29 protein-coding genes (2 of these 29 only partly in view) are annotated in these 57,671 nt (G+C 71.7%); 8 read left to right on the top strand and 21 right to left on the bottom strand.

All coding sequences use genetic code 11. The features are described 5' to 3' along the window. From IEY73_RS01980 to IEY73_RS01965, 4 genes are all read left to right on the top strand, one after another. A protein-coding gene (locus IEY73_RS01980; protein ID WP_189077269.1) for an AfsR/SARP family transcriptional regulator crosses the window boundary here: on the top strand, positions 1-67 show its 3' end. 656 nt of this gene lie to the left of the window's left edge; 67 of the gene's 723 nt are visible here — the last part of the coding sequence; its start codon lies off the left edge, out of view; the stop codon is at positions 65-67. Positions 68-175: 108 nt separating this feature from the next. Continuing rightward, positions 176-850, top strand: a complete 675-nt coding sequence (locus tag IEY73_RS01975) for a response regulator transcription factor (protein WP_189077268.1) — start codon at positions 176-178, stop codon at positions 848-850. Positions 851-1,492: 642 nt separating this feature from the next. After that, the gene (locus IEY73_RS01970; RefSeq protein WP_189077267.1) at positions 1,493-2,524 is read left to right on the top strand and encodes a NucA/NucB deoxyribonuclease domain-containing protein; all 1,032 of its coding nucleotides are present in this window, start codon (positions 1,493-1,495) and stop codon (positions 2,522-2,524) included. Positions 2,525-2,625: 101 nt separating this feature from the next. After that, positions 2,626-3,219, top strand: coding sequence for a hypothetical protein (locus tag IEY73_RS01965; protein WP_189077266.1), 594 nt, complete (start codon positions 2,626-2,628; stop codon positions 3,217-3,219). 108 nt (positions 3,220-3,327) lie between these two features. Here the strand turns inward: IEY73_RS01965 and IEY73_RS01960 are convergent, their stop codons facing one another. Next, the gene (locus tag IEY73_RS01960) at positions 3,328-4,110 is read right to left on the bottom strand and encodes a class I SAM-dependent methyltransferase (RefSeq protein ID WP_189077265.1); all 783 of its coding nucleotides are present in this window, start codon (positions 4,108-4,110) and stop codon (positions 3,328-3,330) included. A 73-nt stretch (positions 4,111-4,183) separates the two neighbouring features. Further along, positions 4,184-5,482, bottom strand: a complete 1,299-nt coding sequence (locus IEY73_RS01955; protein ID WP_189077264.1) for a hypothetical protein — start codon at positions 5,480-5,482, stop codon at positions 4,184-4,186. Positions 5,483-5,610: 128 nt separating this feature from the next. Between IEY73_RS01955 and IEY73_RS01950 the strand changes: the two genes are divergently transcribed. Further along, positions 5,611-6,684, top strand: a complete 1,074-nt coding sequence (locus IEY73_RS01950; RefSeq protein ID WP_229715362.1) for a glycoside hydrolase family 43 protein — start codon at positions 5,611-5,613, stop codon at positions 6,682-6,684. A gap of 63 nt (positions 6,685-6,747) precedes the next feature. On the opposite strand, the gene IEY73_RS01945 is transcribed toward IEY73_RS01950, so the two are convergent. Further along, positions 6,748-8,190 carry a hypothetical protein gene (locus tag IEY73_RS01945; RefSeq protein WP_189077262.1) on the bottom strand — a complete coding sequence of 481 codons (1,443 nt, stop codon included), beginning with the start codon at positions 8,188-8,190 and terminating at the stop codon, positions 6,748-6,750. Between the two features lie 269 nt (positions 8,191-8,459). Then, complete coding sequence (locus tag IEY73_RS01940) at positions 8,460-13,469, bottom strand: DUF6531 domain-containing protein (RefSeq protein WP_268240398.1); 5,010 nt, start codon at positions 13,467-13,469, stop codon at positions 8,460-8,462. A gap of 170 nt (positions 13,470-13,639) precedes the next feature. Between IEY73_RS01940 and IEY73_RS01935 the strand changes: the two genes are divergently transcribed. Continuing rightward, on the top strand, positions 13,640-14,431 hold the full coding sequence (locus tag IEY73_RS01935; RefSeq protein WP_189077260.1) for a hypothetical protein: 792 nt from the start codon (positions 13,640-13,642) through the stop codon (positions 14,429-14,431). An 80-nt stretch (positions 14,432-14,511) separates the two neighbouring features. On the opposite strand, the gene IEY73_RS01930 is transcribed toward IEY73_RS01935, so the two are convergent. The 9 genes from IEY73_RS01930 to IEY73_RS01890 all read right to left on the bottom strand — a co-directional run bounded on the left by IEY73_RS01930 (position 14,512) and on the right by IEY73_RS01890 (position 23,459). Beyond that, positions 14,512-15,921: an alkaline phosphatase family protein gene (locus tag IEY73_RS01930; RefSeq protein ID WP_189077259.1), complete on the bottom strand. Its 1,410-nt coding sequence runs from the start codon at positions 15,919-15,921 to the stop codon at positions 14,512-14,514. Next, positions 15,918-17,075, bottom strand: a complete 1,158-nt coding sequence (gene eboE / locus IEY73_RS01925; RefSeq protein WP_189077258.1) for a metabolite traffic protein EboE — start codon at positions 17,073-17,075, stop codon at positions 15,918-15,920. The genes IEY73_RS01930 and eboE overlap by 4 nt, the downstream gene beginning before the upstream one ends. Beyond that, on the bottom strand, positions 17,075-17,926 hold the full coding sequence (locus IEY73_RS01920; protein WP_189077257.1) for a TatD family hydrolase: 852 nt from the start codon (positions 17,924-17,926) through the stop codon (positions 17,075-17,077). The genes eboE and IEY73_RS01920 overlap by 1 nt, the downstream gene beginning before the upstream one ends. Continuing rightward, positions 17,926-18,531, bottom strand: a complete 606-nt coding sequence (locus tag IEY73_RS01915) for an EboA domain-containing protein (RefSeq protein WP_189077256.1) — start codon at positions 18,529-18,531, stop codon at positions 17,926-17,928. The genes IEY73_RS01920 and IEY73_RS01915 overlap by 1 nt, the downstream gene beginning before the upstream one ends. Then, complete coding sequence (locus IEY73_RS01910) at positions 18,528-19,388, bottom strand: sugar phosphate isomerase/epimerase family protein (RefSeq protein ID WP_189077255.1); 861 nt, start codon at positions 19,386-19,388, stop codon at positions 18,528-18,530. The genes IEY73_RS01915 and IEY73_RS01910 overlap by 4 nt, the downstream gene beginning before the upstream one ends. 5 nt (positions 19,389-19,393) lie before the next feature. Continuing rightward, positions 19,394-20,236, bottom strand: coding sequence for an SCO3242 family prenyltransferase (locus IEY73_RS01905; RefSeq protein WP_189077254.1), 843 nt, complete (start codon positions 20,234-20,236; stop codon positions 19,394-19,396). Further along, on the bottom strand, positions 20,236-21,363 hold the full coding sequence (locus tag IEY73_RS01900; protein WP_189077253.1) for an inositol-3-phosphate synthase: 1,128 nt from the start codon (positions 21,361-21,363) through the stop codon (positions 20,236-20,238). The genes IEY73_RS01905 and IEY73_RS01900 overlap by 1 nt, the downstream gene beginning before the upstream one ends. Positions 21,364-21,435: 72 nt before the next feature. Further along, positions 21,436-21,684, bottom strand: coding sequence for an acyl carrier protein (locus IEY73_RS01895; RefSeq protein WP_229715360.1), 249 nt, complete (start codon positions 21,682-21,684; stop codon positions 21,436-21,438). Continuing rightward, the gene (locus IEY73_RS01890; RefSeq protein ID WP_189077252.1) at positions 21,681-23,459 is read right to left on the bottom strand and encodes a fatty acyl-AMP ligase; all 1,779 of its coding nucleotides are present in this window, start codon (positions 23,457-23,459) and stop codon (positions 21,681-21,683) included. Before IEY73_RS01890 ends, IEY73_RS01895 begins: the two co-directional genes overlap by 4 nt. A gap of 259 nt (positions 23,460-23,718) precedes the next feature. Between IEY73_RS01890 and IEY73_RS01885 the strand changes: the two genes are divergently transcribed. Continuing rightward, positions 23,719-26,100: an HAD-IC family P-type ATPase gene (locus IEY73_RS01885; RefSeq protein ID WP_189077251.1), complete on the top strand. Its 2,382-nt coding sequence runs from the start codon at positions 23,719-23,721 to the stop codon at positions 26,098-26,100. A 48-nt stretch (positions 26,101-26,148) separates the two neighbouring features. Here the strand turns inward: IEY73_RS01885 and IEY73_RS01880 are convergent, their stop codons facing one another. Together IEY73_RS01880 and IEY73_RS01875 are read right to left on the bottom strand one after the other, a co-directional pair. After that, positions 26,149-27,063 carry a hypothetical protein gene (locus tag IEY73_RS01880; RefSeq protein WP_189077250.1) on the bottom strand — a complete coding sequence of 305 codons (915 nt, stop codon included), beginning with the start codon at positions 27,061-27,063 and terminating at the stop codon, positions 26,149-26,151. Further along, on the bottom strand, positions 27,060-27,905 hold the full coding sequence (locus tag IEY73_RS01875; protein WP_189077249.1) for an aspartyl/asparaginyl beta-hydroxylase domain-containing protein: 846 nt from the start codon (positions 27,903-27,905) through the stop codon (positions 27,060-27,062). The genes IEY73_RS01880 and IEY73_RS01875 overlap by 4 nt, the downstream gene beginning before the upstream one ends. Before the next feature lie 217 nt (positions 27,906-28,122). On the opposite strand from IEY73_RS01875, the gene IEY73_RS01870 reads away from it, so the two are divergent. Next, a complete protein-coding gene (locus IEY73_RS01870) occupies positions 28,123-29,394 on the top strand; it encodes a cytochrome P450 (RefSeq protein ID WP_189077248.1) in 1,272 nt (423 codons plus the stop codon). 74 nt (positions 29,395-29,468) lie between these two features. Here the strand turns inward: IEY73_RS01870 and IEY73_RS01865 are convergent, their stop codons facing one another. From IEY73_RS01865 to IEY73_RS01840, 6 genes are all read right to left on the bottom strand, one after another. Beyond that, complete coding sequence (locus IEY73_RS01865; RefSeq protein WP_189077247.1) at positions 29,469-30,281, bottom strand: alpha/beta fold hydrolase; 813 nt, start codon at positions 30,279-30,281, stop codon at positions 29,469-29,471. 30 nt (positions 30,282-30,311) lie between these two features. Further along, the gene (locus IEY73_RS01860; RefSeq protein WP_189077246.1) at positions 30,312-32,708 is read right to left on the bottom strand and encodes a penicillin acylase family protein; all 2,397 of its coding nucleotides are present in this window, start codon (positions 32,706-32,708) and stop codon (positions 30,312-30,314) included. A 78-nt stretch (positions 32,709-32,786) separates the two neighbouring features. Beyond that, positions 32,787-33,011: an MbtH family protein gene (locus tag IEY73_RS01855; RefSeq protein WP_189077245.1), complete on the bottom strand. Its 225-nt coding sequence runs from the start codon at positions 33,009-33,011 to the stop codon at positions 32,787-32,789. 51 nt (positions 33,012-33,062) lie between these two features. Next, a complete protein-coding gene (locus tag IEY73_RS01850) occupies positions 33,063-40,196 on the bottom strand; it encodes a non-ribosomal peptide synthetase (protein WP_189077244.1) in 7,134 nt (2,377 codons plus the stop codon). Next, entirely contained in the window at positions 40,193-57,544 is a 17,352-nt protein-coding gene (locus IEY73_RS01845; RefSeq protein ID WP_189077243.1) for a non-ribosomal peptide synthetase, read from the bottom strand. The genes IEY73_RS01850 and IEY73_RS01845 overlap by 4 nt, the downstream gene beginning before the upstream one ends. Beyond that, on the bottom strand, positions 57,541-57,671 hold the final stretch of the coding sequence (locus IEY73_RS01840; protein WP_189077242.1) for a non-ribosomal peptide synthetase. The gene runs 14,023 nt beyond the window's last position; only the last 131 of its 14,154 coding nucleotides appear in the window; its start codon lies off the right edge, out of view; the stop codon is at positions 57,541-57,543. The genes IEY73_RS01845 and IEY73_RS01840 overlap by 4 nt, the downstream gene beginning before the upstream one ends.

The raw sequence follows: 57,671 nt of genomic DNA, 5'->3' as shown, positions 1-57,671 counted from the left end.
GGTCGAGCCCGGTCCGGTGCTGGTCGCCGCCCGCGGACTGGTGCTCTCCGGCGATCCGGCCCGATGAGCCCGGCCGCTGGTCGACGGCGCGCAACCAACGGGCTCGATGCCAGGTTGAAAAGGTTCATTGATGCCGCCAGGCACGGATTCGCGCTGGCCGATACGGTTTGTACCTGTGCGGGTACTAGTCATCGAGGACGATGCGAATCTGCGACTGGCCCTGGACGCGGCCTTGCGATCGGCTGGCTTCGCCGTTGACGGCGCGGCCGACCTGCCCGACGTTGATGAGGCTCTGAGCGTGCACGCGTACGACTGCGCGGTGGTGGACCGGATGCTCCCGGCCGGGGACGCCTTGCGCTACGTCGCGGCCCGGCGCCTGGCCGGGTGGCGCGTCCCGGTGCTGTTCTTGACCGGCCGCAACGTACCTGCCGAGCGCGTCGAGGGTCTCTCCTGGGGCGACGACTTCCTCGGCAAGCCCTTCGCCATGGCGGAGTTGGTCGCCCGGGTCGGCAACCTCTGCCGACGCGGCGCGTCCGCGCCGCCGGTCGCTCTGCGGCACGCCGGGATCGAACTCGACGCCGGCCGCTGGGAGGCCCGCCGCGACGGCCGCGAGCTGCCCCTGACCGGCAAGGAGTTCGCCGTCCTGCGCCGCCTGCTGACCGCTCGGGGCGAGCCGGTGGCCCGCCCCGAGCTGATCGCCGCCGGCTGGGACGAACTGGTGCCGCCACAGTCCAATGTGCTGGACGTGGTGGTCGCCCAACTGCGCCGCAAGCTGGGCGACCCACCGGTCCTGCTGACGGTGCGCGGCGTCGGCTACCGGCTGGCTCCGGCTGCCGCGGCGCATCGCTGACCGCGTCGAGGGGCGCATCGCGATCAGGAATTTCCGGTGGACGCTCCACATCGCCTATCCCCCGACTCAGCATCGCTTATTCCCCAGCCCCACATCGGGCATATATCCGCTCCATTTTTCGAATATTCGGGCTCCACGACGCATCTATTTCTGATCCGCCGACCTTTTCCGTGACGGAACCACATGGCCGCCTACCAGGGCACTAAGGCGAGACGATCCGGGGGTCGTGGCCAAAAATTGCACCGGGCGAGCTTATCCGGCCCGCGCGCCATTCATCTGATCACACATTGACTTCATTTTAAGATTGTCGATATCTTTTGATTGCCGGTCCGGGTCGGATGACGAGTCCTCAGTTATACGTCGTCCCCCGCCGCCCGTTCGGGCGACCGAATCGATAATCGGATCAGCGAATGCACGGGAGATCGCATGAACCCTCGATGGAAATCCGCGATGCGCGCCGCAAGCGTCCTCGCCCTCTTGACCACCGGCATCACCGCGTCAGCGACGGGGGCGGCTGCGGCGCCCGCGTCACCGCCCGCCGGCGCGCGCACCGCGGACCAGCCCGCACACGAGCCAGCGTCGACGACGCAGCGCCGGCAGTCGGCCCGGTCGACGTGTGCCACCGCGGACCGGGGAAAGCACATGTCGTGTCTGGAGGCCGTGCCCGGCATCAGCGGCGACGCGACCAAACGTCAGCAGGCCGGACCGAACCTCGCCGGGCTTGACACCCTGCCGCTTCCCCAGTGGTGCATCGACAACGCGTTCACCGGGGTGTGGGCCCTGCGCACCGATGCCTGCGAGGTGCTCACACTGCACTACTGGACGTACACCGTCACCGACGGCGTCGAAACCCTGACCGGTGAGCTCTCCTCGGTCGTCTCCAGCTACGCCTACACCTCAACGACGCTGACCACCTTCGCCCACCAGGTAGATGCGAGTCCGGCCAGCGGATGGGGTGACGCGCTACGGGCCACGATATCCGGCAACACCACGGCGGCAGGCGCCTGCGTCGTCGACAGCTCCACCTTCGACACGGGCCCGGTCCAGCCGTTCAATTCCCTGCGCGCCGGCGAAGCCTTCTTCACCACCACGGCCACCGCACCCGGTGCCGTCGGCTCCTGCACCACCACCTGGAACCTGGTCTACACCAACGCCGGATACCCGCCGGCGACTGCCGGCGTACCGATGACCCCCATCCGCTGCGACAACGCGACCGCAGGCAACAACTCCGCCGGCTGTGTCATCCCCTGGTACGCCTCGGCCTTGATCTACAGCAGCAGCCTGTATCCCGACCTCGCCTCCCACGTGTCCCGCGCCCAAAGACTCGGGGGGCTGCCCGGCAACAGCTTTGCCCGGCCGCTGACGCGCACCACGAACCAGAACATCATCGATACCAACCGCAATCGCGCCTGCGGGGACGCGCCGAGCATCGCGGACAAGAGCTGCGACGAATACCCCATCGCGCGGTCGCGGCAAGGGCTCTCCTCCGGTGGAACCCGGCGCACCTTCGACAACTGCGACTTCAACCTCCCCCGTTCCACGGACCCGGCCGGGGTCAGCGTCTGCATGATCAACGCCACGGAGAACAACGCCCAGGGAGGATTGAACACCCAGTTCTTCCGCCGTGAACGCGTCCTCGACGGCGATCCCTTCCGCGTGCTGGTCGGCGCCTGAGATCGCCCCGCCGAACTTGTCGGCGCCGCTGTCCGGGCGCGGGGTATCGTCGAAACGGCACCCGCGCCCGGACACACGACTCACACCAGGTAGGGCCTCCGATGTACACCTCGGACGTGCACACCAGCGACCACAGTTTCGCGATCTGTGATCGGGGCAATCTGCCCATCGGAACCGGCGACTGGTCCAACGGGCTCGTCCAGCCCATGGCCACCGGCGCACTGCTCTACACCGGCATCGACCTCGGTTTAGTCAGCGTCACCCTCGATCTCACCACCGGACACCGCATCCCCGACCCAGGCGAGTGGGATGACATCGTGGAGACCACGATTCGCACCGACGGAGACCTGCGTATCGAGTCGTTCGAGCACGGACCGGTGACCGCGTTCCCCTCCGTGGCCACCGCTGGCCCTGGGACCTACCGGCTCTGCGCCCATGTCCGCGGACGCGACGTCGCCTACGACGCCGTTGCGAACCATCCCGACGAGCAGTACCTCCTCGTCGTCTGGCCGGCGCCGGCCGCACCCGACATCGTTCACCGGTCCACCGACGAGTGCGGCCGAAACCTGCGCCACGCGGCCGCCCACACGCCGCCACCGCACCCTCAGATCCCCGCACCGCCCGCCGAGCGCGCGCGACAGCACCAGAAACTTCTCGACGCGGCACGCCGCGCGAAGGCGCGAAAGACACCATAGGGCGAACGCTCAGGGGTCACCGACGGTGTACCGGAAATAGACGACCGCGGTGCAGGAAGCCGGCGGCGGCGGAGTTCGTTGCCGGGCTGCCCCCGCGGTGGGACGGACTCAGCCTTTCCTGCGGCGGGCGAGGAGCAGCGTCGTGTCGATGACGAGCGGCACCTCGTCGCTGAACAACCGTGTCAGTGCCGCCAGCAGGTCCTGCTGCATCGAGGGCGACAACATGCGGAACTGCGATCTGGTCTGGGTCAAGCCCAGGTAGTCGGCCTTCGGCATGTTCCGCCGACGCCGATAGTGGTGGCTCGCGAGGCTCTCGAACGCGGCGCAGTCGGACAACTCATCACCCGGCCACCGCTGCCACACCTGCTCGGAGGTCACCGGCTCGTCGTTGATGACGACGGGCCGGGCATGCCGCTCGAACACGCGGAGCATGGACGATCGCAGATCGGGCTCGGCGATCCGCTCGTTGTTCCAGAACAGCGCCAGCGTCGCGCCGTTCCCGAGCGCGTCTGCGGCAAGCGACCATCGTGTCTCGGGCTGAGTCCAATGCCACGCCTCGGCGCTGAACAGCAGACCGAACCGCTCCGTGGGACAGAATTCCTCGAAGCTGCCGCGCACCACGTGGACACCCGAAAGCCGGGCAACCCGACGGGCAAGGACATCAGCCATGGCATCGTCCGGCTCCACGGCGACGACCGGCAGACCCTTGCGGGCGAACGCCTCAGTGGCCCGGCCCGTACCAGCTCCGACCTCCAGCGCCCGGCGGCCACCGATGTCCGGCTGGCCATAGCGCAGCACATCATCGAACAACGCGGCAGGGTAAGCAGGGCGGACGCGGTCGTAGTCGTCGGCGACCTCACCGAACACCTGGGCGGGATTCCGGTTTCTCACCAGCGAAGCGTATGCCGCTCCGCACACCGATGGCATCCGCGGCGTCTCACCCGGGCACCCTCCCCGCCGCCGGTCATCCGTTCTCCGTCGCTTCGCCGGCAAGGACCGGGCAGGCCTCGATGTCCCCAGTTGCCACCGCGCTGAGGGGGCAGGTCGCGGTCCGCGGATAGTACAGGCCCATCACCGCCGCCGCGGACGAGGGATCACCGTCGGCGGGCACGTTCTGCACAGCCTCCGGGAACGCGTCCGAGGCGAGCATATGACGCAGCAGCACCACATGCTGGCGTGCCGGGTCGGCCGTCGAGAACGGGACGAACGTCGCGCCGGGAATGCGTTCTATGCGCGAGCGTTGCGCCTCGGTACCGAGCACATAGGTGTAGTAGCCGGCGGCGTCGAGTTCGGTCCGGTCGTCGTGGCGGCAGCCGTAGTCGACTCCCCCGCCGGGCAGGTGGTTGACGACCACCGGGTGCGTGGGGCCGGACAGGTTGGTGCACAGCGACGTGTACCGCACGTCGGTGCCCGGCGACGGCCATACCGACGGATGATCACCGGTCGATGTCGTCGGCGCCTTTCCCCGTACGACCACCACCGTGCCCGGCTCTCTCGGTGGCGTGACGGACGCCGAAAGGTAGCCCGAGTCGGTGTTCGGGAAGAACCGGCTCGGGGTGGCCGTACGGGCGAATGCAGAGTCGCCGGCCGGAACCGCCGGCACGGCGGCGGCGAGCGCCGCCACCGCCGCCCCGAGTCGCTGGTCGTGCTGAGCGCACGTCGGGATCCGGACGGTGCCGGCGCCCCAATGGAAGGTCACGGCGGGCAGCGGCACGGCGGCGGGCCCGCCGGCCGGCCGATACACCCGGTAGATGACGAAGCCGAGGGCGCCGTCCGGAGCCCCCTCGGCGGCCAACGGCAAGGCGTTCGCGGCCCCGGGGGCTGCCGAGCCGGCGCTCAAGGTCACCGTGAAGGCACCACCGGACGGAGCGGGCTGCTGCCACGGGTTGACGCTGCCGGCATCCGGCGTGATCTGGAAATCGGTCAGGGTCGACGAGGCGCCGTCACCGGCGACCACGTCACCGTTGGCCTGATAGACCGAGACGGACGCGAAGCGACTGTCCGGGAAGCTGCCCGAGAGCACGATGCTGAGGTTGCGGCGAACACGGTAGGGCAGAATCCAGTAGGACGCGGAATCGTCGGGGTACAGGATGTTGAGCCCGTCCGCGCTGACCTGCGCGCCCCACGCGCACAGCGGTGGGGCAAGCTCGGCAGGGACCGGCGCTGCCTGTGCGGGCGTGGCGCTCACCATGCCGGCCGCGACAAGCCCGGCGCCGAACGCCGCAAGCAGTGCGCGACCTCGCGTCATCGGTGACCTCTGCATCGATGCTCCTCCGATCGGTTCGGGGCGACCGCGCATGAACCGATCACCCGGTCGGGGCGTGTGGCCCAGCGACCCGCCCACCAGACCACGCGCCGATGGGAGCCGGGCCTGACCCGGGTGAGAGGTCGGTGAGAGTAAAGAATATTGACAAAACGTGGGGTATAGGCATTGACGGCGATGCATCTCCGGGCCGATGCTGCCGAGAGCGCTCTCTCTGCCTGCGCTTCCCCGGCCACGAGGAGCTCGGCGGCGCCGATCCGAGCGTCATCCGGGTTGGCAGCCTCTACGCCGCCGCCAAGTCCGTCGACGGCGGCATCGCGATCCGCACCGCGTCCACGCTCGCCGGCATCGCCTCCGCGCCCAAGCATCAGGTCTGGAAGGACAACATCGGCCTCGGCGAGGTCTGGGCGCCCGAGATCGTGTACTACCAGGGCGCCTACCAGATCTACTTCTCCGCGGGCACCGGCTCCGCCCATCGGATGTACCACATCAGCTCGGCCACGGTCGATTCCGGCTACTCCGCCGCGACGAAGGTCAGCCTGCCCGGAGACAAGTGGGCCATCGATGGCATGCCCTTCACCTATCAGGGACAACGCTGGTTCGTGTGGTCCGGCTGGTCCGGCGACACCAACGTGGAGCAGAACCTCTACGTGGCACGGATGAATTCGACCACCACGACCACCGGCAGCCGGTACGTCATCTCGCAGCCGCGCGAGCCGTGGGAGCGGGTCGTGGGAAATCCCTACATCAACGAGGCGCCCACGCCATTGCTGGATCCGAACGGGCAACTGCACATCGTGTACTCCGCCAACGGTAGCTGGAGTGACAAGTACTGTCTGGCCGAGGTGCGGCTGAAGGCGGGCGGCGATCCCACGTACGTCTGGGACTGGTACAAGAGCAACGGCTGCCTGTTCGGCTCCTACCAGGCCGCCATGATGTCCGGCTGGGACGCGACCCTGGCCGTCAACGGCCCCGGCAGCAACACGTTCGTCCTGGTGCAGGGCGACATAGCCAACAGTCCGCCGTCCGGTAACCGGTTCGCCACCATGTATCACGCGGTGCCCAAGGGGACGCCGTACTCGTGGTCGGCCCGGTACTGGTACATCGGCTCGGCTGTCTGGTGGGGCAACACCACGTACCGGCGGGCCAATGTCCCCGGCGACACCACCAACGCCGGCTACGGCCTCAAGTTCTTCGAGTAGCACCTGATCATGGCGTTCCCCCGGGCCGAGCCACGCGCCGCACCGGGGCGGACACGCCGCCGATCAGCGGCGGGACCAGTCGTGGCCTCCGTCGCGCAGACCGGCATCGACAGCGAGCAGGGATCTCGCGGCGGGCGACGAGCCGTGGCTGAGCGCCATGGCGAAGCGGACCGTGACCCGGCGGTCGGTCGGGAAGGCCCACGGCTTGACCGAGCGGTAGCTTTGCTGGTCGAGATCGACGAGGTCCGGCCGGGTCCAGATGTCGTCCTCGGGGAAAACGGTGAGGGCCCAGGCGGTCGCTTCGGCGGTGGCGTCATCCATCGGCTGCGCCCATGGCGGCCAACCCGGTGGCAACGGGGCCGCCTGCCAGCGCCCGTCCGCGAACCGGCCGATCGCCGCGGCCAGCCGCGGTGAGCTGCGCCAGGTCCGCGGCAAGCCGGACAACCGGAGCCACTCGCTCACATTGTGACGCGCTGGGACGATGACCATCCGGTACAGCAGCATGGAGACGGCTTCGTACGCCATCGCCGCCGCGCCGGTGTTGATCTGATAGACGTCGCCGTCGCGAGATCGCAGCGACCCGGGCTGATGGGTAGCGTTCCATCGATGATCCATCTCCATCGCGATGTCGACCGCCTCGCCCAGCAGGAGCGGGGTCGCCGGTGAACCGTTTGAGCGCCGGTACCGCCGAGTGCTGTCGATCGAGCGGATTGGTGTAGCCGTCGAGGGGATCTCGATGGGTTGCCAAACCGGCGGCGTGTCAGGCTCTCGGGCAGCGGCCGTGGCCGTCCGGTCACGGTAGGCGCCCTTGTCCCAGAAGAATTCCACCGTCGCCGTCCGGCGGTGCTGCCATGCCTCGATCACCGACAGCACCATCGACGTCAGCCACCCCCCGACGGCGATGGTCAACGCCACCCGGGCGGGCAGACCTCCACCGCTGGCCGATAGCACGCCGACAGCCGTCACGGCGGTGACCACGACGCTTCCGACGACGGGTCCGAGGAGGGGATGCAACTCCTCGGTGCCGAACAGGTAGCGCGCCAGATAGAACAGGCCGGTCAGGAGGAAAAGCACATACCAGCCGAGGACCGGTATGCGCAGCACGGCCGGCATCGGCGTCACGGAGAGCACCACCGCACCCAGCCACATGCCGATCGCGGCCAGCACCCGTTTCGCCGGCTGCTTCGCGCGATGGAGCGCGTTCTGGCGCGCCGGCGGTGATGCGGCCGAGACGCACACGACAAGCAGGCCGCCCAGCGCAACGGCCGTCACGATCGCGATCGTGACGTTGACCGCCGACCGTTCCAGGAAGCCGTCCAGGATGTCGTGCGGTGTCTGGTAGGGAAGGCTGAGCACAATGATCGCGAGGGCACCGAGGTTCGCGCGCCACCTCCGCAACCGGTCCACACCGGTGGGGACGGAACTGTCCGCGGCGTACGGCCGGAAGAGATTCTTGGCGAGCAGCCACGGCAGAAGATGTTCGCTCAGCGGCATCGTCGTCCCCATTCGCCGGTCGATCGCGTAGTGCCATAGTGGGCGGCACACACGATGACCACGTATCGGGAGACAGGGGGACGGCGCTCCTCGATCGGCGTACGCCACGCTCCTGTTGTTGTGCGTCGCGGCACCGTCAAGCCGAGGCTGGGTCAGCCGCCGGCATCCTTGACGCCATCGACGACGACGCACAGCGTGCTTCCTCTTCGTCCACGCCCGCATCCTCCATCGTGGATGCCTGCCCCTCCTCACCCGCGAGGAGCGGCAGGCTCAGCGCATGATCAGACTCGCGGATCGACCGGCTGTGGACGATCCGGCGGGTTGAGCAGCAGGAACAACAACAGGAGCAAGGCGGCGGCGCCGCCCAGGACGATTTCGGCCGGCAACAGTGCGATCAGCTCGGCGATGAGCAGGGCGATCAGCGCCGCGATCCCGATCAGCAGGAGGATCAGGCCGAGCATCTTCAGCAGGTCCTTCAGCCACTCGGGAAGCTCGAACTTGAACTCCCAGTACTGGATGACGCCCAGCGGGTTGAAGCCGGGCGAGCCGACGAAGACGCCGAACGCGGCCCACACCGGGACCGGGACCCGCATCGGGGCACCGGGCGTGGCGGGGCGGCCGAAGGCCCGCTGGTAGGCGCCGATGTAGTGCATGACCTCGGCGGCGCCCTGCACGAACTCGCCGAGGGGGTTCTTCAGGGCGGATTTGACCTCCCAGATTTCGACGAGCCGGCCGGGACGGTCATAGAGGATGTCCACGCTGCCGTCACCGGGATTGCGGTTGCTCTTGCCGCCGCCGGGGATCGGGAACTCGGTGTGCATCCAGCGGGCGGCGTCGAACTGGCCACGCAGGAACTTCTGCCGCAGCAGTTGGTCGCGGGCGGCGTCGCGGGCGCGGTTGTGCAGCCATGTCCGGTCCCATTGCGGTGCGCGCACCAGCATGGAGACGTTCGACGCGATCATGGTTCGCGCCTCTTGCCGCCGCTGCGTGGTCGTGGTGGTGCCGCCCAGCGCGCCGCCGACGGCCCCGGCCGCGAGGCCGCTCGCCACGGGACCGGCCAGCAGGCCACGCGGGTCCGTCCGGTTCAGCGGGTCGTTGCGGACATAGGCGTACGGATGATCGGGCACGCCGGGCGCGGTCTGCTCCTCGGTCACCGGGTCGCGCGTGGTGAACCGGCCGCGGGAGCTGTCGTAGAAGCGCGCCCGCAGATCGACGATGGTGCCGAGCGAAAGCTCGCCGCGATAGCCGAAGCGGGGAAGCTCGGGAAGCCGCCAGCGCTCCGGATGATCGTGCCCGTGGTCGTGGTGGTCGTTCCCATGGTCGTGGTCAGGGCCGTGGTCGTGATCGTGCCCGTGGTCGTGGTCGTGGTCAGGTCCGTGGCCGTCGTCGTGGCCGCCTCCTCGCACGTCCGTGCGGTGCGGACCTCCGCCACGGTCACCGCGCCGGCGGCGGTCGCGACGGGACTCGTGGCCGCCTCCGGGCTCGCCGAACGGACCGTACCGCTCCGCCTGCGCCCACCACCGGGTGCGATCCGTGCGCAGCATCGACCCGTACACGTCCCGATCGAAGCTGGTCGCACTGTGTTTCCGGGTCACGAAGGTGCGCCCGTAGCCGTACGAGAAATCGGCGTCGAACGGGTTGGGGAAACCGCGTTCGCTGTCCGACAGCGCGGGATCGCCGCGCTGCGACAGGATCTGCGGGATCTGCTCGGTGCTCCACCGATAACGGACCGAGGCCGAGCTCTCCTGATCGTGCGCGGCGTCGGTCCGGGTCCGGATCAGCCGGGTGATCAGCCCGTCGCCGTTGTAGGTGGCCTCGATCTCATCGCGAGGGGCGTCGTCCTCGCCAGACCGCACCGCCACGGTACGGATCGGCCGGCCCAGCCCGTCGTAGATGATCTCGCGACGGGCGTCGCCGGTTCGTTCCTCGACCAGGCGGCCCAACGCGTCGTACTTGAAGCGGGTGTGATGCCCATGCGACCACGACGAGACGAGTTGGTCGGCGTCGTCGTAGCGGTAATGCGTCTCGTGATCGCCGTGCCGCAGGGCGGTCCGGTTGCCGACGGCGTCATAGGTGACGTCGAGCGTGCCGTCGCGATTCTCCTGCCAGAAGCCGCGCTCCTCGGCGGCGGTGTGCACAGACCGGCCGCCGTGCTCATGCCCGCCCCACGGCCACGGCCGCATGTCCCACGTGCGGCCCGACACGAGCTGGCCGAGCCGGTCGTACCGGAACGCGCGCAACTCGCTGGTGTGCGGATCCGTGTCACGCTGGGTGAGGATGCGCCCGTCCGGGTCGCGGGTGAGATCGGTACGTGAGATCGGCCGCCCGTCCCGCCAGACCTCGAAGCGGTCCAGCCGGCCGAGGTCGTAGCGGTAGCGACGCGCGATCCGCCGTGGCAACTGCTCGGTGAGCAGGCGACCGTCCGGGTCGAGGGCGTAGTCCGCGGTGCCGGCCCGCGAGTCGTCGAGGCCGATCAGCCCGCCGTTGGCGTCGTACCGGTAGCCGACCGTGGGACCGTCGTCGGGATACTCGATCCGGCCGGGCAGACCGGCCTTGGTGTAGTCGAGGGAGGTCGTCGCGCCGTCCGGGTCGGTGACGCCGATCAGGTGCCCCGCCTTGTCGTAGCCGAACTGGGTGGTGCCGGAGGCGTCGGTCATCGAGATCCGGTGCCCGGCCTTGTCGTAGGCGTAGGAGACCTCGGTGCCGTCGTCGGCCGACTGCTTGACGAGCCGGTCATCCGCGTCGTACTCGAAGCGCCGCTCACCATCGTCGGCGTCGATGACCTTGGCCAGGTTTCCGGCCTTGTCGTACTCGCGCCGCGTGGTACGCCCGAGCGGGTCGGTGACCGCGACGACACGCCCCGCCTTGTCGTACGCGTAGCGGGTCACCGCCCCCTTGGCGTCGGTCACTGAGATCATCCGGCCCGCGCGGTCGTAGCCGTACAGGGTCGGGTTGCCCTCGCCGTTGGTCACCGAGGTGAGCCTGCCGGCCTTGTCGTGGCGGTATCGGGTGGTGACCCCGGACGGCGAGATCTCCGCGGTCTTGAGCCCGCGCTTGTCGTATTCGAAGCGGGTGACCCAGCCCTGCGGGCCGGTCTGGGTGATGATCCGTCCGGCGCCGTCGTACGACGTCCGGTTCGTCAGCCCGGCCGGTGTGGTGACCGCGATGGGGCGCCCGTCGGCGTCATACTTCGTGCGCGTGACCCCGCCGTTGCGGTCGATCGTCTCGACGACCTGCCCGCGCTTGTCCCGGTTGGTCTTGACGGAGTTGCCCGCCGCGTCGACCACCTCGGACAGATAGCCGGTCTTCGTCCAGGTGTGCTTCGCCATCGCACCGGTCGGGTCGAACGTCCGCACCGGCATCCCTGCCTCGTCGTGCTCGATCTTCCACTGGCCGCCTTCCGGGTCGGTCACCCCGGTGGTCTTGCCCGCATCGTCGTACGCGTACCGGGTCACCGCGCCGGTCGGCCGGGTGACGGACACCGGACGTCCCTGATCGTCGTACTCGGTCCGGGTGGTGCCGTGGGGATCGGTCATGCCGGTGGCGTTGCCGTCGGCATCGTAGGAGTAGCTGACCTCGGTGCCGACCGGATCGGTCACGCGCATGAGCCGTCCCGACCCGTCGTGCTCGAATGTGGTCCGCCCGTCCTCGGGATCGGTGAGCGTGGTGAGGTTGCCGTCCACGTCGTACGCGAAGCGGGTGGTCTGTCCCATGGGGTCGGTGACCCCGGTCTGGTAACCGTTGGCGTCGTAGTCGTACCGGACTTCGGAGCCGCTCGGATCGATCTCGCGCCGCAGCCGCCCGGCGGGCGAATACTCGAAGGCGCTCTCCTGCCCGTCACCGCCGATGTACGAGGTCACCTGCCCGGTGGCGTCGTAGCGCCAGCGGTTCGTGGTCCCATTCGGCAGCGTCAGCTCCGCGGGCCGTCCCGCCGCGTCGTAGGAGTAGCCGATCACCGTGTCGTCCGGCAGGGTCACCCGGGCCAGGCCGCCACGCTCGTCGTAGTCGTACCGCGTGGTGTTGCCGTCCGGATCGGTCTCCCGGGTCACCAGGCCGCGGTCCACCACGCGCTCGGTCCGCGCGCCGCCGGGCTCGATGATGACGCTGGCGACGTGCGCATCCCCCGGGTACTCGTAGCGGGTGACCAGGCCTTCGGCATCGGTCGCGGTGACGACCCGGTTCCGGCTGTCGTAGGTGTAGCGCACGGTGGCGCCGCCGAGCGTCTGCTCGATCAGGTTGCCGCGGTCGTCGAAGCGCTGCGTGCGCCGTACTCCGCCCGGGGTGGCCGATCCGGTGAGGCGCCCGTTCTCGTCGTACTCGAAGGTGCCCCGGTTGCCGTTCGCGTCGGTGACCGCGATCAGCCGGCCGTCCGTGCCGGTTTCGAAGACCGTCACGGCCCCGGTGGGCACGCTTGTCACGCGGGTCACCCCGCGATTCTCGTACCCGACATCGGCGCCGCTGCCACCCGCGAAGTCCTGGTGGACGACCCGTCCTGAGGCGTCGTAGGTGTTCGCCACGTACGGGATTCCGTCGGCGTCGGTCCCGCTCGCGAGCCGGCCGTCGGCGTCGTACGCGTAGCGGGTTTCGGCGCCCTCGACCGGCCCGGACACCGAGGTCAGGTGTCCGTCGTCGTCGTGGCCGTAGCGGACCACCCGGCCGTCGCCGCTGCGCACCGCCGTGATGAGCCCCCGGTCGTCGTGGTCGATCGTCAGCACCGGTCCGAAGGAGTGGCCCACGCGCAGCAGGCGGTCGTCGGTGCCGTAGGTCAGCGTCACGCGTTGTCCCTCGCCGGCGCGCCCGGTCAGCCGCCCGGACGGGTCGAAGGACCACGTACCGCCGGTGTTCGCGCGCAGCGTCCAATTCCCGTCGTCGTCGCGCGCGAGATCCGCCTCCAGGTCCTGGGGACGCCGGTAGCGGTCGCCGGACCTTTCGAACAACAATACGCGGCCGTCCTCGCCGTGGAATTCGACGTCGCCGTTCTCGCGCTGGTGCAGGCGTGCGGAGAAGGCGGTCGCCCAGCCTATTCCGAGAGGTCGCCTGGTCGCGTCGAGCGAATTGTAGGTCCGATGCCAGTCCAGCATTCCCAGCGTGGTGTCCGCGAAGGAAAGATCGACGGCGTGCGTCGTGTAGTTTCCGGTCGCCACATTGACGTTGCGGCCCGCGAAGCCGTATCCGGCGTGCTCTCCAAAGATCTCCTCGGCCGGCCTGGTCAGATAGACTTCGTCCCCCGTGCTCTCATTTCCCGTTTCCTCGCTTTCTCCATTCGAATTTGCTCTGCCGTCATCAGTCATGCTCCTCAGCGCAGCACGGGCCTCCGGGGCTGTCAACGGGAAAAACGAGTGATCACGAATGCGGACCGGAGCGAATCAAATACCCACGGTATTCCGCGCTGGCTGACCGCTCACAATTGATCATCGCCAATGCAACTCTGTCACATTTCCGGCTTTGCTAAGGTTGCGCGGTGCCCTTCGACGCGAGCGTCTGCCTGCGCGAGCTGCCCGACCACACCGGGTCGCCGATCGCCGACGCGATGGCCTTCGGCGCCGACGCGGGCATCCCCGTCGTGGTCGCGGGTTCCGGCGACGACCCGCGGCCGCGGGCACCGACGCCGGGGCCGCAACCGATCACCCGGCAGCATCCGATCGGCATGCTCGGGGGTGCCCGGCGGATTGTGGTGTGGCTCGATCGAGAGGCCGACCGGCGCTACGAGGCAAGCATGATCAGGCCAGAGTCACGCCTGGGGCGCGGGCCGTCGCTGTTCCGCGGCGCCCGCGGCGCCGACCCCGACGAGGCCGCGCGCCGCTACGACGAACTGGTCAAGCGCGTGCTCACCCCCGGCCTACGCGCGATGGGCTTCGCCTCGTCCGGCCGCACGTACCGCCTCACCGCGGCAACCGACGACTTCGCCCAGGTCGGCGTGCAGCGGATCGGCTCGTTCCCCGACTCGATCCGGTTCACGCTGGCCTTCAGCCTCATCTCCGTCAAGCACTGGGAAAACTATCGCGCCCAATCCGGCCAGACCCGCACGCGTCCGAAAGCGGTGATGCCCTACGGCTGGGGCGAATGGGGCCGCTGCTGGTGGGCCCGCGCGAACGAGTTCATGGCCTCGGTCCGCGCCGCCCATCGCAACCACGACGAGGGTTTCCTGGTGTCGGCCCGCGAGCCGGTCGACCCCGTCGGCGAGGAGGCGCTCACCGTCGTACGAGAATTCGGTCTTCCGTTTCTCCTGGCTCAGATCGCCGAACCGATCTGAGCCAGGATGTTGCGTTGTCACCGGGGTCTCCAGGCTGGCGCCGAGGCAGTTGTTCGCGAACGTCAGGGAGCAGCCACCCGTCAGCCCGGACGACGGCCGTTGGCGGGCGCCGCGGCCGCGGACAGTTCCAGCAGGAGATCCTTCACTTCCGTGGCGCGGTACGCCGGGCGGCGTACCGCCGGATCGCTACAGATCAGGATCGGTCCCTCGTCCGGGTCCCCCGGCAGTCGCCCGTGAGAGCCGCGGACCGCTCGCGCACCGGCGTCCAAACCGACCACGTTCATCGTGTACCGCAGGCCGAGTCTCTTGCGGAGCAGCGCCGTGGCCGCTCGCGCCTTCGCGGCGTACGGATTCGCCGGATCCAGGAAGAGCTCGCCGGGGTCATACCCGGGTTTGCGATGGATGTCGACGAGGGGCGCGAAGTCCGGCGCGCGGGCATCGTCCAGCCAGTAGTAATAGGTGAACCAGGCGCTCGGTTCGGCCACCAGGACGAGCTCCCCGGAGCGTTCGTGGGCCAGCCCGTGTCGTTGCTGGGCGCCCGCGCCGAGCACCTCCGCAACACCGGGCAGTTGTGCGCAGAGCGCGGCGACGCGTGGCACGTCCGCAGGCTCGCGGACGTAGACATGCGCCACCTGGTGGTCCGCCACGGCGAAGGCACGTGACGTCCACGGGTCGAGTAGTTCCCTGCCGTTCTGGGTGTGCACCCGGAGCAGGCCCGCCGCGCGCAACGCCCGATTGACGTGGACCGGGCGGTCCACGTCGGTCATGCCGTACTCGGAGAGCGCCACCACGGTCGCACCACGCGTGATCGCGGCGTTCACCAGCGGCGCCAGTACCGCATCCAGTTCCCGGGCGGCCGCCACCGCCTGCGACGACGACGGCCCGTACCGTTGCAGGTCGTAGTCGAGGTGCGGAATGTAGACGAGGGTGAGATCCGGCTCGTGCCGGGCCATGACCGACTCGGCCGCTCGGCAGATCCACCGTGACGAGGTGATTCCCGCCCGCGGGCCCCAGTACGAGAAGAGCGGGAACGTGCCCAACTCGCCGGTCAGTTCGTCGTGCAGTTCGGGCGGATCGGTGTAGCAGTCCGGTTCCTTGCGCCCGTCGGCGTGATAGACGGGGCGGGGCGTCACCGTCCAGTCGACGTCGGCGCCCATCGCATACCACCAGCAGATGTTCGCGACGGTGTAGCCGGGCCGCACCCGGCGCGCCGCCGTCCACAACTTCTCCCCTGAGACCAGGCGATTGTGCTGCCGCCAGAGCAGCACCTCACCGAGATCGCGGAAGAACCAGCCGTTACCGACGATCCCATGCCCGGCGGGCAGTTCACCGGTGAGGAAGGTGGATTGCACCGGGCAGGTCACGGCGGGCAACACGGTCTCCAACCGGGCTCGGAAGCCGGTCGCGGCCACCTCGGACAGGCGGGGCATGTGCGGCAGCAGCCGTGCGGTCAGGCCGACCACGTCCAGTACGACAAGCGGCCGGCTCACGAGGCCACCGCGGTCGTTGACGCCAGGCCCAGACCGGTCAGTTCATCGCGGGCGAAGGCGATTTCGGCCGCGATGCCGTCGGCCAGGCATCCGTCCGTCCGAGGGCGGAGCCGCGATGGCAGCACCTCCCATGTGTAGGTCTCGATCTCCAGGTGGTCGCAGAGCGCCGCCTGGCCGCCGACGATCGCCCGCAGCCCCGCACGCGTAACGTCCATAGTGGAGGTCAGTGGCGGCTCCGGCTCGGCGTGCAGCGGAACGTGATAGTGGATGCGCCATGGTTGGCGGGCGTCGCCGGTCAGCGCCGCACCGAGGTCGTCGGCGCGGAATCCGGCACGGTCACGGACCTGATGAAGGAAGCGGGGCTCGGCGTACCTGCGCAGTGCGGACGCCTGAGCGGCCGGGTCGTCACTGGCCAAGGCGGCGGACACCTGGACCTTGACGATCGGCAGCCCGGCGCTGCCGAGTTGCCGGACGGCCTCCGACGGTTCCTGCCAGCCACAGGCGAGATGCGCCAGATCGAGACAAACGCCGAGCCGCGTCGTGTCCGCACCGGACAACCGGCCGACCGCGTCCGCGATGGTCTCCACGACGCAGCCCGGTTCCGGCTCGAATCCGACCCGGACGACCCGTCCGGTGCGCTCCTGCACCGCGGCCAGCCCGGCGGCGAGCGCGTCCAAGGCCCTCGCGCATCGGTCGGCCCGGACCGCGTCCCACGGCTCCCGCCAGGCCAACGGCAGCGTCGAGATCGAACCGTGGACCGCTCCGTCCGGCAGCAGACCAGCCTGGATGTCGGCGAGCCGCAGGGTGTAGCTCAGCCGTTCCGGCGTGCTCCAGTCCGGGTGGTACACGCCGTGTTTGACGACCGGCGCCTGGAACGCCCGGTACGGGAAACCGTTGAGGGTCACTACCTCCAGGCCGCGTGCGTTCAGCTCAGCGCGAAGCCGACGCACCGCAGCCGCGTCGGCGGCGAGTTCATCGGCTACCGGGGCGGCCAGCCACAGGCCCAGCCCCAGCACGTCCGCACCGAGGCGTTCGCGGACCGGCACGGCGTACCGGTCGAGCTGGCCGATGACGCCGGCCAGGTCCTCGGCCGGGTGGACGTTGGTGCAGTAGCCGAGGTGCACGGTGGCTCCGTCGGGGTGCCGCAGGCGCATCACCGGCCTCCCCTGGTGATCGAGTTGCCCGCGTACGCCTCGTCCGCCGCGCCCGCGATCGCGGGCGTCAAACGCCCGGATCGCCCGAAGAACTCCGTCGGATTGCCCCAGAACACCTGATCGACGGCCGCCTCGGTGAAGCCGGACGCCAGCATCGCCTCAGCGGTCCGGACAGTCAGCAGCGGATCGGAACGGCCCCAGTCGGCTGCCGAGTTGACCAACATCCGCTCCGTGCCGTACTTCTTGAGCAGCTCGACCATGCGGCCCGGTGTCATCTTGGTCTCCGGATAGAGGGAAAACCCGGCCCAGCAGCCCGCATCGCGGACCTGCCGCACGGTGACCTCGTTCAGGTGATCGAGCACGACGAGGTCCGCGCCGATGCCGGACTCGGCGACCACCGCCAGGCTCCGCGCGGTGCCGCGGGCCTTGTCCCGGTGTGGTGTGTGCACCAGGGCCGGAAGCCCGGCCGTCATCGCCATCGCGAGTTGCGCAGCGAACGCCGTGTCCTCTTGCGGTGTCATGGTGTCGTAGCCGATCTCCCCCACCGCCACCACGTTCTCCTTGGCGAGGTAGCGCGGCACCATGTCAAGCACGGGGGTGAGCCGAAGATCGTTGGCCTCTTTGGGGTTCAGCGCGATCGTCGCGTAGTGCCGGATTCCGAACTGCCCGGCGCGGTACGGCTCCCAGCCGACCAGCGAGTCGAAGTAGTCGGCGAAGGACCCGGGACAGGTCCGTGGCTGCCCCAGCCAGAACGCCGGTTCCACGACCGCCTTCACACCGGCTGCCGCCATCGCGGAATAGTCGTCGGTGGTCCGTGACGTCATGTGGATGTGCGGGTCGAAGATGCGCATCAGCCCTCCGCCGGTGTCACCGGTTGGTCGTCGGTCGTTGCTGCGGTGAGGTGCCGCAGCAACGCCGCGGCATCGGGCGGCAGGCGGCGCCCCGCGGCGTCGCGCTCGGCGGCGAGCCCACCGATCATCACCGCCAGCTCTGCGTCGGCCCGCTCGCCGAGCCGGTGCACGCGGGCCAGTGGGACACCGAGAAAGACACATTTGAGGACGCCGTGCCGCCAGGCCGCCTGGTCGAGATGGTCGGAGTACGGTCCGAGCGCGGCGGCCACCAGACGATCGTCGTTGCTGCGCAGCGCGTCCCGCAGCAGCGGGATCGCCGCGGCCGGGAGCCCGCCCGGATCGGGCAGCAGCGGCAGCGCTCGCAGCAGGTCGAGTTTCTCGCCGCTGTCGCCGTGCCGGTACAGGGTGGCCAGCCGGGCCACCCCGGCATCGGCGCGCAGGACGGCCGCGAGCAGCACCGCGCGCCCGCGCGTGACCCCGGCGGGAGGCAACTCGCGCGCCGCCGCCGCGATCAGCGTGCCCGCGGTGTCCGGATCCCGCAGCACGCCGGCCTGCGCTTCCGCCAGCCAGTGCGGCCCGCTGGGCGGTGCGGCCGCGGGGTTCACCGATCGCCTCCGGCGACCCCGGCGGCCACTGCCGCACAGCGCAGAAACTGCAACGAGGAGGCGGCGACGGAGGCGGCGGCGTGCGAGTGCCGGGGAAGTTCGACCGACACCAGACCGCGGTAACCGGCATCGCCCAGTGCCCGCAGCACGGGCGGAAAGTCGATCTCACCGGCGCCGAACTCCAGGTGTTCGTGCACCCCGCGGCGCATGTCGTCGATCTGGACATGCACCAGATGGGGCGCTGCGGCAGTGACGCACTCCGGCACGTCGCGCGCTTCCAGGCAGCGACAATGTCCAATGTCGAGGGTGAGACCGAAGACGGGCGGCGCGCCGAGCGCGGTGCGCAGGCGGTGCCATCCGGCGAGGTCCTCGACGAGCATCCCGGGTTCCGGCTCGAAACCAAGGACGACTCCCGCGGTCTCGGCGGCCGCGACGACCTCAGCGCATCCGTCCACGAGCCGCCGCCAGGCAAGATCGGCGCCGACGTGCGCCGGTCGTACGCCCGCCCAGAACGAGACCGCCTCGGCGCCGAGGTCGGCACCGATCGACACCGCCCTTCGCAGGTAATCGATCCGCTTGGCGCGCTCGTCGTGCACCAGGGTCGGCGCGTGCTTGTGGAACGGATCCAGCAGATAACGTGCGCCGGTCTCGACGACCACGGCGAGCCTCAGCTCACCCAGGAGTTCGGCGACCGCGGCGAGCCGGCGTGCCAGGCCCGGCGCGAACGGATCGAGATGCGCGTGATCCAGGGTCAACGCGACTCCGCGGTAACCGAGGTCGGCCAGCACGCGAAGCGCGTCCGGCAGGCGATGATCGGTGAACCCGTTGGTGCCGTACCCCCAGCGTGGTTCCGTCATACCGGTCACGTCGGCGTGACCACCCGCGCGAGCCGTCGCCCCAGCGGTGCGCTCGCGGCGACCGCCAGCGCGGCAAGCGGGGCACCCGCGCGCGCCGTCAGCGCGGCCTGCAACATCGGCAGTGAGGTGATCCCGGTGCGGACGGCGGCACGCACCGTCGCGGGGCACGGGTCCCCGATGGCGCGTGCCTGCGCGACTCCGAAGCTGGTCAGGTAGCCACCGGCCAGCACGGCGGCGAGCCGGCCCGATCGCACCGCGCTCCCGGCCGCGACGACGGCCGTGGCCACCAGGGTCGCGGCGGGTAGCTGCGGGCGTGTCCCGCGGACCTCGTCGCGGGACAGGGCGGTGACCGCGTACGTGTGCGCCGCCACGAGGGCAGCAGACGGCAGCGCGCCGCGCGATCCTCGACGGGCCGCGCCCAACAGCACGTTCAAGCCGCGGCAGGCCGCCATCGCCGCCGGTCCCGCCGCAGTCTCTTTCAGCGCGAGGTCGTAGGCCCAAACGCACGCCGCCAACGGCACGGCCACCGCGAGAGCGCGGCGTCCCCCGGTCACACCGGCGACCGTCAGGCTCGCCGCGGTCAGCCCGGCCGCGACGCCGAACGCGGTACCCGGCCGGACGCGACCGGACGGGATCGGGCGCTCCGGGCGCTCGACGGCGTCACGGCCGCGGTCGGCCCAGTCGTTGGCGGCCATGCCCGCCCAGTAGAGGCCCACCGATGCCGCGGCGAGCCCGGCCGTATCCGCTCCCAGCACGGCCGCCGCCCCGGCACCCGCGACCAGGTCACCGGGCACCGAGAGCGCGGCCGGCGCCCGGACCAGCTCGGCGAGATCACGCAGCCGTCCCATCAGGCGGCGTCCAGGGCGGACACGAACGACACCAGGGCCGACCATTGCTCGGCCAGGCCGGCGGGGGCGGCCCCCGCCGGGTCCTTGAAGAAGAAGGCGAGTTCGGCAAGCGCGCCGGACCGGTTCGCCCGCTGCGCCGCGGCGGTCAGCCGGGTGAGGTCCAGCACCAGCGGCGCAGCCAGCGCCGAGTCGCAGCCGTGCCAGGTGAACTCCAGCCGCATCCGGGTACCGAGGAAACCCGCGAAGCTGATGAGATCCCACGCGGTTTTGAAATCCCCGAGCTCCTCGACGTAGTCGATCCGGGTGCTGCCCTGCGGCCGGTACCCGAGCACCTCGCTGAGCACCCGTTCCTTGCTGGCGGTCTTCGCGGCGTTGGCACCCGGGTCGGTGAGGGTCGCACCGTCGCCGCCGCCCAGCAGGTTCACCCCCGACCAGCTTCGAACCGTCAGGTTGCGACTGGCGAACATCGGCGCGAGCACAGAGCGGATGAGTGTCTCACCGGTCTTGCCGTCACTTCCCGCGTACGGGACACCGCGCAGCCGGGCCAGTTCGTCGAGTGCCGGCAGGCGGACCCCCGCCGACGGGGTGAAGTCGACGAACGCGCAGCCCGCCTCGAACGCCGCGCACGCCATGAGGGCGCTCGGCGGCAGCACCTCCAGATGTCCGCGCAGCATGGTCACGTCGGCGTGCGCCGGGTGGTCCGCGGGGCGCGGCTCGGTGCTGGCCACGTTGACCACGACGAGCGCGTCCAGGTCATGCCGGTCCCGGAAGGCGGTCAGATCGCCGATCACCGCTTCGACGGTCTCGGCCGCGGTGGCCCGGACCGGCAGCATCAGCACCCGCTTGTCCACCTCGGCCAGTTCCCCGGCCACGGCCGCCAGGAGCGGGCCGGGCAGCACCCCGGCGGCGCTGAGCTGTTCGGCCCGCTTGAGCAGCGGGGTGCCGACCACGTCGTAGCCGCCCACCACCAGGTCGGCCAGGTCGGGCAATCCCCGGCCGCTGAACTGCGGCAGTTCGGTGACGCATCCGGCGGTCCCCGTCAGGCCGGCTCGTACCGCCAGCAAACCGGTCACGCTGGTGACGGCGACGGCGCCACGGGCGCCGACCAACCACATTCCTGTACGCATCATGGGTCTCCAAACAGTCGCCCGGCTGCCGCGACCGGCTCCAGGGAGATGGATCGGTCGGCGAGTCGCTCGTCAGGTGCGCACGGCGGCCAGGTACGCGACGAGTTCGTCGATGGTGGGCCGTTCCAGCGTGATCGTCGGCTCCACCGCCACACCCAGGTGGTCTTCGATCTCCTCGGCGAGCGCGAACGCGTGCACCGAGTCGAGGCCGTACTGGCTCAGCGGCGTCGACGCGTCGACCTCCGCGGGCGGCCGTTCCAGGTGGCGTGCCACCGCCATGGTCAGCCACCCGCGCAGGTCGTCCCCGGCCGACGGGGTCACCGGGCCGCCGCCTCGTCCGCACCGGACCGCGCGGTCCGGTGCGCCGCCAGTGCGGGGCTCAGATCGCTGTGCAGGGCTTCCAGTTCCCCTGCCAGGAACATCTTGCGCATCGCGGACCGTTCGATCTTCCCGCTGGTGGTGCGCCGGACGTGGCCGCGTCGCAGCAAGACGATGCCGGCCGCGCCCACGCCGAACTCGCGCGTGACGGTCTGGCGCATGCCGACCGCCAGATCGCGCAGTCCCGGCCCGGGGATGCGCTCCCGCAGCTCATGCGTGACGACCAGCGCCTCGCGGTCGTCGGTCGCGGAAGTCTCCACCGAGAAGGCGGCACCGATGTTGCCCAGTTCCGGGTGGTGCGCCCGCAGTTCCTGCTCGATGTCCTGTGGGTAGAGGTTACGGCCGTGCAGCACCATCATCTCCTTCATCCGCCCGGTCACGTAGATCTCGCCGTCGTCCACCAGCCCGAGGTCGCCGGTGCGCAGAAAACCGCCGTCGGCGTCGGCGGTGCGCGCCCGGAAGGTCTCCTCCGTCGCACCGGCGTTGCCCCAATACCCGCGGGCCACGCTGGGACCGCGCAGCCAGAGCTCGCCGATCCGGCCGGGTGGCAGCACGGCCCGCGTGACCGGATCGACGACGCGCACGTCGTAACCGGCCGCGGAGCCGTTCCCGGGCAGTCGCCGGGCGGCGTCGTCCGGGCCCGCGGCCCGGAACTCCAGGTTCGCGAGCGCCTGGGAGTCGACGCGGGCCACGGTTGGCGTCCGGGGAGGCGCGCCGGACACGAAAACCGTCGCCTCCGCCAGCCCGTAGCACGAGGACGCCGACTCGGGCCGGAACCCGGCCACGGCCGCGTGATCGGCGAACGCGGCCATGGTGTCGGCGCGCACCGGCTCCGAGCCGTTCACCGCGTGCCGCCAGCGGCTCAGGTCCACGGTGGCCATGTCGGCCGCGGAAATGCGGCGGGTGCACAGCTCGTAGCCGAAGTTGGGCGCGGCGGACCAGCCGATGTCGTAGCGGTCGATGGCCTGCAGCCAGCGCACCGGGCGCCGTACGAAGGCGCCGGGGCTGAGCAGCACGCACGTGCTGCCCCGCAGCAGGGCCGGCAGCGTTTGCGCCATGAGCCCCATGTCGTGGTAGTGCGGCGCCCAGCCGCCGAAGCGGGTCCCCGGGGCGATGTGCAGCGTCCGGGCCATCAGGGCGGCGTTGGCCAACAGATTGTCGTGACCGACCATCACGCCTTTCGGCTCACCGGTCGATCCCGAGGTGTATTGCAGCAGCGCCAGGCTGTCCGGTGCCGGGCCGGTACCCGGCCAGGTGCCCGGGTCGGCCACATCCGGCCCGTCGGTGGCCAGCACGGGCGGTTGGGTGAGTTCGTGCTGCCGCGTCCACTCGATCACAGTGGCCAGGCTGCGCACGTCGGTCAGCACCGCGGCGACACCGGCGTCGGCGGCGATGCGCCGCACCCGCCGTCGTTCGTGCCGGTAGTTGCCCGGCAGCGGTGCGGGCACGGCGATCATTCCGGCGTAGAGGCAGCCGAGGAAGCCGGTGATGAAGCCGACCGGTGGGTAGACGAGCAGAACCCGGGAGCCGGTGGGGAGGCGGGCCGCCAGCCAGGCGGCAACGCCACGCGCCCGCCGGTCGAGCTCGGCGTACGAGATGTGTTCGGCTGGGGCGTCCACATCGTCGCCGAGCAGCACGACCGCATCCTGGTCAGATCGTGACGACGCCCACTCCATCACCGGCGCGACGGCGTTCGGGTACTCCGTGAGATCCGTCATGAAGGTCTCCCGATCATGGGGGACGACACCGTGCGGGCGCCCTGGCGGGACTGACGCTAACAACGAGAACGACACCGACGCGCCCTCGTTAAGACAGCGCGGAAAGTACGAGGTCCGTGGATCCCCCTGAGCCGGCCTCTCCCGAAAGTCGTAGGCGGCGATGCCTTTCGTGGCTGTTTCGCGGCGGGCCGAGCGCCCTACCGTCGGCGTGGGCCGCCGTTGGGGGCGGCAGTCGAGCGAACGACGGGGAGGGGAACTCATGCACGGGTCCGGACAGGTCGGCGAGCCGGCGGTGAGCCCGCACCCCTCGGTCGCGACAGGGCTCAGCACCGCGGAGGTAGCCGAGCGGACGGCCGCCGGCATGGTCAACGACGTACCGGTCCGGTCCAGCCGGAGCGTGATGGAGATCGTCCGCGCGAATCTCTTCACCCGGATCAATGCGATCGTCGGGGTGCTCTTCGCCGTCATCCTGGTCGTCGGGCCGATTCAGGACGCGCTCTTCGGCGGGGTCATCATCGCCAACACGCTGATCGGCATGGCGCAGGAACTGCGTGCCAAGCGCACGCTGGACCGGCTGACGTTGCTGAGCGCGGTCCGCCCGACGGTGCGGCGCGACGGGCGCAGCGACGAGATCACCGCCGCCGAAATCGTCATCGACGACGTGGTGGAGGTGGGCGCCGGCGACAGGATCGTGGTCGACGGCACGGTGGTGGAGAGCGACGGACTGGAGATCGACGAGTCGCTGCTGACCGGCGAGACGGATCCGCTGCTCAAGATGCCGGGCGACCCGGTGCTCTCGGCCAGTTTCGTGGTCGCCGGTTCAGGCGCCATGGTGACCACCCGGGTCGGCCGGGAGGCGTACGCGGCCCGGCAGGCCGAGGAGGCTCGAAAGTTCACTCTGGTGGACTCGGAGCTGCGTAACGGCATCAACCGGATACTGCGCCTTGTCACCTGGGCCATCATCCCGACCGCGGCGGCGCTCGTCGCCAGTCAACTGATGGTCAACCGCGGCGACCTGCCGGAGGCCGTTCGGCGCATGGTGGCCGGGCTGGTGCCGATGGTGCCGGAGGGTCTGGTGCTGCTGACGTCCGTGGCGTTCGCGGTCGGCGTCATCCGGCTCGGCCGCCGCCAGTGCCTGGTGCAGGAGCTGCCCGCGATTGAAGGACTCGCCCGGGTGGACGTCGTCTGTCTGGACAAGACCGGCACGCTGACCACCGCCGCGATGACGCTGCGGGACGTGGAGTTGCTCTCCGGCGCGACCACCGCCGCGGAGGCCGACGCCGCGCTCGGCGCGCTGGCCGACACGGAGGAACGGCCGAACGCGAGCCTGCGCGCCATCGGCCAGAGCCGGCCGACGCCGCCCGACTGGCAACCGCGTGCGGTGGCGCCGTTCTCCTCCGCCCGGAAGTGGTCCGGCGCGACGTTCGCCGTACAGCCCTCGGGTGCGACCGTCACCTGGGTGCTCGGCGCCCCCGACGTGCTGCTGCGCCCGGCGGACCCGGTGCTGTCCCGGGTGGACGAGCTCGCCAGGCGCGGGCTGCGGGTTCTGCTGCTGGCGCGGCGGGCCACGCCGCTGGATGACCACCCGGGTGAGGCCGGACCGGTGGACCCGGTCGCGCTCGTGCTCCTGGGCCAGCAGCTACGGGAGGAGGCTCCGCGGATCCTGCGTTACTTCGCCGCGCAGGGCGTGTCGACCAAGATCGTGTCCGGTGACAACGCCGTCGCGGTGGGGGCGGTCGCCACCGCGCTGGGGTTGCCCGGCGCGGACCGGCCGGTGGACGCCCGGCATGTCCCGGACGAGGAGCTGAGCCGCGTGACCGAGTCGGCCGCCGTGTTCGGCCGGGTCAGCCCGGTGCGCAAGCGCGAGATCGTGGCGGCGCTGCAAGCTCAGGGCCACACCGTGGCGATGACCGGCGACGGCGTCAACGACGTGCCCGCCCTCAAGCACGCCGACATCGGCATCTGCATGGGTTCCGGCAGCCCGGCGACGCGCGGGGTGGCCCAGTTGGTCCTGCTGAACAACGACTTCTCGGTGCTGCCTGCGGTCGTGGCCGAGGGCCGCCGGGTGATCGGCAACATCGAACGGGTGGCGAACCTGTTCCTCACGAAGACGGTCTACTCGGTGCTGCTCGCGGTCGTGGTGGCGCTGGTTCAGGTGCCGTACCCGTTCCTGCCTCGGCATCTGACGCTGATCGGCACGCTCACCATCGGCCTGCCCTCCTTCATGCTGGCGCTCGCCCCGACGGCCGACCGGGCGCGGCCGGGTTTCATCGCCCGGGTGCTGCGGTTCGCACTTCCCGCCGGGGTGCTCGGGGCGGTGACCACGATGACCTCGTATCTCATCGCCCGCGCGCATTACCGTGGTGACCTGGCGGCCGAGACCTCATGCGCCACGCTGGCGCTGTTCGTGTTCGGGCTCTGGGTGCTGGCGATCATCAGCCGGCCGTACACCCGGTGGCGGGTGCTGCTGGTGCTGGCGATGGCGGCCGCGTTCGGGCTCACCCTGGTGGTGCCGTTCCTCCAGCAGTTCTTCGCCCTGCGCCTGGTCGGTACGGCGGCTCCCCTGGCCGCGCTGGCCGTGTCGGTGGGCGCGGGACTGCTCCTGGAGGGCATCTGGGCTCGGCTGTCCCGAGGGCGGTGAACGACCGCTGCCGGTCGGTGTGGTCGTCGCGCGGGACCTGGCAGCGGCTCACGCCCCGCCCCCGGTCGGCGCGGCGACGAGCGTACGTTCGTCGGCAGGAATGTCCAGGTAACGCCGGTACGAATCGATCTGACCTGACAGCTCCGTCAGAACCTGCGGCGCGGTCAGGCGCACCACGCGCAGGCACGTGTCCAAGATGGCGCTGATCTGCGCGGGTTCTCCCGACGGCAGGCTGGACACGAGGTTGCGCAGCTCGCGGCGGCAGGCGCGGCCGATGGTGGTGTGGCTCAGAGCCGCGTCGATGCCGTACCAGGATCCGCCGGGCACGGTCTCGCCGAGGGAGAGCGCGACCAGGTCACGCAACGCCGCCCTGACGTCGGCCATGTCACCGTATGACTCGAGGAACAGGCCCCGGTGCGCCCGGTCCGACGCCTGGTGCAACAGGCAGAGCAGCTCGACCAGGAGTTCCGCGGCCGTCGCCGTGGGCCGGGGGGCGCTGCCGGGTTCCGCCGGTCGCGGGACGGCGTCCGAGGGCCGGTCCGCGGCCGGCTCCGTGCCGTAGATCAACCGGGTGGGCAGGTTCGGGGGAAAGCAACCGGCCATGCTGGTCGGCATCACGCGGATCCGCAGCCGCGTCAGTGTGGAGCCGCGGCCGATGAGGTAGACCGCCTCCCGGTCCGCGGACGCGCAGCGCCGGTCCTGCCATCCGGGCAGCACGGCGCCGAGGTCGGTGAGGACCAGGGGGTCGAGCACCTGCCACAGGTCGGCGACGTGCCGGTCGTGGACCGCCACTGCGAGCGTGATGCCTTCCACCGGCACCGGGTCGCCGTGCGCGGCCGGGCCGCAGAGGTGGATGTGGCTGACGTACGGACCGGCCGCCAGATGTTCAACGACCTCCTCGATCAGCGCGAACGCACGGTGCCGCCCCGCGTCCACCAGGGCCTCGGTCATGATCTGGCTCACGACGGCTCCTCGGCGGTCTCGGTGCCGAGCATGACGGCCTTGCGGGAGGCCCACGTCTCGGCTTGCTCCGGCTCGTCGAGACGCTGGTAAGCGTCCACGATCAGGTCGTAGGTCGTGCCTTCCGGCATCGCGTAGCGGTAGTAGAGCCGCAGCAGCAGGTGCTCGGCCGCGCGCCGGTATCCGAGGCGGGCGAGGGTGACCGCGTTGTCGAGGTGCTCGGCGAGGTCTGCCTTGGACGGCTCCGGCAGCCAGTGCACGTCATCGCGCTCCAGCCCCATGCCCCGTGCCAGCCGATGGAAGGCGTCGTCCCCGTAGCAGTCCATGATGACGTGCAGGCGATCCGGGCCGGTCATGTTGCACGCGCCGTGCGGGTTGGTCGGGTCGAGCCGCCACACCGAGCCGTAGGTCATGTGCACGCGTGCGCCGCCGAGCACCAGCCCGGCGGACCGGTTGGTGCGCAGCGGAATGTGCAGCCGGTGCCGTTCCCGTGCCGCGAGTTCACCGTAGTCGCGGTGCTCCCAGAGGAATGAATTGCCGCGGAGCCGGGCGATACGCACCCACATATAGCGGAGGCCGAAGGAGCGCAACAGCCGCCGCATCGCTGGCATGCGCTCCAGGACGGAGGTCTCGCGCGCCTCACAGTCACGAATTTTGGCATCCATGGGATTGCCGCTGTCGTTGTAGAGCGACAGCGTGTCCCAGCCGCCGCTCTGGTATTCACCGTACTCCGTGACCAGATCGGAGGGGACCACAAGGGCCTCGCCAACTGCGCGGTCAAGGTCGAGTGGAGGGAGCTCGCAGACCCGCCCGACTTGGGCTTCGAGGGCCGAAATGGCGACCATTCGACGATCCTTCCGATTGTTTCACAGTCCGCGGCGACACTAACATCGGCCGAAAATCCGGTCGCCCTCATTAAGCTCACGACTAAAGATGCGGATGCCCGATAAATGCCATCCCACTGGAAGACATACATCAATTGATATTCGAGTGCGGCGGTGGCAGCATATGGGCGTTAAAGCTCATCCCTGAAACCACCGACGCATCGGGCAGGTCGCCGCCATGACCCATTCTGGAACCCGTTCCGCCGCGCCGCTGCCGGGCGGCATCACATCGACGTCTATCGAGGAATTCGACCTGGGCAGCCCGGAGACGTTCGCCCGGCACGACATGTCGGCCTTCTGGCGCACCGTCCGCGCGCAACGGCCCGTCTACCGTCAGCCACCGCGCGACGGCGTTCCGGGCTTCTGGGTGGTCAGCCGGTTCGCCGACATCACCGCGGTGTACCGGGACAACGTGCGATTCACCTCCGAGCACGGAAACGTGCTTGTCACACTGCTCGCCGGCGGCGACTCGGCCGCAGGCCGCATGCTCGCGGTCACCGACGGACAACGCCACCGGGACCTGCGCAACGTGCTGCTGCGCTCGTTCTCGCCACGAGTGCTGCAGCCGATTGCCGAGCGGGTCCGGGCGAACGCCCGCCGGCTGCTGAGCGAGGCCATTGAGCGCGGCGAGTGCGACTTCGCCCGCGACGTCGCCAGCCAGATCCCGATCACCACGATCTGCGACCTGCTGGGCGTGCCGAAGGCGGACCGGTCCTTCCTGCTCACGCTCACGAAGTCCGCGCTCAGTTCCGACGAGAGGCATACCGATCCGGCCGCTTCCGCCATGGCGCGCAACGAGATCCTGCTCTACTTCGGAGACCTGGTGGAGGCGCGCCGCAGCCGGCCCGGCGACGACGTCATCAGCGTGCTGGCGAACAGCGAGATCGGCGGCGTGCCGCTCAGCGACGACGACGTCATCCTCAACTGTTACAGCTTGATCATCGGAGGCGACGAGACGAGCCGGCTCACCATGATCGATTCGGTCGCCACGCTCGCCACACGGCCGGACGAGTGGCGCCGGTTGAAGGAGGGCGACGCCACCCTGGCCGCGGCCACCGAGGAGACGCTTCGCTGGGCCACGCCGACCATGCACTTCGGCCGCACCACCGTGCAGGACGTCACCGTGGGCGGCGAGCGGATCCCCGCCGGGGAGATCGTCACCCTCTGGCACGCCTCCGCCAACCGGGACGAGCGGGTCTTCGACCGGCCGGACCACTTCGATCTCGGCCGCACACCGAACCAGCACATCACCTTCGGGCACGGTCCGCACTTCTGCCTCGGCGCCTACCTGGCACGGGTGGAGATCAGCGAGATGCTCGCGGCGCTGCGGGATCTGACCGCGAGCATCCAGCAGACCGGACCCGCCTGCCGGATCTATTCGAATCTCCTCAGCGGCATCAGCAGCCTGCCCGTCCAGTTCGTCGCGGAGAGCCGGCGAGGGCGGCGCTGACCCCGATCGGGGACCGGCCGCACCCGTGGCGCACGCCAGGTGCGCGGGCGCCGTGCCGGTCACCCGGTCAGCGGTCACGACGCCGGTGGACCGTCGAGGAAGCGCAGAATGCTGTGATTGACCTCGTCCGGGCGTTCGAGGTACCCGAAGTGGCCGGCGTTCTCGATGAGCTCGAATGTGGCGCCGGGGATGGCCGCGGCCAGGTCCCGTCCGCGCTGCGGCGAGGTCAGCAGGTCGTCCGCGAACGACAGCACATGACACGGGGTACGGATGTCCCGGTACGCGGCGGTCCGGTCCGGCATCGGCTCCAACCCCAGTTGGGCGCGGTACCCGGACCCCTCCATCACGAAGATCTCCAGCAGGTCGAGCCAGTCGGCCGCCGCCTGGTCGTCGTCCAGGGTAGCCGGTGACAGATACTGCAACGCCCGCACGATCGCGGCGTACCGGACCGGCAGCTTGACACCGGAGTCGTAGAGCTCCAGCTCCGCCTCGGCCAGCACACTGCGTGCCCGGTCACACCTGCTGCGGCTGGCCATCAACACCGCCCGCGACACCAACTCGGGCCGCTCCAGCAACAGCTCCTGCGCGACGTACGCGCCCATCGACGTGCCCACCACCCGCGCCGGCGCGAGCCTGAGCTTCTCGATGAGGGCGGCCGCGTCCCGCACCATGTCCGCCACGGTGAGGTCGGCGGCGCACTCGTCGCTCGGCGGGATCCCCCGGCTGTCGTACGTCACCGCCCGGTACCCGGCGGCCACGAGCGCGGGAACCTGATGCAGGTGCCAAGCACGGCCGCGGCTGCCACTGCCCATGATCATCAGGACGGGCGGGCCCGATCCCGCGTCGTCGTAGTTCAGGCGAGTCCCGTTCACCGAGACGAATGGCATGTCTTCTCCTTCCGTGTCGTACCCGGCGGATCACGGCAAGCGGGTCGTGCGCAGCGCCGGGAAGCTGCGGATCTGCGACTCGGTGAAGCGCTCGGGCACCCACCGGCCTCGTGAGAACAGATGCGTCTGGTCGGCGTAATGCGCCGACGTGGGATCGCCGGACTGCGCGTAGGTCAGCAGGGTCCAGGCCCGAGGTCCGCCGCGGTCCGGGAACTCCACCACTTGGATGAAGCTGGACCCGGTCCCCACATCGACGACACCGGCGGCCGGATCCCACTCGGTTTCGATCACGTCGAGGACCCCGGCCGCGTGCGGGCCACCGTGCACCGGGATCCGTTCGCCGGCGCGAGTGACCGACTGGTAGTCGCCGAGACGGCCGTCGAGCGGAACCCCGGCCGCGGTCAGCTCGGCGGCCGCGTTTCCGAACGCCAGCCGCACCGCGTCCGCATCCGTGTTCAGCTCGCGCGGGGTGTGCAGCGGGTCGGACGGATCGAACGGCACCCGCCACGCCGCACTCGACAAGGCGGCGAGGCGCTCCGCGAAGCGCGCGAACAGCAACGCGCCCCGGCTGCCCAACCGGTAGGTGCCGTCCCAGCCGTGCAATGCGGCACAACCCGCGCCGACCGCGACCGGGCCGGAATCCGACGGCGCGACGTGGCCCGGGAACTCGTCGCACATCGCGGCGGTGTCCGCCGCGGTCAGTTCGGCCAGCCTGCTGTGATCGGTGAACAAGATCTGGCGCATGGCGGCACCGGAGAAGCCCCTGCCCGGCAGGCCGTCAGTACCGGCCAGCCGTTTCTCAGCGGTGATCAGCAACTCCTGGGTGCGTGCGGACACGGGTGTCCCGGAGGTCCCCACGACGCGCAGCGGACCGGTGATCGGCTCGGCCGGGTTGGCGAGCCAAGCGCTGTCATTGGCGTTGGCCACGTAGTCCCGGCGGATCAGCCGGGGCAGCCGGTCCGGTCCGAGCAGGCCCGGCTCCACCGCGCCCGGATCCGATCCCCAGTCGCAAGCGGCCCGGCTGCCGTCCAGGATCGGTACGCCGCTGAGCGGGAAGACAGCCTGACCGAGCTGGGTGCCGCAGGAGGCGACGTGCGCATCGGTGACGAACGGGACGCTCTGCACGTCGGCGAAGAGAGCCTCGCCGCGCCGATCGACCGCCACCGTGTTGATCCAGGGCAGACCCTGGGTCCGCGCAAGCGTGTCCAGCACGCCGCGAGAGTCGCGGGCGGCGCCGATCTCCAGCCAGGTGTTGAGCGAACGCAGGTTCGTCGCGTTCGCGTCGCGGACCGCGTACACCGTGCCGGCCCAGGGCAGCGACACGCCCGGCGCAGCCGTGAGGACCGGGCCGTACCGGGTCGACCAGAGCGTGCGGTGAACCGTGCGCAGCGTGGCGTCCGGACGCCGCACGAGGACCGAGACATGGTCCTCGGTCATCGCCTCGGGCACGCCGTCCACTTCGTACCGGGTCGGGTCGCCCGCCACCGTCGGCACCTCGAAGAGGCCGAACGTGACCGCCTTGGACACCGTGTGGCTCCAGGCCACGTCCGCGTTGTGGCCGATCATCACGGCCGGAAGACCCAGCAGAGAGGCCCCGGCGACATCCAGCCTGCCGGGGATGGTCAGGTGGCTCTGCCAGAACCGGCGCGAGCCTTGCCACGGGAAGTGTGGATTGCCCAACAGCACGCCCGCACCGGCGGCCACGCCCTGCGATCCGGCGGCGATAGCGTTGCTGCCCAGGGCCGCCGGGTCCGCGGTACGCCGGAAGCCCTCGGCGAGGGCACCCGCCGAGGGGGGCGGCGGCGCGGTGCCGTCCGCCGGGGGGTGCGCACCGACGATCCCGTCGATCACCGCGGCGGTGCCCGTCATCGTGTCCACCGCGAGCAGGTGGCGATAGACGTCCAGCTCGCTGATGGGCCGCACCCACGGGGCGGACCGGCAGGTGGGGTCCGTGATGCCGTCCACGCCGACCCGGCGCAGGTACTCGTTGAATCCGGACGCGTAGCCGCGCACCAGTTGTCGAACCTCGGTGCTCGGCCCCTGCGGGGCGGGTCTGGCGAGCAGGCGTTGCACCAGTCCGGTCTGCCGCCACCGGGCGAAATAGAGATCGCTGTTCAGACTGTTGGAGGCGCGACCGAGATCCGGGTTAGCCGGCGCGTCCGCGCCCAGGTAACGGGAACGCTCACCGGCGACGGTCATGTAGACGTCCGCCAGCGTGCACAGGTTGCTCTCCGCGGAGGCGTACCCGTAGCCCTCGCCGAGCCCGGTGAAGGTGGTCGCGCGAATGTGCGGCACGCCGTACTCGGTGTACCGGATCTCCACCGCCGGGTGGGCGGCGACGGCGGCGGTCGGCACGACGGCGACCACCGTCGTCGTGAGCACCGCCAGGCACGCGCGGACCACGGCCGCGCGCCGATGGGCTGTCATCTCTCGGGTACGCCTCTCATCCAAGGGGATATGGCGAGGCCCGCCGGAGCCGGGGGTGCACCGGCGGGCCGGCTCCGGTCAGGAGTCCGCATCGCCCTCCATCGCGGCGATCAGGCTCTTCGGCCGCATGTCGGTCCAGTTCTCGGAGACGTGGTCCAGCGCCGACTGCCGGTCGGTCTCCTCCAGTACCACCCGCCAGCCGGCCGGTACGTCGACGAACGACGGCCAGAGCGAATGCTGGCCCTCATCGTTGACCAGCACGAGGTACCGGCCGTCCGGGTCCTCGAACGGGTTTGTGCTCATGTTTCCTCCTTCATCGGGTGACGGGTCCTGCGGCGGTGATGAACGCGGGGCTCAGCCGTGCCGAGCCAGAACTGCGGCGATATCACGGATCGCCGACGGATCGGTGAGCATCTCGTTGTGCGTGGCGTCGACGGTGTGCCGTTCGACGCGGCCGGTGACGAACGGCTGCCACGCCTCGGCGGTGAGGCGCTGCCGGACCTCCGGCGACCAGGTGACGCCCGGAGTGTCCCGCCCGGCCGCGAGGAACAGCAGGTCGCCGTCGAAGACGCCCTGCGGGAACGTAGCCATCAGGCGGTTGTTGTTGACGTAGACGGACATCGCCGCTCGCAGGCCCTGCTCTCCCAGCCCCGCCAGACGGTCGTCCCGGCGGGCCAGATAGGCGGCGTACCGGCTGAGCACGGCCGCCGGGTCCGTGGTCAGCTCCGCCGGATCGAACGGGAAGTCGGCCGCGAGCAGCGGCGCGATGATGTCGTGGTCGGCGCGCTCCGGCACCGGCAGGTCCAGCGCGGGCGGGTACGCGTCCACGATCACCAGCCGGTCCACCGTCAGCCCCTTCGCCTGCATCGACACGGCCAGCGCGTGCGCCACCAACCCGCCGAAGGACCAGCCCATCAACCGGTACGGTCCCTCCGGAGTCACCGCGCGGATCTCGGCGAGATAGTCGGCGACCATCTCGTCGATCGAGGACGGCAGGACCGCCGGTGCGCTCAGGCCCCGCGCCTGCAGACCGTAGACGGGCTCGTCGGACGGCAGGCCGCCCAGTAGGCCGGCGTAGCACCAGCTTGTCCCCGAGCCGGGATGCACGCAGAACAGCGGCGGCCGGGAACCGCGCGGGCGTAGCGGCAACAGGGTGGCGAACGCGTCCCGGTCGACGTCTGCGCCCAGTTCCACGGCGAGCTGGGCCACCGTCGGAGCCGCGAACAGGCTGCGCACCGACAGATCCGTGCCGAAGGCCGCGTTCACCCGCCGGATCAGACGGGTGGCCAGGAACGAGTGGCCTCCGGAGGCGAAGAAGTCGTCATGTACTCCGATCGACGGCAGCCCCAGGAATTCGCCGAACAGGCCCGCGAGCACCTCCTCCTCGGGGGTGCGCGGCCGGTCGGTCGTGCCGTCACCGTCCCCCGGGGCGGGCAGCGCCCGACGGTCGAGCTTTCCGTTGCGCGTCAGCGGCAGATGCGGCAGCGTCACGAACGCCGCGGGCATCATGTAGTCCGGCAGGCTGGTGGCCACGTGCTTGCGGAGAGTGCCGACGTCCGGCTGGTCGCCGTTGGCGGGCACCACGTACGCCACCATCCGGCGGTCACCCGGCGCGTCCTCGCGCAGGATCACCGCGGCCTGGGCGACCGACGGGTGCCGGGCCACGGTGGCCTCCACCTCGCCGAGCTCTACCCGGAAACCGCGGATCTTGACTTGGTGATCGGCGCGGGCGACGAACCGGACCCGGCCGTCCGGTGTCCAGCGGACCAGGTCGCCGGTGCGGTACATGCGGCCGGGTGCGAACGGGTCCGCCACGAACCGCTCGGCGGTCATGTCGGGCCGGTTCAGGTAGCCCCGGCCCAGACCCGCCCCGGCGATGTAGAGCTCGCCCGTCACGCCGGGCGGCAGCAGTCGCAACCGGTGATCGAGCACGTAGAGCCGGGCGTTGGCGATCGGACCGCCCATGTCCGGCGCGGCGTCCCAGTCCGCGGTCCGCTCCGGCAGCACCCACCCGGTGATGACGTGGGTCTCGGTGGGGCCGTACTGATTGTGCATGCGACGGCCCGCGACCCGGTCGTGGAAGGCACGCATCTGACGGCCCGGCAACAGCGCCTCCCCGGACTGGATGATGTCCCGGAGCGCGGGGAGGAAGCGCTGATGCTCCTCGGCAGCTTCGGCGATCGCTTCGACGACGAGATTGGGCGCGAAGAGTTCCTGGACACCGTGCCGGTCCAGCCAGTCGACGAGTTGTTCGGCGTTGCGCCGGACCTCCTCCGGGCAGAGCACTAGCGTCTTGCCCGACAGCAGCGCGGAGAACAGTTCCTGCACCGATACGTCGAAGGTGACCGGCGCGAAATGCGCCACCATCTGCGCCGCGTCACCCGGCAGCACTCCCTCCTGCCAGCGCAGCAGGTTGGCGATGCCGCCGGCCCGCACCACCACCGCCTTCGGGCGGCCGGTGGAGCCGGAGGTGTAGATGACATAGAGCGGGTGGTCCGGCAGCAGCGGGCCGAGCCGTTCCCGGCCGGTCACGTCCCCCGCGGGTGCCGCGGCGAGCTGCGCGACGGTCTCGGCCCGGTCAAGTTCCAGCCGGGCGTCCGGCTCACCGGGCATCTGTGAGGCGTGCCGCATGGTGGTGATCACGACGGTGGGACGGGCGCTGAGCAGCATGAAATCGATTCGCTCGGCGGGCAGCGCCGGGTCGACCGGCAGATAGGCGGCGCCGGTCTTGGCCGCGGCGAGCACCGCGACCACCTCGTCGGCCGAGCGCGGCACCGCGATCGCCACGTACGATTCGGGACCGGCGTCCCGGCCGATCAGCAGTCGCGCGAGCCGATTCGCGCGCGCGTTCACCTCGGCGTAGGTCAGCACGGTGTCGCCGTCGATCACGGCAGGCCGGTCCGGGGTGCGGGCGGCCTGCTCTTCGAAGATCTCCGGCAGCGGCCGCCACGGCGTCTCCCGGGTGGTGTCGTTCCATTCGGCCAGCAGGCGCCGACGCTCCTGCGGTTCGAGCACGTCGATCCGGCTCACCCGGATCGACGGGTCGGCGACGGCGGTCTCCAGCACCCGCAACAACCGGCGTGTGATGCGCTCGGCCGTGCTGCGGTCGAACAGGTCGAAGCTGTACTCCAGCGATCCCAGCAGGCCGTCCACGCCGCCGTCAGTCGTGCGCCGGTCCCCGAAGGAGAAGAGCAGGTCGAATTTCGCCGCGTCGACGGTGACCGGTTGCGCGCTCACCTCCAGATCCGGGAGCACGCCGCGCACCGCCGCGGCGGCCTGGTCGTTGTTGTTCAGCGCCAACTGCACCTGGTAGAGCGGATGCCGGGCCAGCGACCGCACCGGGTTCAGTTCCTCCACGAGCCGCTCGAACGGCAGTTCCTGGTGGGCGTACGCGGCCAGATCGGTCTCCCGGACCTGAGCGATCAGCTCGTCGAAGGCCGGATCGCCGGCCAGGTCGGTCCGCAGCACCAGCGAGTTGACGAAGAAGCCGACCAGGCCGTCGATCGCGTCGTCGGTGCGGCCCGCGATCGGCGTGCCGATCGGGATGTCGGTGCCCGCGCCGAGGCGGCACAGGAGCGTGGCGAGGGCCGCCTGCAACACCATGAAGACCGTCGCCCGGTTCCGGCGGGCCAGCGCGGTGACCGCGGCGTACAACGGCGCCGGCACGTGGAAGGTGACCATGCCGCCGCGGTTGGAGGAGACGGCCGGCCGGCGCCGGTCGGACGGCAGCTCGAGTTCCTCCGGCAGCCCGTCCAGCGCGGCGCGCCAGTAGGCCAGTTGACCGGCGATGGGGCTGTCCGGATCCTCGACGGAGCCGAGTTCGGTCCGCTGCCAGAGCGTGTAGTCGGCGTACTGGACCGGCAGCGGGTCCCACTCGGGTGCCCGGCCCGCGCACCGGGCCGCGTAGGAGACAGCCAGGTCTCGGCGCAGCAGCGGCATGGACCAGCCGTCCCCGGCGATGTGGTGGACCAGCAGGAGCAGGACGTGGACGGTGGGCTCCAGCCGGAAGATCCAGGCACGCCACGGCGGCTCGGTGCCCAGGTCGAACCGGTACGCCGCCGCCTCCGCCAGCCGCGCGTCCAGTTCGGCCTCCGTGGTGGCCACGAAGGCCGGCTCGGGTGCCGCCTCGTCCAGCACCACCTGATACGGCCCGTCGCCGTCCTCGCGGATGACGGTGCGCAGCGTCTCGTGCCGCGTTGCCACGTCGGCGAGCGCTGCGTGCAGCGCTGCCGTGTCCAGCCGGCCGGTCAACCGGAGCGGGAGCGGGATGTTGTACGTCGGGTTCGCACCCTCGACCCGGCTGAGAAACCACAGCCGCTGCTGTGCGAAGGACAGCGGAACGCGCTCCGGCAGGGGCCGGGTCGGCGTCACCCCGGCCCGGCCCCGGCCCGCCCGGTCCAGCACCTGCCACAGCCGGGCCGGGGTCGGCGCCTCGAACAGCTCCCGAATCGCCAGCTCCACCCGGAAGGTGGACCGCACCCGGCTGACCAGCCGGGTCGCGATCAGCGAGTTGCCGCCCCGCTCGAACAGGTCGTCGTCGGCACCGACCTCGGGCAGGCCGAGGACGTCGGCGAACAGGCCGCAGAGGATCTGCTCCTGAGGGGTACGGGCGGCACGCGCCTGCCCGTCGTCGGCCGGTCCCGGGGCGGGCAACGCGTGCCGGTCGAGCTTGCCGTTGGCCGTCACGGGCAACGCGTCGAGGACGACGAATGCGGACGGGACCATGTAGTCCGGCAGCGACCGGCTCGCGTGCGCGGTCAGTTCCCCGGCGGTGACCTCGGCTTCGGAGTCCCGGGTCAGGTATGCCACGAGGCGCTTGTCCCCCGGCCGGTCCTCGCGGGCCAGCACGACGGCCCGGGTCACACCGGGATGCCGTTCCAGGACCCCGGCGACCTCGCCCGGTTCCACCCGGAAACCGCGCAGCTTCACCTGGTCGTCGGCGCGTCCCGCGAACTCCAGCACACCGCCGGGCAGCCACCGGGCCATGTCGCCGGTGCGGTACATCCGCGCACCCGGCGGGCCGAACCGGTCGGCGACGAACCGCTCGGCGGTCGACCCCGCCCGGCCGGCGTACCCGCGAGCCAGCCCGGCCCCGGCGAGGTAGAGCTCCCCGGTCATGCCCTGCGGCACCGGCCGCAGGCCCGCGTCCAGCACGTACAGCCGGGTGCCGTCCATCGGGCGGCCGATCGGCACGGAGGAGCCCAGTTCGTCCCCCGCGCGCACCGCGTGGTGGGTGGCGTTCATGGTGATCTCGGTCGGCCCGTAGAGGTTCGTGACTACCAGGTCGGGGCAATGGCTCAGCACCCGGCGGAACGCCTCGGCCGAGGCGGCGTCGCCACCGGTGGTGACCTCCCGCATGCCGGAGAGCGCCTCTGGAGCCTCCTCGGCGATCAGGTTGAACAGCGCCGTGGTGAGCAGCCCGCCGGTCACACCGTGCGCGGCGATCGTGCGGCGGATCGTGTCCACGTCGAGCCGTCCCGGTGGCGCGAGCACGATCCGGCCCCCGCTGAGCAGCGGGATCCACAGCTCGTATGTGGAGGCGTCGAAGGCGCGGGCGGCGGCCATCAGCACCCGCTCGTGAGCGCCGCCCGCCCACCGCCGGTCCAGCGCCAGCTCGGCCACGCCGCGGTGGGTCACCACGACGCCCTTCGGCGTTCCCGTCGAACCCGACGTGAACATGACGTAGGCGGCCTGGTCGGGGTGCACCGGCACGTCCGGGCCGGAGTCGGCGCCCGCCTCGGCGCCGACCTCCACGAGGATCGTGCGCAGTCCCACGGCCGCGGCCCGGTCGGCGGTCCACCGGTCGGCCAGAATGATCTCGCCGCCCACCTCCGCCGCGGCGGCCCGCATCCGCTCCACCGGATAGCTGTCGTGCAGCGGCACGTAGAAGCCGCCGGCCTTCAACACGGCCAGGACGGCCACCGGCACCGCGGCCGTACGCTCCAACAGCATCACGACCGGTGTCTCGCGGCCGACACCGGCGGCGACCAGTTGATGTGCCAGCCGGTTGGCGTGCGCGTCGAGCTGAGCGTACGTCAGCGTCCCGGCGTCGGAGACCACCGCGACGGCGCCGGGGTCGCGGGTGGCCACCCGGCTGAACAGCTCCGGCAGGCCGGTCACCTGCGGTGCGGTGTCCCGGCCGAACGCGGCGTCCGGGAGTTGCCGGACGTCCGCCGCGGCGGACAGCAGCCGCCCGACGGGTTGGTCCGGCGCGGCGGCCACCGCCTCGACGATCTCCACGACACCGGTCAGGATGCGCTCGGCCGTCTCCTGGGAGACGGCGTCGGTGCGGTGGTCCAGCCGAAGCAGCAGGCGCGTGCCCGGCGCGGCGACCAGGGAGAGCACATAGTGGTTGGCGTCCACGCTCTGGACGCCGGTCACCCGCAGTTCCGCTCCGGCGGCACCGGAGCCGGCACGGGCCGGGTAGTTCTCGAACGTCACGATGGTGTCGAAGAGCGCGGCCCGTCCGCCGAGTCCGGCGAGCCCCTGGATCTCGGCGAGCCCGAGGTGCTGGTGTGCCATCAGTGCGGCCTGCTCCGACTGGAGCCGGTGCAGCAGGCCGGTGAGGGACTCGCCGCGTAGCAGCCGCGCCCGCAACGGCACGGTGTTGATGAACAGGCCGATCATGGTGTCGATGCCGTCCAGCTCGGCGGGACGGCCGGATACCGTGATGCCGGCGAGCACGTCGTCGCGCCCGGTCAACCGGGCCAGTTGCAGCGCCCACGCCGCCTGGATCACCGTGTTGAGGGTGAGCCCCTGCCCGCGGGACCACTCGGTGAGCGAGGCAGTGGTGGCCTCGCTCAGCGTGGCCTGCAACTGTTCCGGCGGTTGACCCGCCGGCGGCAGGCCCGGCGCCACCAGCGTCGGCTCGCTCAGCCCGTCCAGCGCCGCCCGCCAGGCCCGCTGCGCCGCGCCCTGGTCCTGCTCGGCCAGCCAGCTCAAATAGTCCTTGTACGGGCGGACCGGCGGCATCCCGCGATCGTCACCGTGGGCTCGGTAGAGCGCGAGCAACTCCCCCCAGAGCAGCGGGATCGACCAGCCGTCGAGCAGGATGTGGTGGAAGGTCAGGATCAACCGATGCCGGGCGCCGGGCAGGAGCAGCAGCGTGAACCGCAGCAGCGGCGGCCTGGCCAGGTCCAGCCGGCGGGCGCGGTCGGCCGCCACGATCCGCTCGGTCTCCCGGGGCACCCGCTCCGGTTCGAGGTCACGCAGGTCGATCTCCTGCCACGGCGTCTCCGCCCACCGGGGGACGATCTGCACGGGGCGGCTGATCCCCTCGTACCGGAACCCGGCGCGCAGGTTGGCGTGCCGGCGCAGCAGGCCGTTGGCGGCGGCCCGCAACGCCGCCGCGTCGAGCGCTCCCGCCAGGTCGACGACGATCTGCACGGCGTAGATGTCCGGAGCTGTCGTGTCGTACACATGGTGGAAGAGGATTCCCTCCTGCAACGGCGACAGGGGCAGGATGTCCTGCAACCCGAACTGGTTCACTGCGGTCTCCTCCACTCGGCTTCCAGCAGATCGATCTCGCTCTGGCTCAGCGTGGTCAGCGCCAGGTCGGACGGCGTGCGTCCGCCCGCGTCCGGGTCCGCGACGTGGCGGGCCAGCATCGTCAGCGCCCGGAACCACGCCTCTGCGAGGTCCCGCACCTCCCGCTCGGTCAGCAGGTCGCGCGGCCACAGCCAGTGCGCCACGAGTCGCGATTCGCCGTCGGTCACCCGGGTGACGGCGGCGATCTCCAGGGGGTGCGGCAGGCGCATTGCCGGGTCCTGGCCGCCGATGCCGCCAAGGTCCGCCAGGACGCCCCACGGCGGAGCCTCGGCGCCGGTCGACTCGGTGGAGCGGCCCAGATAGTTGAATCCGACCTGGGCGGCCGGCAGCCCGGCCAGGACCCGGCCGGTCTCCGGATGCAGGTAGCGCAGCAGCCCGTAGCCCAGACCGTTGCGGGGGACGGCGCGCAATTGTTCCTTCAGGTGTTTGAGGACTCGCGCCGCCTGGGCGCCGTCCGAGCGGGCCGCCGCCCGGTCCACCGGTCCGAGGTCCAGCCGCACCGGGTACATGCCGGTGAACCAGCCCATGGTCCGGGAGACGTCGGCGTCGCCGAGCAGCTCCTCGGCCCGGCCGTGGCTCTCCAGATCCACCAGCACCGCGCGGTCGCCGCGGGTCTCGGCGAACGCTATCGCCAGCCCGCTCAGCAGCACGTCGGTCACGCCGGCGTGGAACGCCTCCGGCACGGTGGTGAGAACGGCCTCGGTGATCTCGGCGGGCAGCGTGAGCGTCACCATGGCGGCGGCGGCGCTGACGTCTCGGGCCGGGTCGAGCCGACGGTCGCCGAGCTGCGCGGTGGCGCCCTGCGCGGTGCGGACCCAGTACTCCACCTCGTCCGCCGCCGGTGCGCTGCCCCACTCGACGAGGCGATGGGCCCACCGCCGGAACGAGGTGCCCACCGGCGCCAGGGCCGGGCGGTGGCCGGCGTCGACCGCGGTCCACGTCTCCGCGAGGTCGGCGAGCAGGATCTGCCACGACACCGCGTCCACGGCGAGGTGGTGCACGTCCACGAAGACCACGCCCCGCGTGTCCGGTCCGCGGTCGAACCAGAGCACCTCCACCAGATGACCCACGCCGATCTCCAGCCGTTCCCGGGCGGCGGTCGCCTCCGCGGACATCCGCGCGCGGGCCTCCTCCCCGGACAGACCGGCCAGGTCCACCCGGCGCACGCACTGGGCGGCCCGCACCGCGCCGGGGGGCAGCACCTCCGCGGTACGGTCCGCGACCGACATCCGGATGCGCAGCGCGTCGTGGTGGTCGAGCAGCGTCTGCACCGTCTCGGTGAGCTTCGGCAGGTCGCAGCCCGCCGGGGCGGCCAGCGACCGCCACTGGGTGAGCCGGTCGACCGGGCCACCGAGGTCGGCGAACCAGTGCATGATCGGCGTGGGCGGGAACGGCCCGACGCCGTCGTCGGCGGCCACCGGCCGGGACTCGTCCTGTGCCACAGCCGCGGCGGCCAGCGCCGCCGCGGTCTTGTGCGTGAAGACGTCCCGCGCGGCCAGCACCAGACCGGCCCTGCGGGCGCGGCTGACCAACTGGATCGACATGATGCTGTCGCCGCCGAGCGCGAAAAAGCTCTCGTCGGCGCCGACCGAGTCACGGCCGAGCACCTCCGCGAAGAGGTCGCAGAGCACACGTTCCCGGTCGGTGCGCGGGGCGCGCCCCCTCGGCTCGGTCTCGGGCCGGGGCGCCGGCAGGGCGCGGCGGTCCACCTTGCCGTTCGCGGTCAGTGGCAGCGCGTCGAGCGGCACGAACGCGGACGGGACCATGTAGTCCGGCAGTCGAGACGCCGCGTGGCGCAGCAGCGGCGCTTCGTCGAGGCGGTCCCCGGCGGGTACCACGTAGGCGACGAGGCGGTGCTCGCCCGGCTGGTCGTTCCTCGCGACGACGAGCGCCTGTGACACCTCGGGGTGGGTGATCAGAACCGCCTCGATCTCGCCCGGCTCCACCCGGAACCCGCGGATCTTCACCTGCTCGTCCGTGCGGCCGACGAAGACCACGGTGTCCTTTGCCGACCAGCGCACCAGGTCGCCGGTGCGGTACATGCGGGCGCCGGGCGGGCCGAACGGGTCGGCCACGAAGCGCTCGGCGGTCATCCCCGGCCGCCCCAGATAGCCACGCCCGACGCCGAGGCCGGCCAGGTACGCCTCCCCGGTCACACCCGGCGGCACCGGGTTGAGCGCGACATCGAGGACGCGGAGACCGTCGCCGGGGATCGCACGCCCGGCGTCCGGTGCCTGCTCACCGGTCTGCGGCTCGCTCATCGTGGTCAGCACCGTCGACTCGGTGGAGCCGTACACGTTGATCACGCGGCGCCCCGCGAGGTGCCACCGGCGTACGGTCTCGGCGGGAAGGGACTCGCCACCGGCCAGCACCGCCCGCAGGCTGGGGACGGCGGCTGGGTCCAGCGTGCCGAGCAGCACGGGCGGAAGCGCGAGGTGACTGATCGCGTACCGGCCGACCCACTCGGCCAACTCGTCACCACCCACGTGCCCGTGCGCCGGGCCGAGCACCAGCGTGGTGCCCGTCAGCAGCGTCATGACCAGGTCGCCCACGGCCGCGTCGAAGGCCGGTGACACCAGTTGCAGGACCCGGCTCGTGTCGTCCAGGCCGAGAGCCTCGACATGTCCGCGTGCGAGCCCGGCCAGGCCGGTGTGTGTGGTGATCACGCCCTTGGGCCGTCCGGTCGAACCGGAGGTGTAGATCGCGTACGCGGCTGCGGTCAGGCATCGGGCGCCCGGACGGGCGGGCGGCGCGGTTGCCGGGCAGGCGTCGACGGCGGCGCGGGTGGCGGGGTCGTCGAGCACCACCCGGTCGGTGCCCGCCCACACCGGCCTGCCGGCGATCTCCGCGGTGGTCACCGCCAGCACCGGGTCCGCCTCGGCCAGCACGAAGGCGATCCGCTCGGCCGGCTGGGCGGAATCCACCGGCAGGAAGGCCGCCCCCGTCTTGAGCACCGCCAGGGTGGCCACGATCAGGTCCTCGGTACGCGGCAGTGCCAGGGCGACGAACCGTTCCGGGGCGGCGCCGCGCGCGATGAGGTACCCCGCCAGCCGGTCGGAGCGTTTGTCGAGTTCCGCGTACGTCAGTTCGGTGTCGCCCGCGACCAGCGCGACCCGGTCCGGGGTCCGGCGTACCGTGCGCGCGAACTGCTCGGGCCAGGTCCACGGCCGCACGGCCCGGCCGGGTTCCGCCGCACCGGACATCCGCCGGTGTTCGGCCCCGTCCAGCAACGGGATCCGCTGCACTCTCCGATCCGGATCATCGACGACCTCGGCCAGCAGCCGCCGGAACAACTCGGCGAGCAGCCGCGCGGTGGCCGCGTCGAACAGGTCGGTGGCGAATTCCAGCGTGCCGTGCAGTCCGGCCGGGGCGCCGTCGGCGTCCCGGCGCTCGGCGAATCCGAAGATCAGGTCGAACGGGACGGCGCCGGTGTGGACGCTCACCGGTGACACGGTCAGGTCCGGCAGCGTGCCGGGCGCCACGACGGCCGGCGCGCGCGTGTTGTCCAGCGAGAGCACCACCTGGAAGAGCGGATGCCGGGCCGGGGAACGTTCCGTCGCCAGGGCGTCGACCAGCCGCTCGAAGGGGACGTCCTGATGGGCGTACGCGGCCAGGCCGGTGCGCCGGACCCGGTCCAGCAGCTCGGTGAAGCGAGGGTCGCCGGAGACGTCCGTGCGCAGCACCAGCGTGTTGACGAAGAAGCCGACCATCTCCTCCGTGGCCCGGTCGGTGCGCCCGGCGATCGGTGCGCCGATCGGGATGTCGGTGCCCGCGCCGACCCGGCTCAGCAGTACGCCGAGCACGGCCTGCAGGAGCATGAACATGGTCACGCCGCGTTCCCGGGCCAGTCGCTCCAGCGCGGCGTGCAGGTCGGCGGGTACGGGCAGGTCGATGCGGTCCCCCCGGTATGAGGGCACCGGCGGTCGTTGCCGGTCCACCGGCAGGGGCAGCTCGGCCGGCACTCCGGCGAGCTGTTCCCGCCAGTACGCTAGCTGCCGCGCGATGGTGCTCTCCGGGTCGTCCTCAAGGCCCAGCTCGGCGCGCTGCCAGGCCGCGTAATCCGGGTATCCAGGGGCCAGTGGCGCACCGCCGGGTGCCCGGCCGGCCCGGCGTGCCGTGTAGGCGGCGGCGAGGTCGCGCAGCACCAGCGGTATGGACCACGCGTCGGCGGCGATGTGGTGCAACAGCATCAGCAGGACGTGGTCGCGGCCTCCGGGCAACCGGAACAGCCACACCCGCAGCGGCGGCTCCGCGGCGAGGTCGAATCCGTACGCGGAGCGCTCGGCCAGTTCGTCACCGAGGCCGGCTTCGGTGGTCGGCACCTCCCGAACGGCCGGTGCGTCCGGGCCGTCCGCGGGCAGCACCCGTTGCACCGGCCCGTCCGGGCCTTCCTCGTAGACGGTGCGCAGCGACTCGTGCCGGGCCGCCAGATCCCGCACCGCCGCGGCGAGCGCGCTCCGGTCGAGATCACCGGTGAGCCGCAGGGCGAGCGGCATGTTGTAGGTCGCGGCGCCGGACTGCATCTGGTTGAGAGTCCACAGCCGGCGCTGCGCGTACGACAGCGGCGCAGCCTCCTCGCGCGGCGCGGCGGTGAGCGGGCGGCGGCCCGTACCGGCACGGCCGAGCAGCGCGGCGATCCCGGCCGGGAAGGGCGTCTCGAAGACCGCCCGGATCGGCAGTTCCGCGCCGAACGCCTCCCGCACCCGGCTGACCAACCGGGTGACCAGCAGCGAGTGGCCACCGAGCGCGAAGAAGTCGTCGTCCGCGCCGACGTGCGCGAGCCCGAGTGTCTCCGCGAACAGTCCGCAGAGGATCTCCTCCCACGCGTCGCGTGGCGGTGTCCCGGCGCCCGGCTCGACGGCCTCGCCGGGTTCGGGCAACGCCGCCCGGTCCAGCTTGCCGTTGCGGGTCAGCGGCAGCTCCGGCAGGGTGGTCACCGAGCCGGGGACCATGTAGTGCGGCAGATACCGGGCCAGGTGGTCGCGAAGCTCACCCGGCGCGGTCTGCGCGTCCGGCACCCGCACCGCGTAGGCCGCCAGCACGCGCTCGCCGGATGCGCGCTCCCGCACCACGACCGCGGCCTGGGCCACGCACGGGTGGTCCTCCAGGACGGATTGGATCTCGCCCAGCTCGATCCGGAAACCGCGAAGCTTCACCTGCTGGTCGCTGCGGCCGACGAAGCTCAGTTCGCCGTGCCGGTTCCACCGCACCCGGTCGCCGGTGCGGTACATGCGCGCGCCGGCCGGACCGAACGGGCAGGCCACGAACCTCTCCGCGGTGAGGGCGGCGGCACCCGCGTAGCCGCGGGCCAGGCCGGGACCGGCCAGGTAGAGTTCGCCGGGCACACCGGGCGGCACCGGGCGCAGCCACTCGTCCACCACGTAGACCCGGGCTCCGGGGATCGGCCGGCCGATGTGCGGTGCCCGGTCCGGGCGCAGCGGCTCGCTGATCGTCGCGGTGACGGTGAACTCGGTCGGGCCATAGGCGTCCAGAATCCGCCGCCCGTCTGCCGTCCAGCGGCCCACCAGATCGGCGGTGACCGCCTCGCCACCCGTGATGATCGACCGCAGCTCGGGCACCTCACCGGCGGGTACCGTGCCGAGCACCGGCGGCGGCAGCATCACGTGCGTGATGCCCCGGCTGGCCAGCAGCCGCGCCAGGTCCGCGCCCGCCACCGGCCCGTCCGGCGGCACCAGCACCAACGTCGCGCCGCAGACCAGCGTCTGCGCCACGTCGGCCACGCTCGCGTCGAAGCTCAACGACACCGCTTGCAGCACCCGGGCGGACGGGTCCAGGCCGTGCGCCGCGACGTGCGCGGCGAGCATTCCCGCGAGACCGGCGTGGGTCACCACCACGCCCTTCGGACGGCCGGTCGAGCCCGAGGTGTAGAGCAGGTACGCCGGTGACGCCGGGTGCAGCGGCGATCGCCGGTCCCCGTCCGACGGCGCCGTCGCGGGCTGGGCCGCCAGCCGCCCCACCACGGCCGGGTCGTCCAGCACCAGCGGGTCCGACGCTGTCGCCGGGAGGCCCGACTCGGTGATGACCACCAGCGGCCGCGCGTCGGCCAGCAGGTGGCGGATTCGCTCGGGCGGCTGCGCGAGGTCCACCGGCAGGTAGGCGGCCCCGGCCTTGACGGTGGCCAGCATGGCCACCACCCACTGCGGCGACCGGGGCAGTGCCAGCGCCACGAACCGTTCCGGGCCCGCGCCCCGCGCGATCAGCTCGTGTGCCAGCCGGTTGGCCCGTGTGTCCAGCTCGGCGTAGCTCAGCACCGCCTCGCCCCACTCGACCGCGGGCCGGTGGGGGGTTCGGCGAACCTGCGCCTCGAGGAGCTCCGGCAGGAGACGGGCGGGCACCGCCGGGCCGCCGTCACCCCAGCGGGACAGCAACAGATCGCCTTCCGCCGGCAGAAGCACACCGAGGGAGGAGACCGGCCGATCCGGCGTCCCGGCCGCGGCGCTCAGCAGTGTCACGAACCGCTCGGCCAGCGCCTGCGCGGTCGCCGGATCGAACAGATCGGTGCTGAACTCCAAGACGCCGCGCAGGCCGTCATCCGGGTCGGCTCCGTCGTCGAGGGTGATCGACAGGTCGACCTTCGCCGTGCCGGTCGGCAACGGGCGGGGCCGTGTCTGAAGCCCGGCCAAGTCCAGCGGGGCGGACCGTTCGATGTTGTTCAGCGCGAGACTCACCTGGAAGAGCGGGTGGTGGGAGAGCGAACGCACCGGCCGCAGTTCCTCGACCAACCGCTCGAACGGGACGTCCTGGTGGGCGTACGCCCGCAGGTCCACCTCGCGGACGCGGCGCAGCAACTCGCGGAATGTCGGGTCGCCGGCGGTGTCGGCCCGCAACACCAGCGTGTTGACGAAGAAGCCCACCAGGTCCGCGATCGACTCGTCGCCGCGCCCGGCGATCGGCGCCCCGATCGGGATGTCGGTGCCGGCGCCGAGGCGGGTCAGGAAGGCCGCGAGCGCGGCGTGCAGCACCATGAAGAGGCTTGCCTGCTCCTGCCCGGCCAGGTCGGCCAACCGGCGGCGCAGAGCCGCCGGTATGCGCAGCGGCACCAGGCCGCCGGCGGCGGAGACCGCGGCCGGACGGGGCCGGTCGGTGGGCAGGTCGATCTCCTCCGGTATGCCCGCCAGCGCGCCTCGCCAGTACTCCATCTGCCGCGCCAGGGGGCTCCGCGGATCGTCGGCGGCGCCCAGCACGTCGCGCTGCCAGAGCACGAAGTCGGCGTACTGCACCGCGAGCGGTGTCCACTGCGGAGCATGCCCGGCGCGACGGGCCGCGTACGCCAGGCCCAGATCGTGTGCCAGCAACGGCATCGACCAGCCGTCACCGGCGATGTGGTGCATCACGAGCACCAGGACGTGCCGCTGCAGCCCGGTCTCGTCCACCGTGCAGAGCACGGCCCGGAAGGGCATCTCGGCAGCGAGGTCGAAGGGATGCCGTGCCTCGGCCGCCAGCCGGGCGTCCAGCTCCTGCGGCGGCACCGGCACCTCGATCGACCCGGACGCGACGGCGCTCGGCGGCAGGAGCACCTGGTACGGCCCGTCGGCGTCCTCGGCCACCAGCGTCCGCAGGGTTTCGTGCCGCTCGCTCAGGTCCGCGAGCGCCGCACGCAACGCCGCCCGGTCCAGGTCACCGGTCAACTCGACGGCGGAGGCGATGTTGTACCGGGGCCCCGGGCCTTCGAACCGGTGCAGGAACCAGAGCCGGTACTGCGCGTAGGAGAGCGGGATCCGTTCCGGCCGCGGCCGGGCGATGACGCCGGCCAACGCCCGGTCGGCGCCGGTCAGCACCTCCGCGAGACCGGCCACCGTCGGTGTCTCGAAGACTTGCCGGATCGACAGTTCCACGCCCAGCACCGCGCGGATCCGGCCGACCAGGCGGCTCACCAGCAGGGAGTGCCCGCCCAGGTGGAAGAAGCTGTCGTCGGTGCCGACCACCGGCGTGCGCAGCACCTCGGCGAAGAGGTCGCGCAGGGTCTCCTCACGCGGCGTGCGTGGCGACCGACCGGCCGGCCGGTCGGCGCCGGAGGGCGCCGGGAGCCGCCGGTGGTCGAGCTTGCCGTTCGGCGTACGCGGCAGTTCCGGAAGGATCACGTAGGCCGCCGGGAGCATGTAGTCCGGGAGACGGGCCGCCGCGTACCGGCGCAACGCCGGCTCGTCCGGCGTGCCGTCCCCGGCGGGCACCAGGTAGGCGACCAACTGTCGCCCGCCGGAGGCGCCCTCGCGAGCCACCACGGCCGCCCGCTGCACACCCTCCGCGGCGGAGAGCACGGCCGCGACCTCTCCCGGCTCGATCCGGAAACCGCGGATCTTCACCTGGTCGTCGACGCGGCCCAGGTACTCCAGCAGGCCCGCACCGGTCCAGCGGCACCGGTCACCCGTGCGGTACATGCGCGTGCCCGCGGCGCCGAACGGGCAGGCGACGAACCGTTCCGCGGTCAACGCCGGACGCCGCGCGTAACCTCGCGCCAGCCCCGCTCCGGACAGGTACAGCTCCCCCGCGGTGCCCGGCGCCACCGGGCGCAACCGGTCGTCCAGCACGTACACGCCGGTGTTGGCGATCGGACGGCCGATCGGTGCCGCCTGCGGCCAGGCGGCGGCGTCGCCCTCCATCGTGTAGGCGGTGACGACGTGCGTCTCGGCCGGGCCGTAGTGGTTGAGCAGCGCACGTCCCGGGGCGCGGCGGAAGAACTCTTGGATCGCGCCGTGCGGGGTGAGCGCCTCGCCCGCCTGGGCGATGCGGCGCAGGGCGGGCAACGTACGCCCCTGCTCGCCGGCGGCGCGGCACACCGCCTCGACCACCAGTGTCGGGGCGTAGAGCTCGGCCACGGCGAACCGTTCCAGCCAGTCGACCATCCGCTCGGGGTCGCGGCGCACCTCCTCCGGGCAGACCGCGAGCGTCTTGCCGAACAGCAGCGTGGAGAGGATCTCCTGGGCCGACACGTCGAAGCTGACCGCAGTGAACTGGGCGACCACCGTCCCGGCCGGCGCGGGCAGTTCCTCGTGGTGCCAGTGCAGCAGGTTCAGCAGCGCACCGGCGGGCATGACCACCGCCTTCGGCCGACCGGTCGAACCCGAGGTGTAGACGTAGTACGCCGGATGGCCGTCCAGCGGGGTGGCCGGCAGCTCGGACGGCTCCAGGTCGTCGCCCCGGAGGCGGTCGAGAGCACCGGATGCGGCCACCTCGTCGAGCATCACGTGGCGGCGTCCCGCGGCGGGTGGCGGCACCGGATCGCGGGAGTCGGCAAGGACCAGGCCGGGCCGGGCGTCGCCGAGCATGTACTCGATCCGCTCGGCCGGATAGGCCAGGTCCACGGGGAGCCAGGCGCCACCGGTCTTCAGCACCGCGAGCAGGGCGACGATCCACTCCGCCGACCGGGGCATCGCGATCGCTGTCAGCCGCTCCGGTCCGGCGCCCTGCGCGATCAGATGCCGGGCCAGCCGGTTCGCGCGCGTGTTGAGCTCGCCGTAGGTGAGGACCCGCGTACCGTCCAGCACCGCGGCCCGTCCCGGGTCCGCTGCCGCGTGCGCCTCGAAGAGCGCGGGCAGGGTGGTGCGCGGCCACTGCCGGCCGGGTGCGTTCCAGGCGGTCAGCATCCGCTCCCGCTCGGCGGTGAGGAGCACGTCGACCGCGCCGACCCGGCGCTCGGGCGCGTCGGTCACCGCCCGCACCACGCGCAGCAGCCGGGACACCAGCCGCTCGGCGCTGTCCGGCTCGAACAGGTCCGCGCTGTACTCCAGGCTGCCGCGCAGGCCACCGGCGCCGCCGTCGGGGGTGCGCCGCTCGGTGAGGCCGACCAGCAGGTCGAAGCGGGCGTTGCCGGTCTCGGACGGCACCTCGGTGACGGTCAGGCCGGGCAGCCCGGCGACCGGCTTGCCGGCCGCCTCGGTGCGGAAGACCAGCAGGATCTGGAAGAGCGGGTGCCGGGCCGGAGACCGCTCCGGTCGCAGCACCTCGACCAGCCGTTCGAAGGGCACGTCCTGGTGGGCGTAGGCGGCGAGGTCCGTCTCGCGCACGCGGGCCAGCAGTTCGGTGAAGGTGGGATCGCCGGAAAGGTCGTTGCGCAGCACCAGCGTATTGATGAACGGGCCGACCAGGTCCTCCACGGTCGCGTCGGTACGCCCGGCGATCGGCGTGCCGAGCGGGATGTCGGCGCCGGCACCGAGCCGGTGCAGCAAAACGGCGAGAGCCGCTTGGAGCACCATGAACACCGTCGAGCCGGTCTCGCGGGCCAGCCCGACAATGCGCTCGTGCGCATCGGCCGGAATCTCGAACTCGACGCGCGCTCCCCGGTGCGAGGCCGAAGCAGGCCGGGGCCGGTCGGTGGGCAGGGTCAGCTCGGCCGGCAGGTCCGCCAGCGCCTCCGTCCAGTACGCCAGTTGCCGCCCGATCGGTGACCGGGGATCGTCGTCGGCGCCCAGCACCGCGCGTTGCCAGAGCGCGTAGTCCGCGTATTGCAAGGGCAGTGGCCGCCATCCGGGGGTCTCCCCCGCGCTCCGGGCCTGGTACGCCTCGCCGAGGTCCCGGCTCAGCACGGGCAGGGACCAGCCGTCAGCGGCGATGTGGTGCACGGTCAGGACCAGCACATGCTCCTCGGCGCCGAGAGCGAGCAGCAGGGCGCGCACCGGTGCCCGGGTGAGGTCGAGCGGAGCACGCACCGCCGCGGACAGTCTGTCGGGGGACTCTTCGGGCGGGCAGGCGACGATCTCCAGGTCGAGGGGTGGACTGTCCAGAATGACCTGGACGGAGCCGTGCTCGTCCTCACCGAAGACGGTGCGCAGCGCCTCGTGCCGCATGACGACATCGCGCAGCGCGGCCCGCAGCGCTTCGGTGTCGAGGCGGCCGGTGAGCCGGACGGCGAGGGGCATGTTGTAGGCCGAGCTGGGACCGTCGAAGCGGTACAGGAACCACAGCCGCTCCTGTGTGGGCGAGAGCGGCAGGCGCCGGGGACGCCGCCCAGCCCGGATCGCGGGGCGGGCTTCGGCGGTGCCGTCGAGCGCGCTCGCGAGACCCGCCGGGGTGGGCGTGCGGAATAGCTGCCGGATCGGCACCTCCACGCCGAACGCGGCCCGGATGCGGCTCACCAGCCGGGTCGCCAGCAGGGAGTGGCCACCGAGGGCGAAGAAATCGTCGTCGGGCGCGGTCGCGGGCACGCCGAGCACGTCGGCGAACTGTTCGCAGAGCAGTTCCTCCCGAGGGGTCCGTGCCGTCCGACCGGCCGCAGCCGCCCCGGACGCGACCGCGGGCAACGCCGCCCGGTCCACCTTGCCGTTCGCGGTGAGCGGCAGCGCGTCCAGCAGCACGACGGCGGACGGGACCATGTACTCCGGCAGGTGCTGGGCGAGGGCGTGGCGCACGGTTGCACCGTCCGGCGTCGCGCCGGCGGCGGGTACGACGTACCCGACCAGCCTGCGGTCACCCGGCCGGTCCTCGCGCACCATGACGACCGCGCGCTCCACACCGGGCAGGCTGGTCAGCGCCGATTCGATCTCGCCGGGCTCGATGCGGAACCCGCGCAGCTTCACCTGGTGGTCCACCCGGCCGAGGAAGCACAGAGTGCCCTCGCGGTCCCAGCGGACCAGGTCACCGGTGCGGTACATCCGGTCGCCCGCCGCGCCGTACGGGCATGCGACGAAGCGCTCCGCGGTGAGCCCGGCCCGGCCGTGATAGCCGCGGGCCAGCCCCTCCCCGGCGAGGTAGAGCTCCCCCGGCACGCCCGGTGGCGCCGGCCGCAGCGCTGCGTCCAGCACGTACGCCCGGGTGTTGTCGATGGGCCTGCCGATCGCCAGGACACCGTCGGCGCCGACGCTGTCGAGCGCCGCACCTGCCGCCGCGGTCGTGGACCAGACGGTGGTCTCGGTCGGCCCGTACAGGTTGACCACGTCCTGCGACCGCTCGAGCAGCACCCGTGCCAGGTCCTCGGTGAGCGCCTCGCCGCCCACCAGGACCCGCACGTCCCACAGCTCCGCACGGTCCGGTTCGGCCACGATCGCGTGCCACAGGCTCGGGGTGGCCTGCACGACCGTGATCCGCTCGGCGGCGATCCGGCGGAGCAGCGCGGCGGGTTCGCGGGCCGCGTCCCGGTCCGACAGGACGACAGTCGCGCCGGACAGAAGCGGCAGGAAGATCTCCAGCGCGGCGATGTCGAAGCTCACGGTGGTGAGCGCGAGCAGCCGGTCCCCGGATGTCAGCGGCACCCGGGCGGCCATCGCGGTCAGGAAGTTGCTCAGCCCGAAGCCGGTGACCACGACGCCCTTCGGGTGGCCGGTGGAGCCGGAGGTGTAGATGACGTAAGCCGGGTGGTCGCCGCGGCGCGGCACACCTCCCGGATCCGCCACCGGCAGCGCGGCCACCTCGGCCGCCGTCGTGGGGTCGTCCAGGGCTACCACGCGGTGGCCGGTGCCCGGCGGCTGCCAATCGCCGGCGGTCAGCACCACGGCCGGCGAGACGTCGTCCAGCATGTAGCGCAGCCGTTCGGCCGGGAGTTCCGGGTCCAGGGGCAGGTAGGCACCGCCGGCTTTGAGCACGGCGAGCATCGCCGTCACCAGGTGAGCGGTGCGGGGCAGTGCGAGCGCGACGACGGTCTCCGGGCCGACGCCGAGGGCGTTCAGGTGGTGCGCCAGCCGGTTGGCCGCCGCGTTCAGCTCGGCGTAGGTCAGCACGCTTCCCGGCGCCTCCAGCGCCACCGCCTCCGGGGTACCGGCGGCGGTGCTGGCGAAGAGCCCGGCCACCGGCTCCTCGACCGCCGCTGAGGCCGTTGCGTTCCACTCCACCAGCAGGCGCCGTAGCTCCGCGTCGTCCAACAGGTCCAGCTCCCGCACCGGCCGGGACGGGTCCGCCGCGCCGGAACGCAGCAACCGGACCAGCCGGTCGGTCAGCTCCCGCACCGTCGCGGGGTCGAACAACTCGGTGCTGTACTCGACGGTTCCGTGCAGACCGGCCGGTTCGCCGTGCGGACCGACCCGTTCGTGCACGGTGAAGTGCAGATCGAACCGGGCGGTGGTGGTACCGGCGGGCCACGCCTCGACGGCGAGCCCGGGGAACTGCGGCCCGGTGTCGTCGGCGTGCCGGTTGTCGAAGGCGAGCAACACCTGGAACAGCGGATGCCGGGCCAGGGAGCGGGCCGGACGCAGCACCTCCACCAGCCGCTCGAACGGCACGTCGCCGTTGCCGTACGCGGCCAGCCCGGCCTCCCGGACCCGGGCGAGTAGCTGCCCGAAGGTCGGGTCGCCGGAGAGGTCGTTGCGCAGCACCAGCGTGTTGATGAACAGCCCGACGAGCCCGTCGAGCGCCTCGTCGCCACGACCGGCTACCGGCGTGCCGATCGGGACGTCGGTGGTGCCGCTGAGCCGCGACAGCAACGCGGCGAGGCCCGCCTGCACCACCATGAAGAGGCTCACCTGGTGAGCGCGCGCCAGTTCGGCGAGGCGCGCGTGCGGACCGGCCCCGATCTCGAACTCCAGCTTGTCCCCGGCGTACGAGGCCATCGCGGGGCGGGGCCGGTCGGTGGGCAGGCCCAGTTCCTCCGGCATCCCGGCGAGCGCCTTGCGCCAGTACGCCAGTTGCCGCCCGGCGATGCTGTCCGGGTCGTCGTCGGTGCCGAGCAGTTCCCGCTGCCAGAGCGTGAAGTCGGCGTAGGTGACCGGCAACGGCGGCAGTGCCGCCGGCTCGCCCTGCCGGTGCGCACCGTACGCCGCAGCCAGTTCCCGGCCGAGGATCCGCACGGACCAGCCGTCCACGGCGACGTGATGGACCACCACGAGCAGCACGTGCTCGGCGGCCGACAGGCGGAAGAGCACCGCACGCAGCAGCGGCCCGGTCTGCGGGTCGAGGGGTTCCCGGACAGCCTCCGCGAGCCGCTGGCGCAGTTGCTCGCCGGTCACCGCAACCACCGGCAGCGCAACCTCGGCGTGCGGTAGGACAAGCTGGTACGGGCCGTCGGCGTCCTCGGGCAGAATGGTGCGCAGCGGCTCGTGCCGGCGCACCAGGCCGGTGAGGGCTGCCCGCAGCGCATCGGCGTCCAGAGCGCCGGTCAGCCGCAGGCACAGCGGCATGTTGTAGGTGGCCGCGTGCCCCTCCAGGCGGGACAGGAACCACAGCCGCTGCTGGGCGAGGGAGAGCGGCACACGCGCGGGCCGTTCCACCGGCCGTAGTGGTGCGCGGACCCCGTCGGTGTCGTTCAGCGCGGCGGCCAGGCCCGCGACCGTCGGCGTGTCGAAGACCTGACGCACCGATAGTTCGACGCTCAGCACTGCGCGGACCCGGCTGACCAGCCGCGTCACCAGCAGCGAGTGGCCGCCGAGGGCGAAGAAGTCGTCCTGGACACCCACCCGGGGCAGACCCAGCACCTCGGCGAACAGCCCGCAGAGGATCTCCTCCCGGGGGTTGCGCGGCGCACGCCCGGACGCGGAAGCCCGGAACGCGGGCGCCGGCAGCGCCGACCGGTCGAGTTTGCCCGTGGCGGTCAACGGCAGGGACGGGAGCGCGATGACGGCCGAGGGCACCAGATAGTCCGGCAGGATGCCGCCGAGGTCGCGGCGGATCTCTGCGACGTCGAGCGCGGCTCCCCCCTGAGCGACCACGTAGCCGACCAGATGGACACCGCTCGGGTCGGCACCGTGCGGCACCACTGCGGCGCTCGCCACGCCCGGCCGGGTCCGCAACGCGGCCTCCACCTCGCCGGGTTCGATCCGATGACCCCGGATCTTCAGTTGCTGGTCGACCCGGCCGAGGTACTCCAGGCAGCCGTCGGCGCGCCATCGAGCGAGGTCGCCCGTCCGGTACATGCGCTCGCCCGCGGTGCCGAACGGCGCGGCGACGAACCGCTCGGCCGTCAGCGCGGGGCGGTCGTGGTAGCCGCGGGTCAGCCCGGCGCCGGCGATGTACAGCTCGCCGGCGGTGCCGGGTGGGACCGGAGCCAGCCCGCCGTCCAGCACGTAGACACGTACCCGGTCCATCGGGCGGCCGATCGGCGGCGCGGACGGATCGGGTCCGCCGTCGTCCGCGGTCCACCAGGTGGCATAGACGGTCGTCTCGGTGGGCCCGTAGGCGTTGATCACCTCGGCGCCGCCTAGCGCGTCGCGCAGTTGCCCGACGACCGGCCCGGTGAGCGTCTCCCCGGCCAGCAGGGCGGTGCCGGCGCGTACCCGCAGCCCGCCCTGGCCGACCAGGTTGGAGAAGGCCGACGGCACACCGCTGACCAGCGTTCCCGACCAGGGGGAGTCGGCGAGCACGAGCAGGTCCCGCACGAGTTCCACGGTCCCGCCCGCCGCCAGCGGCGAGAAGATCTCGAAGACCGAGACGTCGAAGTTGAGAGAGGTGGAGACGAGCACGTGGGCGAGCCGGTCGCGGCCCAGCCGGTCGACGGCCCAGCCGGCCAGGTGCGCCAGGTTCCCGTGCGAGACCACGACGCCCTTGGGACGGCCGGTCGATCCGGACGTGTACAACAGGTAGGCGGCACCGTCCGGTCGCAGCGGCCCGGTCCGGTCCGCGTCGCACGGATCGTGCTCCGGCTCGCCGGACAGTTCCACCTCGTCCAGGAAGAGCCGGGGCGTCGGGCTGTCCGGGACGACGTCGGCCGTGTCGCGGCGCAGCAGCAGCAACGCCGGCTTGCCGTCGGCCAGCAGGTAGCTCACCCGTTCGGCCGGGTGCCCGGGATCGATGGGCAGGTAGGCGGCGCCGGTCTTCAGCACGGCGAGCAGCGCCACGATCAGGTCGGCCGAGCGGGGCAGCGCGAGCGCGACCCGGCGTTCCGGGCCGATGCCGTGGGTGATCAGGTGGTGGGCGAGCCGGTTGGCGCGCGTGTCCAGCTCGGCGTAGGTGAGTCGCGCGCCGTCGTGGACGACCGCGGTCCGGTCGCCGTCCTCGATCGCCCGCGCCCGGACCAGATCAGGCAGCAGACCGGCGGGCGCCGGCCGCTCGGTGCGGTTCCACTCGGTCAGTACGCGGCGACGTTCTCCCGGTTCCAGCACGTCGATGGCGCTCACCGGTCGGGCGGGTTCACTGAGGAGCGTCCGCAGGACTCGGGTGAACCGGCGCGTGACCGCCTCGGCGTCGGCCCGGCCGAACGTGTCGGGCCGGTAGTCCAGGTGGTAGCGCAGGCTTCGGCCCGGCCCGACGATGAGCGCGAGCGGATAGTGGGTGGCGTCTCGGCTGTATACCTTCGCCAGCCGGGGCCCACCGGCCAGGCCGGGCACACCGGCGCCGCTCGACGGGTAGTTCTGGAAGACGTAGAGCGTGTCGAACAGTTCGCCCTGCCCTGGCACGGCGGTGAACCGCCGCAGCGCGCTCAGGCTGAGGTGCTGGTGCGCGAGCAGGTGCGCCTGCTCGGCGTGCAGGCGGCTCACCAGGTCGCCGAGCGGCTCGCCGTAGCGGACCCGCAATCGCAGCGGAACGGTGTTGATGGTCAGGCCGACCATGGTCTCGATGCCGTCGATCTCGGGCGGCCGCCCGGAGACCGTCACACCGACCACCACGTCGTCCCGGCCGGTGAGGCGGCCCACGGTGAGCGCCCACGCCGCCTGCACCACGGTGTTGACCGTCACCCCGCGCTCCCGTGCCCACGAGGTCAGCTCCGCGGTCTCCGTCTCGTCCAGCCGGCCGTGCACCTGTTCCGGGATGACCGGCTCGCGGGCCGCGCCCGCGGCCACGAGCGTCGGCTCGCTCAGGTCACCGAGGACGCCGCGCCACGCCTGCTCGGCGGCGGCCCGATCCTGCGCGCTCACCCAGGACAGGTAGTCGCGGTAGGGACGAACCCGGGGCAGTGCGGCGGCGTCGCCGCCGTAGAGCGTGAACAGCTCCCGGACCAGAATCGGCAGCGACCAGCCGTCCAGCACGATGTGGTGGTTGGTCATCACCAGGCGCTGCCGCCCGCCACCCAGGTCGATGAGCAGAAACCGCAGCAGCGGCGGCCGGGTGAGGTCGAAGCGGCGACTGCGGTCCTCGGCGACGAGCCGTTCGGCCTCCGTCGCACGACGCGGATCGGGTACCTGTGACAGGTCTGCTTCCTGCCACCCGTCCGGCACGTCGGTGAGGACGAGCTGCGCCCACTCCCCCGATCGTCGCTGACGAAAACAGACCCGCAGCGCGGCATGCCGGGCCACCAGCGCGCGGGCCGCGGCGCGCAGGCGTGGCGCGTCGACGGGCTCGGCGAAGTCGAAGACGACCTGTCCGGTGTAGACATCCGTGCCGGACCGGTCGAACACGTGATGGAACAGCAGCCCCTCCTGCAGCGGGGAAAGCGGCAGAATGTCCTCGATCGCGCCAGGCTGTTGGCTCACTGAAGCGGCTCCCACTCGGCTCGCAACTCGTCTTCGAACTCTTCGATCTCGCCCTGCGCGATGGCGGTCAGCCCCACGTCCGACGGGGTCAGCCCGCCGGCCTGCGGCTCCCGCACGTGCCGCGCCA

The sequence above is a fragment of the Mangrovihabitans endophyticus genome (assembly GCF_014646155.1).
Taxonomy (GTDB): Bacteria; Actinomycetota; Actinomycetes; order Mycobacteriales; family Micromonosporaceae; genus Actinoplanes; species Actinoplanes endophyticus.
The sequence above is the reverse complement of the archived record's forward strand: the minus strand, read 5'-3'. Positions and strand labels throughout refer to the sequence as shown.

Bases quoted from the DNA above. Each gene is read 5' to 3' on its own strand.
- IEY73_RS01970 (WP_189077267.1), top strand. From the start codon at position 1,493: ATGTCGTGTCTGGAGGCCGTGCCCGGCATCAGCGGCGACGCGACCAAA.
- IEY73_RS01965 (WP_189077266.1), top strand. From the start codon at position 2,626: ATGTACACCTCGGACGTGCACACCAGCGACCACAGTTTCGCGATCTGT.
- IEY73_RS01955 (WP_189077264.1), bottom strand. From the start codon at position 5,482: ATGCAGAGGTCACCGATGACGCGAGGTCGCGCACTGCTTGCGGCGTTC.
- IEY73_RS01945 (WP_189077262.1), bottom strand. From the start codon at position 8,190: ATGGGGACGACGATGCCGCTGAGCGAACATCTTCTGCCGTGGCTGCTC.
- IEY73_RS01940 (WP_268240398.1), bottom strand. From the start codon at position 13,469: ATGACTGATGACGGCAGAGCAAATTCGAATGGAGAAAGCGAGGAAACG.
- eboE (WP_189077258.1), bottom strand. From the start codon at position 17,075: ATGCGCCTGCGGCACCCCGACGGAGCCACCGTGCACCTCGGCTACTGC.
- IEY73_RS01920 (WP_189077257.1), bottom strand. From the start codon at position 17,926: ATGCGCATCTTCGACCCGCACATCCACATGACGTCACGGACCACCGAC.
- IEY73_RS01910 (WP_189077255.1), bottom strand. From the start codon at position 19,388: ATGACGGAACCACGCTGGGGGTACGGCACCAACGGGTTCACCGATCAT.
- IEY73_RS01905 (WP_189077254.1), bottom strand. From the start codon at position 20,236: ATGGGACGGCTGCGTGATCTCGCCGAGCTGGTCCGGGCGCCGGCCGCG.
- IEY73_RS01900 (WP_189077253.1), bottom strand. From the start codon at position 21,363: ATGCGTACAGGAATGTGGTTGGTCGGCGCCCGTGGCGCCGTCGCCGTC.
- IEY73_RS01890 (WP_189077252.1), bottom strand. From the start codon at position 23,459: ATGACGGATCTCACGGAGTACCCGAACGCCGTCGCGCCGGTGATGGAG.
- IEY73_RS01885 (WP_189077251.1), top strand. From the start codon at position 23,719: ATGCACGGGTCCGGACAGGTCGGCGAGCCGGCGGTGAGCCCGCACCCC.
- IEY73_RS01875 (WP_189077249.1), bottom strand. From the start codon at position 27,905: ATGGTCGCCATTTCGGCCCTCGAAGCCCAAGTCGGGCGGGTCTGCGAG.
- IEY73_RS01870 (WP_189077248.1), top strand. From the start codon at position 28,123: ATGACCCATTCTGGAACCCGTTCCGCCGCGCCGCTGCCGGGCGGCATC.
- IEY73_RS01865 (WP_189077247.1), bottom strand. From the start codon at position 30,281: ATGCCATTCGTCTCGGTGAACGGGACTCGCCTGAACTACGACGACGCG.
- IEY73_RS01860 (WP_189077246.1), bottom strand. From the start codon at position 32,708: ATGACAGCCCATCGGCGCGCGGCCGTGGTCCGCGCGTGCCTGGCGGTG.
- IEY73_RS01855 (WP_189077245.1), bottom strand. From the start codon at position 33,011: ATGAGCACAAACCCGTTCGAGGACCCGGACGGCCGGTACCTCGTGCTG.